Here is a 53,977-nt window from a genome sequence, read left to right as displayed (position 1 = left end):
CGAGGTTGATAGGTTCGGGGTGGAAGCACAGCAATGTGTGGAGCTGACGAATACTAATCGGTCGAGGGCTTATCCTAAAACGTTTGCATGGACCCATACATCCGGCAGACAACAGCTAATAAGGTTCAGCAAACCTAACTTTCGTATCCAGTTTTCAGGGCGCAACCTGCTAATGCATGCATTGGCAAACGACCCACATAAGTGGTGTCTACGCTGTCTGAAAATAGCATAAGTACTAAATGACGCGGGGTGGAGCAGCCCGGTAGCTCGTCGGGCTCATAACCCGAAGGCCGCAGGTTCAAATCCTGCCCCCGCAACCAAGGTTTTACCTTCGGATTTATCCGAGATTACATACGGAGCTGTGGTGTAGTGGCCCAACATGCCTGCCTGTCACGCAGGAGACCGCGGGTTCGAATCCCGTCAGCTCCGCCACCTTAACAAAAATGAGTTCAAATATATGTTGGGGATTAGCCAAGCGGTAAGGCAACGGACTTTGACTCCGTCATTCTCAGGTTCGATCCCTGAATCCCCAGCCATTTATATGCGGAAGTGGCTCAGCGGTAGAGCATCGCCTTGCCAAGGCGAGGGTCGCGGGTTCGATTCCCGTCTTCCGCTCCAATATTTCACATCCAAACACCTTGCGCTGCGGGGTGTTTTTTTGTTATGAATAAGAGGGAAATGAATGATGAGGGAGGCAGCCATGCGTAAATTAGTATTTTTTGTAGGCGGAGCAGGAGCAGGCAAAACGACGTTAGCGAAGGCTTTGGCGAAGCGGCGGGGTGTGGCGATACTCGATATGGATACGGTGCTGAGGCCGGCTGCGGTTGCGCTCATGACGCAGGCGGGGCTCGATCCGAGCGACCGGGACTCCAGCTTCTACAAAACGCTCTGCCGTGATTTAGGTTACCGTATTACGATGGATGCCGCACTCGAGAATATTGCGATTGGCGGGGATATTTTTGTAATTGGGCCCTTTACAAAAGAAACAGAGACCCCGGATTGGATCGAGCAGGAGCTCTCTGCAATCGGGGCCTCGTTAGTTGATGTTGATGTGAAGGTTGTATTCGTTTATCTAAAGGATGACAAGCTCCATTACGAGCGAATTGTCCAAAGAGGCTCTGTACTTGACCAGTACAAGCTGGACAACTGGAGCGAGTTTAGCCGCTCGCTGGTGAAGAGAGAGCTGAAATGGCGCATTCCAGCGTCCTCTGTTCTTTATTTTGACAACTCTCAAGTTCTGGACGAGCAATCGTTAGCATCGCTAGAGCGGTTCGTATACGGAGGCTCCTTCTAAATCGCTGCGCGGCTATTGAGGCTTACGAGCAGATAGTTCAGCGAAAAGAGCTTTCGTCTTGGCGGCGTCCTTATCATTGAAAATAACGTACAAGCCATCTAATTGGATGAATATGTACGGCGGTGAATTTTTGAATACATAGAGCTTGGAAGCTCCTAGCTTCTCTAACGAGAAATGGCCTCTGGCATATTCGGCCGTGGCCGTGCCATTCGTTCTAAAACCGCTAGGGAGCTCCGCTTCCAGCGTTATTCTTTTCACATCGCTCATATTGAAGCTGTAATCGTACAGCGGGTAATCGATGGAGACGATACCGCTTTCCTCAATCATTAGAGCCGGAGACGAATGGTCGGACTGAGCGGCAAAGGCAGCAAGTGGGATGACGATAGCAAGAGCAAGCACGATCCCGCCGTATTGAATCCATTTTCCGCCTCGCGTGGCCATATTGACGGTTGTACCGATTCCAATGCGCCTAGGCACCATGACAGCTTTATCATTCGGGTTAAAATAGGTAGAGCCGTTGATCCAGTATCCGTCGTCATCGGTCGGAATGCCTTGGCCGTCCGTCTCTGCAAGACTCACTTCTAAAGCGCGCACCTTGTTATGTACGAAGAAGATGCTGCCAAGCGGTATAAGGGATACCATCACGATTCCAATGATCCATTGCGTAAAGCTGAGCGAGCTTTCCGTCGTCAAGATCATATAAGCAACCAACGCGTTAATGCTTTCGAAAGTAGCAAGGATAGGCCAGAGGATGGACCAATAGCGCCGCGCTGCACAGTTGATAGCAGCATCGATGTCGTGGTTTTCGCTGTATACCTTCTTCTTCATTTTGCCAAAAGCGGAGTAAATGACGTATAGGATGACGGTCATCGCGAGTGAAGCGAGTCCGGTCATTTTTAAGAGCACATCTGTGTTCTTAAAAGAGAGGAGGATCGGGACGACGGATAGGAGAGCGGGAATTAAAAACCAATAGGGAGAAGCGAGCATCGATTTTTTTAAGAGTGTTACTTTTGTGTCGATGCGAATGATTCGTTTTTCTCCGACAAACCATTCCTTTTCTCGTTTAAGCGCAGTCGCTTTATGATGGATTTTGTTGAAGGGAAGTTTTGAAGTATAGAGGAAAGCAGCAAACCAAAGAAACATATACATAAGCGCTAATGAGAAATATTGACCAAGCAAGAAGAACGGCGTTAAAGTGGTTAGCGTTATGAAGCCATAGATGGTGTACGATTTTTTGTATTCGGATTGAAGCTGCTTAATGGAAGCATCCTCCAGGGCATGCGAAGGAAGGATTACACCAAACAAAATATGGTTGCTCGGCTTTGCTTGCTTCAGAAACATAACGAGAATAAAGATATACGCGATTACGGCTGGAATGATCAAAAAAAGATTGTTCATGAAAAGCCTCCTATTCTGGTAGGGGATGATGTTTGCTGGCAGCGTCAGTAAAGATGCTTGAGCAAATTCGCATGAATTCGTCTCGCTCGATACCCTTGAGGCTGGCCTCCGATATGACAAGCTTTAATTCGCGCTCCAGCTTTTGGTTGAAGTCGGCTTGCTTGTTCCATACCGTACATACTTTGGCGCCATGCCGCCGATCGATGGAGATGAACCCCTCGTTTTTCAAAAGGGCATACGCTTTGTTTACCGTCATAGCATTGACGCTTAAATCATCCGCGAGCTGCCTCACTGTAGGCAATTTCTCGCCGTATTCGAGTCCGCCTACGCCAATTCCGATGACGATTTGGTTGCGGAGCTGCACGTAGATCGGTATATCGCTATTGTAATCAAGCTTCATAATCATCGGATCACCCCTTGCAGCAAAGTATTATTTGTATCGCATATGGTAATACATAAAGGACGTATTGTCAAAAATCCGGGCGGGATATTTTGGAAAAGTTGTCCCTGAAATGGCTGTAATAAGCAGAAACGTATTTTCCAATCCATTGTAAAATGACATAATGGATTCGCCCAAAAACAACTTTAAGGAGAAACTATTATGACTACGATTATACGATTCGGCATTATAGGTACGAACTGGATTACGGAGAGATTTATCGATGCGGCACGCGAAGTTGAGGGCTTTGCGCTTTCGGCCGTCTATTCGCGTTCATCAGAAACAGGTGATGCTTTCGCAGCGAAGCATGGTATTGCTGCTGTTTTTACGGATGTGGATGAGATGGCGGCAAGCGGCCTCATTGATGCCGTCTATATTGCAAGTCCTAACTCCTTTCACGCGGGACAGGCTATCGCTTGCATGAATCATGGCATTCATGTGTTGTGCGAGAAGCCGATTGCTTCGAACGCACATGAGCTAAAGCAGATGATTGCGGCTGCTAAGGAAAAAGGCGTACTGTTGATGGAGGCGCTAAAGTCGACGCTGCTTCCGGGCTTTAAGGCGGTGCAGGACAACATTCAGAAGCTGGGAACGGTTCGGCGCTATTTTGCGAGCTATTGCCAGTACTCTTCGAGATACGATGCTTACAAGGCAGGAACCGTGCTTAACGCTTTTAACCCGGTGTTTTCGAACGGAGCGCTAATGGATCTAGGCATTTATTGCGTATACCCGCTTGTGGCGTTATTCGGCAAACCCGATGCGATTAAAGCAACCGGCGTTATGCTGGAATCCGGCGTCGATGGCGAAGGCAGCATCGTACTTCAATATGCAGGTATGGATGCAGTCATTATGTATTCGAAAATTACCCACTCCTCGCTGCCCTCCGAAATTCAAGGCGAGAATGGAAGCATTGTAATCGATAAGATCAGCGAAGCTGAAAAGGTTGAACTTCAATACCGTAACGGAACGGTAGAAGATATTTCGCGGAAGACGGGCAGCAAGTCCATGTATTACGAGGCTAAGGAATTTATCGATTTGATAAAAGCGGGACGCACCGAATCATCGGTTAATACGTTTGAAACTTCGCTCACAACGATGGAAATTATGGATGAGGCGAGAAAGCAGATCGGACTCGTATATCCGGCGGATGCCGTAGAATCGAATAATGGTGCAATGGAGCGGTGAATAACCGCTTCTTTTTTTTGGCAGGCAGTCGCAGCCTATTTTTCACAAAAGACATTGACAACGTCATTTGATAATGTCATTATGATAATATCAAATCGAAACAATAAAACGAATCAGGAGATCAGCAACCATGGTCGAAAATGAATCCAACTATTCTGCGGGTCATTACCGTACACCGGATGGCGTCCCAGCAGATATCGTCATTTTTACAATCGTATCAACGGAGAAGCAGTCGGCTAAAAAGGCGCTGCCTGCGCGGGAATTGCAGGTGCTGCTCATTCAGCGGAAAATTTGGCCGTTCGAAGGGAAATGGGCGCTGCCGGGCGGCTTTACGATGGAGAATGAGACGGTATACGACTGCGCGAAACGCGAGCTGCAGGAAGAGACGGCGGTCGAGGACGTGCATATCGAATATTTTAACGTGTACAGCGCACCGGGACGCGACCCGCGTGGCTGGATCATCTCGCATGCGTTTCTGGCGCTCGTAAACGAACGGGTACTTGTCAACAGGGCAGCGGCGGTCGATGCCTCGGACGTGCAATTGTTCGCGGTGGAAGAAGCGCTCCAGATGGACCTGGCGTTTGACCATAAGCAAATTTTGAGCGATGCCCTGCAGGGGATTCGCAGCAAGATGCTTACAACGACGATAGCGAAGGAATTTCTACCGGAGGATTTTACGCTTAGCGAGCTGTATCAGGTTATACAGACGGTTGTTCCGGACTTTGAAGAGCCGAATTTTATTCGCAAGCTAACTTCAACGAAGAGCCGCAGCACGATTATCGAGGAAGCGACGGATGAGGAAGGTGTACCGAAGCAATCGAATCAATACTCGCAGCGGGCGGCGCAATTGTACCGATTTACGAAGGAAGAGCCACGGTTGTCGATCTATAGCTGAATGCTTACGAGGAGAGTGACGACATGTTGAAGCTTAATGGAGTGGAGCTTGGTTTAAAGCAGTTTCCGAATGGCGAGACGCTTGTTAACGGGGATGAGATTCTCATGCATATGGCGGACTTCAACATGATCGTATGGAAGTATGAGGATGACGGTGATCTCATTAAGTTGATGTTCGTCAAGAGCTATTTGGATGACCGGAGAGTAAACTGCGCGCTAACGATTTACTATTTGCCCTATAGCCGGATGGACCGTATAGAAGGAACATCCGCGTTTACGTTAAAATATACAGCCGGCTTGATCAACAGCATGAATTTTGAGTCGGTAACAATTATTGAGCCGCATTCGGATGTGTCGCTGGCGTTGATCGACCGGAGTATCGGGAAGTATCCGACGATTCAACTGCTGGGGCAGGTCGCTTCCGTAGTGGGATTCAATCCTGAGCAGGATTATCTGTTCTTTCCGGATGCAGGCGCACAGAAGCGGTACAGCAAGGTTCAGGGCTACAAGCAGCTGGTAGGCTTTAAGGCAAGGGACTTCCAGACGGGTCAGATCAAGAGCCTTGATGTTGTAGGGAATGTGGACGGTGCAGGCTTTAAGGTAATCATTGTCGATGATCTATGCTCCTATGGCGGCACGTTCATGCTTAGCGCGGAGAAGCTGAAGGAGCTGGGAGCCTCGCATATTTATTTGCTGGTAGGGCATTGCGAGAAATCGATCTACAAAGGAAAAATATTAGGTTCCGGCCTCATTGACAAAGTGTTTACGACGGATACCATACTGGATCAAGCAGAGCATGACAACATTCACATCTATAAAATGGGAGGGCTATAGGATGACTCAAACCTTTGTTTATCCAGCTACGTTGCTTTGCGATTTTTACAAGGTGAGCCATAAAAACCAGTACCCAAAAGGAACGGAGCTCGTTTACTCGACCTGGACAGCGCGTACCAGCCGATTAGAAGCGATTAACGAGGTCGTCGCCTTCGGCTTCCAATCGTTTATTAAACAATATTTAATCGAATATTTTAATAAGCATTTTTTTGCCAGAACGAGAGAGGAGGTAGCGGAAGAGTACAAACGTGTTGTTCAATACGCGCTTGGTGTGGCGGAGCCGGATGCTTCGCATATAGAAGAGCTGCATGATCTGGGCTTCTTGCCCATAAAAATTAAAGCGATAAAGGAAGGTACGCTGGTCCCGGTAAGGGTGCCGATGCTGACGATCGAAAACACGAAGCCGGAATTTTTTTGGCTGACGAATTATTTAGAGACGTTGATGTCGTGCCAGCTATGGATGCCGGCTACGAGCGCGACGCTTGCCTTCGAGTACCGCAAAATATTGGAGGCTTATGCTCTTCAGACAAACGGGGTTACGGCGGACGTTCCGTTCCAGGGTCATGATTTCTCGATGCGGGGAATGGGCGCGCTGGAATCGGCGCTAGGAAGCAGCGCGGGACATCTCCTAGCGTTTACGGGAACGGATACGATACCGGCTATTTTATATATGGAAAATTACTATCACGCTAATATCGAGAAGGAATTGGTCGGCACCTCGATACCTGCGACAGAGCATAGCGTTATGTGCGCGCACGGCCGGGATGAGATAGCATCGTACCGTTATTTAATCAATGAGGTGTATCCAAGCGGTTTCGTCTCGATCGTATCGGATACTTGGGATTTATGGAGCGTGCTGGACGTTGTCATCCGCGGCTTGAAGGAAGATATACGGAGCAGGGACGGCAAAGTGGTTATTCGGCCTGACAGTGGCGATCCGGTAAAAATCATTTGCGGAGACCAGAGCGGGGAGAGCGAACTTGAGCGTAAGGGTGTTATTGAAATACTTTGGGATATTTTTGGCGGTACAGTCACGGAGAAGGGCTATAAGCAGCTCGATAGCCACATTGGCGCTATCTATGGCGATGCGATTACGATCTCGCGCTGCCGTGAAATTTGCGAGAAGCTGGCAGCCAAAGGGTTTGCATCGACGAATATGGTTTACGGCATCGGCTCGTATACGTACCAATACAACACCCGGGATACGTTCGGCTTCGCTTTAAAATCGACATTTACGATCGTAAAAGGCGAGGAGCGTAAAATTTATAAGAATCCCAAAACCGATAACGGCGTAAAAAAATCGCAAACGGGTCTGGTACTCGTCACGGAGCAGAACGGGAAGCTAACCTATACCGATAATTTAAGCGTAGCGGAGTACGAGGCGCGGAGAGAGGAGGATCTGCTTGAGGTTGTATTTGAGGATGGGAAGCTGGTGCGCGATCTTACGCTGGCAACCGTTCGTTCGAACTTATTAAGTTATTTATAATCATGCCGCTCCTGGCAGCCCCGTATAGCGGAAGGTTGCCGATGACAGATGATAGATGACAGATGAAATTGCACAAACTGTTTAAGTTGATTTAATCGAACTAATCCAAGAAGGTGCAGAGAAAAAGGGCATTTAAGTTGGTTTTGCCGACTTAATTGCCCACTTTTTTATTGCTCTTCTGAAATACCCGATTTAAGTCGACAATATCGAACTAATCGTGGATCAACCAGACTGCATCCGAAACTAGTTGCATAAAATCGAACTAAATGAGCTTTCTAACAGCAGCGGTGGAGATCGTTTAGCTCAGAAGGACTGATTGGAGTGTGGTTAGCTAAGGAGTCCTGAGTCAGCCTGACAGCCCAATTACAAATTACTAATTACTAATTACTCTTGGAATTTTCACATATAGGTTGACAAATGCTGGGTGGTCGGATTATTATGATGTAAATCAAATGAAGGGAGGCCGATGAATATGTTCCATCCTAATTTACAGATTAACGCAGGTTCATATAGCAAGTCCATATCATCGGCCTCTGCGGGGCCTGTGACTATTTTCTAAGATATTGCATGCTGTATGCTGCGATGCTTAGGAAATATAGGCGCAAGTTAAGCCATGGACATCAAGAGGTCCATGGCTTTTTTGTGTTCATTTGATTTTAAGGAGATTACCAAGTATGAATGAAACGTATTACCGGAAGGTTCAGCTGCCCTCGGGAGAGGTGCATGTTTATGCGGGACCGGAGCTATTCGCGTCCTTAGATTATAAAGTGTTTGAAATGGCGAACAACAACCTGCAAATTCCGAACCAAGCCTATATGAGCTATACCCCAGACGTGCATGTTGGAGTGGGCACCTGTATCGGTACGACAGCGGTATGGCATGCGAACGACGGCTTCGTATCCCCCTCGATTGTAGGCAGCGATATTGGCTGCGGGATGCGCGTCCAGCTTACAAGCCTCCATAAGGATGATTTGAAAGAGGTTAAGCTGCGGCGGAGGCTGGTCAAAGCGATTGAAAAATATTTGCCGGTCGAGGAGCACGCAAGAGGACATTTCTCGGATATCCGACTGGAGTATGTCGTGAAGAAGGGCTTGCACGGCTTGCCGAAAAAATATATTCCCGATGCATACACACCACGCAAGGCAAGCTCCTTAACGCATGTGGAAAGCAGCCGCTTTTATTTAGATGAGGAAGTACTGAATAAGTTTCCTGAAGTTATTTGGCATCGATCGCATCGCCAGCTTGGCACGCTTGGCGGCGGCAATCATTTTGTTGAGATCCAAGCGGTCGAAATTGCGGAGGAAAACCGTGAAATCGCAGAGGCATGGGGGCTATTTGACGGCCAAGTCGTCATTATGATTCATTCCGGCTCCCGCGCTTGGGGCGGTGCGGTCAGTCAATATTGCGGAACCGATATCGCGAAAATGATGCGTCTTGAGGGAATGGGAACCGCTGATCCTAAGCTGCTATACGCCCCGCTCTCGCACCCGCTGGGGCAAACTTACGTGAATCTAATGTACTCGGCATTAAATTATGCAGTCGTGAACCGTCACTTGATTGCTTATGCGGTCCGGGAGGCCGGCAAGGATGTATTCGGCCCGAAATTCGAAATGCGTACGCTGTATGATCTTATGCATAACTATGGGTGGGAGGAAGAGCATGATGAGCATGCCTACTTCGTTCATCGGAAGGGTGCGACTAGAGCGCTTCCTGCAGGGCATCCCGATAATCCGGAGCCTTATCGCAGCACGGGGCATCCCGCGCTCATACCGGGCTCTATGGGAACAGCTTCGTATATCATGGTCGGCAGTGCTGAAGGAAAAGCGAATTACTACTCCATCTGCCATGGAGCAGGACGAATCCGCTCCCGCAATGCAACGAAGCAGCTGGTGACGGCAGAAGAGGTCGCTGCTGCGATGCGGATAGGGACGGCAGAAGAGATTGTCGTGAATCAGCGTTCGCTTGAGTCGCTTATCGACGAATCGCCTCAGGCGTACAAGGACGTCGATCAAATCATTGAGAGCGTCGCAGGAGCGGGGCTCGCGCAGGTTGTTGCGAAATGCAAACCGCTTGCCACTGTAAAAGGAACATAAATAAAGGGATAAAGGAGGTCCGAACAGAATGCTATTCAATAATCTGGAAGTGCAGCCATTAATAAAGAATGAACGCAATTATCCGCACTCATACAAAAGAGAATATTATTGTTCATCGGACCTATCCGCTGGTATTTGAAGGGAAGCGTGCGCCGGCTTCGCGTTAGCCGCATCGCTGTCAATTTCTAATGCCTGACCATGGACGATTATGTCCATGGTCTTTTTTTTTATTAACAAGCTGATTAAAGGAGTGATCGAATTGAAAAACATACGTGCTGATATTTTACTGGAGCTGGATAAAATCGAGCAGGAGGAGCAGGTTCGCATCCTCTATGCCTGCGAATCGGGAAGCCGGGCTTGGGGCTTTCCGTCCAAGGACAGCGATTATGACGTACGCTTCATCTACATCAGGCCGGTGGAATGGTATTTATCCATTTTTAATAAAAGAGACGTTATCGAGCGGCCCATCAGCAACCTGCTCGATATTAACGGCTGGGATTTAAAGAAAGCGCTGAATCTGTTTCGCAAATCGAATCCGCCGCTGCTTGAATGGCTGCAATCACCGATTCCGTACTACACGAAATACACGGTCGCGAAGCAAATCCGCAGCATTTCTCCATTAACCTTTTCGCCTAAGTCATGCATGTACCATTATCTCAATATGGCGAAGGGAAACTACAGAGATTATTTGCAAGGAGAGCAAGTGAAGATCAAGAAATACTTCTACGTGCTAAGGCCGATATTGGCTTGCGGCTGGATTGAGACTTATCATACGATGCCGCCGATCGAATTCGACCGTTTGGTAGAAGCGCTCATTCCGGAGGGAAGCCGGCTGCGGATGACAATCGAGCAATTGCTGCAGCGCAAGAAAGCGGGCGAGGAGCTGGATTACGAGCCGAAGCTTCACCCCATTAACGACTATTTGGAGGAGCGAATCGCTCATTTCGAACGAACGGCCTTGGCGCTGGGGCTAGGGGCGGGTGCGCAGGATGAACAGCTCGACGCCCTTTTCCGCAGCGCTTTACAAGAGGTATGGGATTAATGGTTATTGCGGCTAATCTACAGGCAAGGGGAAGGTAAAGAAGATGGCTATTGTACAAGTGAAGTCGACGAACCCGGAATTTTCGTTCGTCATCAAGAAAAATCCGCAATCCGGCATGCTGCTCCGTACCGTTCGCAAAGGGATGGCCTACGGCTGGTATACGGATGAAGGGACATTCAACGTTTATTTTAAAGATGCGGATAATGAGGTTTCGTATAAGCAGCATGCGAAGGATCAATTCGAATATCTCAATGTATCCCGCTACAATACGCCGTTGTTTGTGCTGGGAGCGATAAACGAATTTTTTGCGGCGCCGCTGAAGGCGCGGGACTCGCGGGACTCGGAGCAATACGAGCATTCCTTCCATATCAATATGATTCATATTGAGCTCCTGCGGTATATTCATTTTTTTGAGAAGCATCTTACAGACTATTCGTTTGATACGGCGCATCAAGCGCATAAGAGCTATTCGCTTACCATTAAGACGAAGAAGAGTTTATATGAGCTTATGCATGTTGTCAGTGTGCTCTGCTTGTTTCTATCGATGTTCAGTGATGAATATATCGATATTTCCGATGATATTTTGATCAAATATGTGAAGAGCATTCAAATTATAGATACGCCATTCTACATACGGAGCCTGTTTGCCCGCAACTTTCTGGCATCCAGAGACCGGTTCAAGAAATATAAGGAGGAGCTTGAGAAGACGGATCGCTATGCAATCCAATTGGCCTTTGGCGGTACAGCGCAGCAGCGGAGAAGCTATATCGGAAGCGTGCTGCCGTTCGATAAATCGATACTGGACGTAGGCTGCGGAGAAGGCTATTATGCGATTCCGTTTGCTTCCAAGATTGAGGAGGCCAGCTATTATGCCGTTGATATTAATGAACCATTGCTAGAGGCGGTAGAGCGGAAAGCGAAAGCGAAGGCACTCGATAACATCGCAACCTTCTCTTCTATCGATCGCTTTCTGGAGGAATATAACGGCGAGCAGGTGGATGTCGTTTTGACCGAGGTGATCGAGCATATGAGCTTAGAAGAGGCGGGGGCGCTTATCCGGCAAATTTGCGGGCAGGTCGATTTTGATCATTTTGTGCTGACGACTCCTAATGCGGAGTTTAATGCTTATTACGAGCTTAGCGATTTTCGTCATGATGATCATAAGTGGGAGCTGGGGAGAGCGGAGTTTGAGAAGTGGCTGCTTGATGCGATTAAAGGTCAACCTGTTGAAATTAAATTTGTTGCAATCGGTGATGGCGTAAATGGCATTCAGACGACGCAGGGCGCTATTTTGAGGAAGAGGGGGTACAGCGGAAATGGAGATTAGAACGAGAGTTCATACGATATATATGCTGATCGGTTCGACGGAATGCGGTAAAACGACGTTCGCGAACGAAGTGCTGATGCCGCAGCTGCGGTTCAATGACGACGCCAAGGGCGCGAGAGCCAATGTGCAATATATTTCGTCTGACAGCATCCGCCAAGAGCTACTTGGGTACGATTATGATAAATATGATCAAGTGATGCTGGAAGCAAGCGAGCAAGCGTTCCGCCTTTTGTTCGAGAAGCTGCGGCTGGTGACGGCGTATCCGATTAATGCGGAATTTGTAGTTGTGGATACGACGGGCTTGTCGGAGGATTTTCGGGCGAGGGTGAAGGCAATAGCGAATGAAAATAACTATAACCTGGAGGTTGTGCTGTTCGATTACCGGAAGAGGGACGATTATTATACTTCGGAGCGGTCGCAGAAGCTGATCACTAGCCATATTAACCGTTTGCGCAAGGAGGTACTTGGCTCGCTCTCAAGGGAGCGGTACTCGAAAATCCATAAAGTGCGCGCCAAGGACTTTTATTCACCGGCTGATCGCATAGCCAATCCGGATTACAAGGTCGTAATTGAGGATGCCAATGACTATTTGGCTGCTATATTGCCGCTTGATCAGAAGACGATTATAGTGGGCGACGTTCACGAAAGCGTGGATGAGCTGAAAAGCCTGCTCGTTAGCCACGGCTTTCAATTGGAAGGAAATCAGCTGATTGAGACGGGGAAGGTTAGCGGTACGAAGGTATTGCTTGTTGGGGACTGGATCGACAAAGGGAAGCGCACGAAGGAAACGATTGATTTTCTATACGCCAACCAGGATCGCTTTTTGTTCGTGTTAGGCAATCACGAGAGCTTCATCTATAAATTTATGCGCGGAGAAATTAAAGGCGTCGATGAGGAGCTGCGGCAGGCATACTTCGATTCGGCAGAGGTGCTTAGAAACGATGAAGAGCTGCTTCAAAGGTTTAATCACCTCGTATCGCTGTCGAAGCCTTTCTACAAAATGGTAGGCAAGAGAGGGCCGTCCTATTATGTTACGCATGCGCCATGCGAGAACAAGTACATTGGCAAGCTCGATCCGAACTCCGTACGGCATCAGCGTAATTTCCGGATTGACCGCTCAGCGCCGCTTGAGGAGCAGCTGGCGTTTCTGAAGCGGGATGCGGCAGCCAATCAGCCTTATCACGTATTCGGACATGTCGCAGCGAAAACCGCCTTTCGGATTAAAAATAAAATTCATATCGATTCCGGTGCGGTGCACGGTAATGCGCTAACCTCCGTAACCCTTTCGGTTAAACCGTTTTTCAAAACGCAAAAGGCATCTCAAGCGATTATGGAAGGCGAGCTGCGCACCCTCTTCCAGGAAGAGCGCAAGGTGTCGCTGCAGGAGCTGGATGACGAAGAGGTCCGCAGACTGCAGTACTGCTCACGCAATAAGGTCAACTTCATTTCGGGCACGATGGCGCCCGCAGACAAGGATGAAGCTGCGCATGAGCTGGAGTCGCTGAGGAAAGGACTGGACTATTTTGCGGAGCGCGGCATTGCGGAGGTTGTGCTTCAGCCCAAATATATGGGTTCCAGATGCAATGTTTATTTGCACGCTGATCCCGAGCAATGCTTTGCGGTTAGCCGCAACGGCTATAAAGTCAACAAGGTTGACCTTTCGGCTGTGTATGAGGAGCTGCTGCTAAGGTTCGGAAGCTATATGAAGGAAAATGGCATCGCAATGCTGCTTCTGGATGGAGAGCTTCTGCCTTGGCAGGCGCTCGGTGAAGGTCTTATTGACCGGCAATTTAAACCGATCGAGAAAGCGCTTGAGACAGAGCTTGCTTTCCTGAAGGAAAACGGGTTTGAGGAGGCCTTCGCGAAGCTTGCGCACGAATACAAGGAAAGCGGCTTCGAGAAGGATCAGTTCCACCTTAGCAAAGGGGCGCTAAATGAAAAGTACGGTCTTAATGTTTACCAAAGCTATAAGCATGTTCATTCGATATTGGAGAAGCATATGCCGCTTTCCGATCATGTGGATGCTTATGAAACGTACAAGAAGCAGCTTGAGCTGTATGCGGAAGCCGGCGAGCCCTTGTACAAGCCGTTTGCCTTGCTGAAAATCGTATACGGTGACGGAACGGAAACGCTGCCCGATTGGAAAACATCCGAGATGTACCGCTTTCTCTCTGACGACCCGTTCATCACGCTAGAGCTTTCCTCGCCTAACAGCTATGAGCAGGCGGAGCAGTATTTCGCCACCCTCACCGTAGATAATCATATGGAAGGTGTCGTCATCAAACCAGAAATGCCGGAGCCGAACACGGTTTCGTGTATGAAGGTGCGCAATGCCAACTACATGTCTATTATTTACGGGTACGATTACCGCTTCCCGCATAAATACAATAAGCTGATGAAGCAAAAGAGCATCAATCTAAAGCTTCGCACCTCATTGAATGAGCATCGGCTTGGGCAAAAAATGCTGTCTATTCCGTTTGCCGCAATCGCGCCGGACAACGAGCCGTATCAAGCAGCAGTTGCCAATCTATTATTCGAGGTTGCCAAAGAAAAGGAAATTGATCCGCGTTTGTAAAAACGGCTGCATTGGATTAAAATTCTCCACTTATTTGAAAATTTATTATGGAATATATCGGAATTCTATGAAATAATCATATAAGTAAAAAGTCCTAGTAAATAGCAAAGTTGTCGAAAGACAATGACGCAAAGCCAACGGGCCTAAAGGGAGTTTCCAAAGGTGGCTGGGTTGCCATAAGGATGAATGATAAAACGCTTATATCCTCTTCCTCAACTCTTCTAGTTACCGCATAAGCTACACATAGGAAGGGATATTAAGCGATGGAACAAAATATTACGCGCTTTAACGGCAGCGGCAACAGCTTTGACATAGTTCAAAAAATAACTAATCTTGGTTACTGGGAATTCGACCATGCTCGCAATCAAACGGCATGGTCGAATCAAATGTTCAATATTTACGGAATGAACTCCGGCTTCCCGATGAAGCAGGATGATTTCTTTAAACTCGTTCATTCCGAGGACCGCGAGCGCGTCCGGCGGCAATTTTACATATCGGTACAATCCTGTCGAGGAGCAGCACTATAAGTCCATATTCGATAATAATCCGGACGCGGTCTTTACATTGGACTTAGACGGCCGTTTTTTGTCATGCAATTCGGCTCTTGAGCAAATGTTCGGTTATTCAAGAGACGAAATCATAGCAGATCATTTCGATCACTTTGTGCATGCGGAATGCTTGGGTACAACGATTTATTTTTTCGAGGAAACGGTCAGGACGCTTACGTCTCAAAACTATGATACGACGGGCATTACGAAAAACGGGCAAGGGGTCAGGTTAATGTGACCCGTATTCCGATCATTATTAATGATGAGCTTATCGGTGTTTATGGGATTGCCAAAGATATTACGCAGAAAAATAAAATTGAACAATCTCTGAGAGAAGCGGAGCTTAAATATCGCAGCATCATAGAGCAGTCTATTGTCGGCATATTTGTTGCGCAGAAGAACAGCTTCGTCTACACGAACGAGCAGCTGTCAGCAACGAGAAGGTTCGTTACCGAGCTGCTGCTTGAGCTGAAGAAGCGAAAGATTAAAGTATCGCTCGATGATTTTGGAACAGGCTATTCCTCACTCTATTTATTGAAGCGATTAGCGCTCGACACGATCAAAATCGACCGGTCGTTTGTGGAGGAGATGATGACGGAGTCAAGCAATAGAAGCATAGTGGAGTGCATTATCCGACTGGCAGGGGAGCTCAAGATGCAGGTGGTGGCCGAGGGCGTTGAGAACAAGGAGCAGTTCAATTACTTGCGGGAGCAGCGCTGCGATGAAATTCAAGGCTATTATTTTAGCCGTCCCGTCGACCCTGAAAGCATCGTTCAATTATTGAGCAAAAGACCGTTTATGGAGCCCGCCTCGCTTCGGCGCAGTAAAGAGCCGGCCGTTAACCGGAGACAATATTTTCGTATCGACCTTACTCATTGTCTTTTGGCTGAGATGACGATTACGATGTTTAAGGGCAGGAGCATAAGACTAGGTAGCACTGAGGTGTTTGTTAGAAATATCGGTCCGGGAGGCCTCCGGTTTATGGTTGGCGTTAAGCTGCCTGTTAACAGCGACATATTGCTGAAGTTCAAGATCCGGATGGATAATCAAATGTACGTGTTATATGGCTTTATAGTCTGGTACAATGAATTGGACAACGATATTCATGAATACGGCGTGCAATTTCAAATGAAAGAGCAGGATAATGATGATCTCGTCAATGCGCTCAATATTCTCGCCACCCGGCAGCGCGACGGCATTCCGCCTCAAGCTCAAATTTACGTGGGCGATCCCATGCTCCGGATAAAGGAATTGAAAAAGCTTAATTAATAAATGCATAGCGTGAAGGTCAGGAAAGGAGGAGGAGGGTTAGGACATGAACGATATCGTAAACAAATTTTGCATCAGAACATTTGGTTCCACGAACCTCGTGACGGAGATCGGCAAGGTGACGAAGGTCGCGAGCAGAACGATCCACGTCGATTGGGGCATGAAAAAATACGTATACCAGAATAAAGATTTCAGATGGATTCCGCTGACGAAAGAGGAAGTGGAAAATAAATATCCGAAATCGAAGTTTACAGAGGATTCGCTTAAACGGGCATTGGCATTTGGTCTGGAGATCAAAGGCGCGCAGCGTTTACCGGAATAAAGTTTGATGTGAGAAGCATTTTGCATTCGGTTAAGACCGGATGTGAAATGCTTTTTTTTTGTTAGGCATAGTGGTTTGTCGAATCGGTCTTTGGGTAAAAGGAAATAGTAGTTATAGAAAAGGAGGTGTGTACCCTGAAGTTAACGCCGGAACAGCGTATACAACTGCATGGCTTCAACAATTTAACGAAATCGCTCAGCTTTAATATGTATGATGTGTGCTACACGAGAACACGAGAAGAGCGCGAGTCCTATATCGCCTATATCGACGAACAATACAACTCGGACAGGCTGACGAAAATATTAAATACGGTTTCGGATATTATTGGAGCGCATGTGCTCAATATCGCCAAGCAGGATTATGTGCCGCAAGGCGCCAGCGTAACGCTGCTTGTATCTGAAGGACCGGTCAGTGACGGTCCCAATGAATCTTTCGAGGAGTCGCCGGGTCCGCTGCCTGATTCCGTTGTCATGCATTTGGATAAAAGCCATATAACGGTACATACGTATCCAGAATATCACCCGAATGAAGGGATCAGTACGTTCCGGGCAGACATCGATGTGTCTACCTGCGGCGAGATTTCACCGCTTAAAGCGCTGAACTATTTAATTCATTCATTTGATACCGATATTATGACGCTGGATTACAGGGTGCGGGGCTTCACGCGCGACATTAACGGCCACAAGCTGTTTATTGATCATGATATTAACTCGATTCAAAATTACATACCGAAGGCAGAATGCCTCCTGTATGACATGATCGACGTTAATATTTATCAGGAAAACGTGTTTCATACGAAATGCAAGCTGAAGCAATTTGATTTGAACAACTATTTGTTCGGCTATACGAAGGATTCGCTATCGGCCAGGGAGCAAGAGGAAATAACGAGAAGACTGAAGACCGAGATGGACGAAATCTTTTATGGAAAAAATATAAGGAGCTGATTTCTATATGTCTAACTCACCACAAAAAAAACAGGTATTTCCGCCCCAGAACCAAAACAGGCAGCCTGGCATCGAATCGGAGATGAATCCTTTGCCGGTGTTCGAATCGGAGTCGTACTTAGCCGCAGGCAAACTGAAGGGAAAAGTTGCGATTATTACCGGTGGAGACAGCGGCATTGGCCGCGCCGTTGCGGTCGCTTATGCGAAGGAGGGCTGCGACCTTTGTATCGTCTATTTGAATGAGCATGAGGATGCGAAAGCAACACAATCGGCTGTAGAGAAAGCAGGAGTGAAATGTTTGCTGCTTGCAGGCGATATTGGGGATGAAGCGTTCTGCAAAAATATTGTGAAGCAAACCATAGCGGCATACGGAAAGCTGGACATCGTCGTCAATAATGCGGCTGAGCAGCATGTCCGCAAAAAATTAGAAGATATAACCGCTGAGCAGCTGACCGCGACGTTCCGGACGAACGTGTTCGGCATGTTTTATTTGACGATTGCCGCGATGCCTCATTTGAAGGCATCCAGTACGATTATTAACACGGCCTCCATCACCGCTTATAGAGGCAATCCGACATTGATAGATTATTCGTCGACGAAGGGGGCAATCGTTTCGTTCACGCGGGCGCTCGCCGCAAATTTAGCCGGACAAGGCATCCGCGTGAACGGCGTGGCGCCCGGCCCGATTTGGACTCCGCTCATTCCTGCGTCCTTTGATGAGCAGTCTGTCTCAACGTTCGGCTCGGATACCCCGATGCAGCGGGCCGGTCAGCCTTATGAGCTGGCGGCCGCGTATGTCTATTTAGCGTGCGACGATTCAAGCTATATGACCGGACAAATGCTGCACCTCAACGGCGGTGAAATCGTGAACGGGTAAGCTTTCGATAAATGCCGGAAGGAGTGTTGGCGGAAGGCTACAAGAAGCCGTGCTCCTTCGCGTAGTTCCCCCAGTGCGGACGTCTGCCATCGGCATCGATGATGCCGAATTCATCAGACAGCTGCCAGCTTGAAAACACCTGTCCGGATCTTTCAGGCAAATGATTGCTTGCTGCAAGCGCGGCAATTCCCCGGCCAATGAAATACGGCGTTTCCGACTGACTGAAATGCTCGGCATGGGGCTTGCCGCTTTGCACGGCATCAAGCCAATTGGCCTCCGTTACGCCAAAGTGCTCCAGCATTTCCTCCGAGCGGAGAAAGCCGGGCGTTACCGCAACCGCAGAAACCCCGTACGGCTTTAAATCGGCAGCCATTGCTGCGGCAAGGTGGATCGGTGATATTTTGGCCAGGCTATAAAATAAGCTTCCGCGATAGCGGTAATCGATCCCGTCGGTTACTTCAATGATCAAGCCTTTCTCTCTCCGCACCATTAATGGCGCCCCGTAAAAGCTCGTAATGAGATGCGCCTTCACGGCACGCTCCTGCATGATCAGCCCCTTGCTCAAGGAATGCTCCCAAAACGGCTTATCCCATTCCGTTAACTGCTCTCCGCCCCAGATGTTATTGACAAGCACGTCGAGCTGACCGTTCTGTTCCCTGCTTACTTGCTCGAATAAAGCCTGAACCTCCGCCTCTACTGTATGATCCACTCGAATTGGAATGCCAACGCCGCCCAGTGCGGTGACAAGCTCTGCTGTCTCCTCGATCGTTTCAGCCCGGTTCAAATCGGAGGCTTGGCCGCGAATGCTTCTCCCCGTACAATAAACCGTTGCTCCCGCTTCGCCCAGGCTTGCGGCGATTCCACGGCCAGCTCCGCGCGTAGAACCGGCGACTACCGCTATTTTTCCTTTTAATGCCTGCACCTGAATCACTCCCATTCGCTTTTATAGTTTACTCTTTGTCAGTTTAGCAGAAGGAATACGACAACTAATGTCATATATTTATGCTACAATTAAATGAAAGTTGGAATCCGAATTAGGACGGGCAAGGAGACGGATGCATGAGAGCAGGACGATTGATAACTATCATATTATTGATGCAAAACAACGGGAAAATGACGTCCAAAGCGTTAGCGGAAAAGCTGGAGGTGTCTGAGAGAACCATCATTCGCGACATGGAATCGTTGAGCGAGGCGGGCGTTCCTGTGTATGCGGAGAGAGGCTTTAACGGGGGATGGGTTTTATCAGAGGGATACCGGACGAATTTGACAGGCATGCATACCGATGAGCTTATATCTGTCATCGTTGCCAGCCATTCTGTTTTGCTAGGCGATCTGGGCATTGCGAAGCATTACGATGCCGCCGTTCAGAAGCTGCTGGCCGCTTCTCCCGCAGAGGTGAGCAGAGGCGCGGCTCTCGCCAGGCAAAAGATACATATCGACGGAGCGGGCTGGCATCAAATGCAGGAGTCGCTGCCGTATTTGTCCATTGTGCAGGAGGCAGTGTGGGAGGAGCGGCTATTACGGCTGCGTTATCAGAGGGAGGATGGTGCGGTCGAGCGGACCGTCTCCCCGTTAGGGCTCGTTGCCAAGCGGAACGTATGGTATTTAGTAAGCGAGGCGGACGGCGAGAAGCGAACGTATCGCATATCTCGTCTATTGGGAGCGGATATGCTGGAGGAGCGGTTTCAGCGGCCGGCCGATTTTGATTTGGCGGGCTATTGGGAGCAGTCTATGGCGGAGTTTAAGCAAAGACTGCCTCAATATGCCGCGAAGGTCAAGCTGCTGGAATCCACGCTCACGCGGCTCTCCAAGGAGCGTTATGTCAAAATAATCGAGAGCGGGCCATCAGATGAGCAGGGCTGGCTGACAGCAACGGTTGAATTTCAAACGGTAGAGTCCGCCTGCGAAATCGTCCTTAGCTTCGGCTCGCGTATGCAGGCGGTTGAACCGGCCGAGCTGCGCGCAAGGATTATGGCCGAGGCGAAAGGCATGAATGAGCTTTATGGCGTATTGTAGAAAATAGAGGTTTGCGCATTGCTGCGTTATTTGACTATAGCCATGTTCATTAGATACAATTCAAGCTATAGCCAATATTTAACTGGTGGATATGATAGAAGGGAGAATACGAATCATGAGTGGATTTGCAAATCATTTTGATAAGTATGCAGAACTAATCGTAAAAATCGGTGTGAACGTCCAGCAGGGGCAAGAGGTATTCGTGACCGGGGCTGTCGATAACGCAGCGCTCGTCAGACTTGTGGCAAGCAAAGCATATGCGGCTGGCGCGAGCAACGTGCATGTCGATTGGACCGACGATTCATTGTCCCGTTTGAAATATGAGAAAGCGGCGGATGAGGTGTTTACGCGGTTCCCCGAATGGGAGACGGGCAAGCGCAATTCGTTCGTGGAACGCGGCGCTGCGTTTATCTCCATCGTATCATCCAGTCCTGATTTGCTGAAAGGGATAGACTCCAGCCGGATCTCAAATTTCCAGAAGGTTTCCGGACAAGGTTTAAAGGAATTCCGCAGGGCGATTCAGGCTGACAAGGTAAGCTGGACGGTCGTTGCGGCTGCGAGCAAGCAATGGGCCGCTAAAGTATTCCCTGAAGCCGGGGAAGAGGAAGCGGTTGAGAAGCTGTGGAATGCGATTTTTGATTCCGTAAGACTGCATGCGGACGATCCTGTTAAAGCATGGGAAGAGCATAACGCTAACTTACATAGCAAAGGCGAGACGCTGAACAAGAACCATTTTCAAAAATTGCATTACACCGCTCCCGGAACGGATCTTACGATCGAATTGCCGGAGAAGCATATTTGGGTCGCTGCAGGCAGCACGAATGTAAGCAACGTGCCATTTATGGCGAATATGCCGACGGAGGAAGTGTTTACGGTACCGCTCAAAACGGGTGTAAACGGCTATGTTTCGAGCACGAAGCCGCTTAGCTACGGCGGCAACATTATCGATCGCTTCAAGCTGACATTCGAGAACGGGCGTATCGTGAAGGCAGAGGCCGGGGAGGGGCAAGAAATATTGCAGCAGCTGGTCGATATCGACGAGGGCTCTCATTACCTTGGGGAGGTCGCGCTCGTCCCTCACGAGTCGCCGATTTCACAGTCTAACATTTTGTTCTACAACACATTGTTTGATGAGAACGCGTCGAATCACCTTGCAATTGGCAGCGGCTATGCGTTCAATATCGAGGGCGGCAAAACGATGTCTCCGGAAGAGCTTGAAGAGCATGGCGTTAATGCAAGCATTACGCATAATGATTTCATGATCGGCTCCGCAGAGATGGATATCGACGGGATTACGAAAGACGGCACAGTCGTACCGATCTTCCGCAAAGGCAACTGGGCAATTTAACACAAGTATGGAGTAAGGGCTATCTGAAAGAGGCATCTGCTTCTTTTGAATAGCTCTTTTTCTTTTTCCTGGGATTCGTGCCATATAACCGGCGACTTCCCAGCGTGATATATGACATTTGTCATGTCTTCTTATTGACGTTTATGACTACAATGACCTGACACTTTTCTTTACAATATAGTTAGAATACTGCGTTAGACGTCCGGGATACTCTCCATGCGTCATTTTGAGGAGGAAGAATGCAATGACAGAGCCGAAACAAGCTCACCTGAAAAAAGAAGTTGCCCCATTTGAGAAAACGGATTTAAAGTCGAGTATCAGACAGCTTTTTAACACCTTAGTGCCACTCGTTCTGCTCTGGTATGCCGCTTACTATAGTCTTTCGATATCGTACTGGCTTACTGCTCCTTTGGTGCTGCTTACTTCCGGTTTCGTCATTCGGACATTCATCATCTTTCATGACTGCTGCCACGGATCGTTCTTCAAAAGCAAAAAGGCAAATGACATTATAGGTACCATAACAGGCGTACTTACGCTTGTTCCTTATAGACAGTGGAAAAACTCCCATTCCATTCATCACGCAACGAGCAGTAACCTCGATAAGCGGGGCGTTGGCGACTTGTGGATTCTTACCGTAGAAGAATATGCTAAAGCGCCGCTGATCCGCCGCATTGCATATCGGATGTACCGCCATCCGCTCGTGATGTTTGGTCTAGGTCCAATTGGCGTATTCCTTATTCAATATCGTTTTAACGTTAAGGGCGCAAGACGCAAGGAACGGATGAACACTTATTTGACGAATGTATTGATCGTAGGCTTATATGCATTGCTTGTTTGGGCAATCGGCTGGCAAGCTTTCCTGCTTGTTCAAGGCCCCGTGTTTTTCGTATCCGGTCTGCTCGGCATCTGGTTGTTCTATGTGCAGCATCAATTCGAGGATTCCTACTTTGAATCCGAAGACGAATGGAGCTACGTGAAGGCAGCTGTTGACGGAAGCTCTTACTACAAGCTTCCTAAAGTATTGCAGTGGATTACGGGCAACATCGGCTTCCACCATGTACATCATTTGAGCCCGAAGGTTCCGAACTATTATTTAGAGCAGGCGCATAATGCGACGCCGCCGCTGCACAAAGCGACGACGATTACGATAAGCGAGAGTTTGGAGTCGCTCCAATTCCGCCTTTGGGATGAAACAGACAAAAAATTTGTCAGCTTCAAAGGGATCAAGCACCGTCTTCGGAAAGCGAAATCCGAATCGGTTTCAGACCAGCTGAAAGCAACGCGTCCAAGCTTGAAATTCAAGTAGTGTAATATAGAAGCCATGCCGTCACAGGCTGGCTTCTAACTTTTTTGTCTTACAAGGAAAATAAATACTTGAACAAACGTATATGCTAAAATGATTATAACTATAATTGCAATCAAAGCCTGGCATAGGAAAAAGGGTGGACGACCATGAACAAGTGGTATCAGATTTTTCATAAAAATACAGGTTTAAGCCCTTATGTTTGGGTCGTCTTCTGTATTCTGCCTTTTTACTTTATTTTTCGCTCGTCCTCGCCCTATGAGGTCGTTTCCGGCATTATTATGATTATCCTGTTCTTTATTTGTTACCGTCTGTCCTTTGTTTCCAAAGGATGGCTCGTTTATTTCTGGACGAGTGTGCAAATTGCCATATCGATTGCGATGACGATGTTGTTCAGCTACGTTTATTTTTCGATTTTTTTAGCTTTCTTTATCGGAAACATTCAGAATCGGGCCGGATTTTTCACCCTGTACACGATTCATATCGTAAGTACATTCGTAACGGTCAATTACGGCTTCGCTACGCAAAACAGTTTGTTTTTCACACAGTTTCCGTTCATTCTTATTAGCCTGATCGTCGTTATCCTGCTTCCCTTCAATACGTACAACAAGAATAAGCAGGGACAGCTCGAAGGAAAGCTTGAGGATGCGAATAAGCGGATTTCGGAGCTGGTTAAGCTGGAAGAGCGGCAGCGGATCGCGCGTGATTTGCATGATACGCTCGGGCAGAAACTTTCGCTCATCGGCTTAAAGAGTGATTTGGCAGGGAAGCTGATGATCAAAAATCCGGCAGAAGCGCAGGCTGAAATCAATGACGTTCGCCAGACGGCGAGAATGGCATTAAAGGAAGTAAGGGAAATGGTTACGCAGATGCGCGGTACGAGGCTTGAGGACGAAATGTTTCGGGTCAAGCAGATTTTGAAAGCGGCCGAAATTGCATTCGAGCTCGAAGGCGAATGGAAGCTGGGCAATACGAATCTATTGACTGAAAACGTGCTCAGCATGTGCTTGAAGGAAGCGGTAACGAATGTTGTGAAGCACAGCGGAGCAACCACATGCACCGTTACGATACAATCATCGCGCACAGAGCTCTTGCTTACGGTGAAGGATAATGGCGTAGGCATTCCCGAGTCGGCTAGAAACTGCGGCGGGCATGGCCTTCAAGGCATGAAGGAGCGTCTTGAATTCGTGAACGGAAGCTTGGACATTGTCACGAATGACGGTGCGACGCTCATGATCAGAGTGCCGAATGTAATTAAACAAATCTAACGCTTAGCTAACGAAGGGATTGAGGGATATGATTAGAATCGTCATTGCCGAGGATCAGCGCATGCTGCTGGGCGCCCTCGCTTCTTTGCTTGATTTGGAAGAGGACATGAAGGTCGTCGGAAGAGCAGGCAACGGAGAAGACGCGATAAGTCTTGTTCATGAGCTTAAGCCAGACATATGCATTATGGATATTGAAATGCCGGCTAAGACGGGGCTTGACGCTGCCGAGGAGCTGAAGGGGCAAGGCTGCAAAGTCATTATTTTAACGACGTTTGCACGGTCCGGTTACTTTGAACGCGCCCTCAAGGCGGGAGTTAGCGGCTACTTGTTGAAGGACAGCCCCAGCGAGGAGCTTGCCAACTCGATTCGGAGCGTGATGGCTGGACGGCGTATTTTCGCTACCGAGCTGGTCGATGAGGCCTACGGACAAGAAAATCCGTTAACGGAGCGGGAGAAGGAAGTGCTTGTTCTCGTTGCGGATGGAAAGAATACGAAGGAAATTGCGAGCGAGCTCTTCATTACGACAGGAACTGTCCGCAATTATATAAGCGTCATTCTCGATAAGCTTGACGTCAGCAACCGTATCGAAGCGATTACACGCTTTAAGGAGAAGGGTTGGTTTAAATGAAAGTCCATTCATTTGAAGCGGTTTTGGTGAAACCGGAAGCAGTCGGCTCTTGGACATATGTAACGGTTCCTTTTGACGTTGAGGAGCTCTTCGGCCGTAAATCGCAGGTGAGGGTTAAAGGTACAATAAATGGTTTTACCTATAAGGGATCTTTAATGCCGCATGGTAACGGGACGCACTTTATGGTCGTTAACCAAGCATTAAGGGATGCGGCAGAGGTTACAGCTGGCTGCACGGTCAGCATGACGATGGAGCGCGACGATGAAGAACGTGTCGTACAGGTACCGGACGACTTTGCCCTGCAGCTGGAAGCCAATGAGGGCGCCGGAGCTTTTTTTGGACAGCTCTCTTATTCTTATCAGAAAGAATACGTGAGCTGGATCGAAGCAGCGAAGAAGCCTGAAACGAGAATCGACCGGGTTAGTAAAGCGATCGTGAAATTAACAGACGGACGTAGGCTGAAATGATAATGCGCTAGTGAGTCGGCTAAGTCGATCACAACGGCGCATTTTTTTGTTTCTTGGAGTGAGCGAAACGACTTAAGGAAAGAGTACTAGGGAAGGGAGTTAATGGGATGAGTTATTCTAACTTGACACTTCATACGGATAAATATCAAATCAATATGATGTACGCGCATTGGCTGCAAGGTACCTTGAATGAGAAGGCGGTTTTTGAGGTTTATTTCCGCAAGCTTCCCTTCGGGAACGGATTTGCCGTATTTGCGGGATTAGAGAGAATTGTGGCATATATCCGCACGCTTCGTTTTGGAGATGAGGAAATCGCTTATTTGCGTGAACAGGAAGAAAGCTACAAAGAGGAGTTTCTGGATGCGCTGCGCGGCTTCCGCTTCACGGGCAATATTTTTGCGGTAGAGGAAGGGACGCTCGTCTTTGCGAACGAGCCTTTACTTTGCGTGGAGGCCCGTATATTCGAAGCGCAGCTCGTGGAGACAGCCATCCTGAATATGATGAACTATCAGACGCTTATCGCGACGAAGGCTGCGCGAATCAAGCAGGTAGCGCCGGATGGCATTTTGCTTGAGTTTGGGACAAGGCGGGCGCAAGAGGCGGACGCTGCCATATGGGGTGCAAGAGCCGCTTATATAGCCGGCTTCCATGCGACCTCGAATATGCGGGCGGGCATGCTCTTCGGCATTCCGGCTAAAGGGACGCATGCTCATTCGTGGGTGCAGGGGCATGATACGGAGGAGGAGGCGTTTCGCGCTTATGCGGATTCGCTGCCGGATCAGGTGACCCTGCTGGTAGACACTTACAATACGCTCAAAAGCGGGGTTCCGAACGCCATTAAGATAGCCCGTTTACTGGAGAGTCAAGGGAAGCGGATGAATGCGATCCGTCTCGATAGCGGAGACCTAGCGTATCTGTCGCAAGAGGCGCGAAAAATGTTAGATGAAGCCGGGTTATCCTATGTGCAGATCGTTGCTTCGAACGACTTGGACGAGAGCATTATTTCTAATCTCAAGTCGCAAGGGGCGAAGATTGATGTATGGGGCGTCGGAACGCAGCTGATTACCGCTGCGGATCAGCCGTCGCTGGGCGGCGTTTACAAACTGGTTGCTCGTGAGAAGAACGGCAGCTACGAGCCGGTCATTAAAATTTCGGCCAATCCGGAGAAGGTATCGACACCGGGCTTCAAGGAGCTTTACCGAATCATCAATACGCAGACCGGCAAAGCAGAGGCGGATTATATTACGCTCAAAGGTGAGCAGCAGATTAAAAGAGGAGAGCGAATTAAGCTGTTTGACCCCGTTCATTCCTACATACACAAATATATCGATCACTATGAAGCGATATCGTTATTAAAGCCGATTTTTGTACAAGGGGAATTGGTGTATGAACTGCCGGGCTTGGAGCAGATCCGCAGCTATCACAAGAGGCAGTTCGAGCTGTTTTGGCCGCAATATTTGCGTAAGCTGAACGCTGAAGCGTACCGGGTAAATTTAAGCGAAGCGGTATGGGAGTTGAAGATGGAGCTCATAAAGAAGCACCAGCTGTAGCCGGTGCTTTGTAAGGAATAGGCGTGCTTAATGAGGCGGATGGCAGCTTAAGGGGGGGGGAGACGATTTTCGTTTCTTTAGCAGCGCCTTAGGGGAGACGATATTCGTTTCCCTAGCACGCACTGGTATGGCCCATCTCGCCAGTAATTCGATTTTGTCGAACTAATTCGAGCAGTCTCGTGAAAAGAGCCCACTTAAGTCGATTGCGCATAACTAAAGGGCTCTTTTTTCTGCGCTTCGCGTTAAAGCAGTTCTTTAAGTGTATGAACTCGAACTAATGGGCAAGGAACTCCGATACGCTCATTATTAAGCTGCAAAAATCGAACTAAATGACTGGGAGCTGGGAGCATAGACGACAAAGGACATCTGCGGCTAGGAAGTGTGCAGATGTCATTTATTTTAAAAACAACTAGCTTTGCAAGTAATCCATAAATAATTGCAGCCGGGGTGCAATAGAGCCTGGCACAAGCTCATGTCCGAAGTAGCGATATACGGCGATGTCTTTGTCGCAGGTTAAATGATTGTATACGGCAAAGACGGTGGACGGCGGTGTAATATCGTCGACAAGCCCGATCGTCAGCCAGGAGTAGCAGCTAATACGCGGGGAGAGGTTCATAATATCGAAATAGCTTAACGTTTCCTTCGCATTTGTTTCGATTGCCGGGCTGCCTGAATGGCGGCGGAAGTAGTCGTTAAGCTCGCTGTACGGTCCGCGCGGCGTCGTATCGATCGCGCGTTCGAAGTTCGATAAGTACGGGTGATCAGCAACCGCCAGCTTAGGCACATTCGATAGCGCAGCGGCTGCGAGAGTGATCGCGCCGCCTTGGCTGCCGCCCGTTACGGCGATGCGAGCGGCATTAACCTCCGGCATAGCTGCCAATATGTCGATGGCGCGTACCGCATCCATATAAACGGCACGGTAATAATACTCATCCTTATTTTGAATGCCCTTAGCCATCCATCCGGCAACATGACCGTTCGACGACACCACATTGTCCTCGCTTTCGCCATGCTGGCCCCGGCAGAACATTTTCAGAACGGCATAGCCCTTCAAAGCCTGATTCACCGTATCGTGAATATCTCCGTCAACACACCAATTATAGCCATGGAAAGCGACGATGCCCGGAAGTGGATCTGCTTGCTCGGGCAAGGCGAGAATGGCTTCGATCCTCGCATCATTAAAGCCTTGGTAGAATACGCGGTAAACCTTCAAGCCCTTTACCGGATAGCTCAGCTCAGTCCGCTCATATGCAAGAGGCACCTTGGCGAGTTCGGCCAGCGTTGCGTTCCAGAAAGCATCAAAATCATCTCGCCGTGTTAGAGCAGGCTTATACTCTCGCAACTGATCGAGGGGCAAATCATACGGCTGTGCCATTTCATTAACCATCCTTTTTATTTAGATTGAACAACTAGAATTGAAGCTAGGATGATGATAGCAATTGTGAACTGAAAGCGCAACCACCATAACTGCTGTACAATTCCGACAGTGCTGCAAAACAGCGGCAGGCAATTGAAGTGCTACCGAGGTTTGACAATAGATGACACATCATATACCATAAAAAATGATGGTTCATCTTTATGCTAACATAAACAGAATCGTTCATTCATTGATAATGGCAGCTCAAGCTGTTGATTAGCAGCATACAAACTGAAGCAATAAATATGAATGTATGAAATATTTATTGGAAAACGGGTGATTGCAGTTGGATGAAAGTAAATATTCCCGGGCAGAAGCACTGCGTTATGTCATACTGGCTACGCAGCGGCAGGGCAATCGGGAGCTGAATGATTTGCTGAAGGAGAACGGTCTTACGTCCTCGCAAGCAGAAGTGTTACGTATTTTGGAGGATTGGAAAAACCTGTCTCTCAAAGAGCTTGGCCAGTTGTTGATCTGCGAAGCCGGCAGTCCGTCACGGCTTATCGAGCGGATGACACAGGATGGTCTTATTGAGAAAGTCGTTGATCCGAAGGATTCACGGTTCGTAATTCTTCAATTAACAGCTAAGGGGGCCGAGAAAGCGGGCACTGTTGCAAGCATCGAAAAACAGCTGTACGAAAAGCTTTTGGACATTTACTCAGACGAGGAGCTAGAGTTGATTTGTTCATTATTGCTTCGTTTTCTGGATGGGCATCCTTTGACGGACACGTTAAAAAAACGGGGATACATGCTAGGACACACAATTAATTAAAGTTGTCAGGTTGGCGTCGGAAGTTTCAACGGCGCCATTTTGTTTGGCTTAATTCTCTTCTGTATGATTATGCGCTTGACAATAGATGACACGTCACTTATATTGTAAATAGATGACACATCATTTAATTAAGGGGGTAAGAAACGATGAGCAAAACAAAAATTCACGTCCTGCATACAGGAAGCGTCAATGTCGACCGCGCATTGCCCTTTAAGGAGAAAACGCTGCATCCTTTGCCATTCTCAGGCTGGTTGCGGCCTAATCGCTGGAGAATGTGGGTTCCCGTCTCTGCGTATTTGATTGAACATCCGAGAGGTCTCATATTGGTAGACGCCGGCTGGCATGAAGACATGCGCTTGAATGTGCGTAAACATCTGGGCTTTCTGGCAAGTACGATGATCACGGGAATCTTGCCTCCAGGTCAATCCGTCCGGGAACAGCTGATGCGGCTGGGCTATAGGGACCGGGATCTTGATTTTGTAGTTATGACTCATCTTCATTCCGATCATGTAAGCGGACTTAAACATGTAGCCGGTGCAAAACGTATCATTGTTTCCGAATTAGAGTGGAAAGCGGCAAATAACGACGCCAATTACATCCCCTCTATGTGGGAAGGCATAAACGTTGAAACGTTCCAGATGAAGTCCATTCCGCATGGTCCTTATAAATCCGGTCTCGACTTGTTCGGAGATGGTTCGGTCTATCTGGTGTTCACACCCGGACATAGCAAGGGCATGGTTTCTTTACTTGTAAAAACCGATGAGGGTTGGGTATTGCTTGGCAGTGACGTCGGATATGCGAGAAAATCTTGGGAGGAGCATATATTGCCGGGTGTTACAACAAGTGTCGACCAAGCTGATAAATCGCTGAGATGGCTGAGTGATTTTTCCGGAAGAGACGATTGCAGAATGGTTATCGTCAATCACGACATCGAGATTGCGCCGCAAGTTATTATTTAAATAAGCTGGTCAGAGGTAATGACCCGTGCAGACGCACTCTCGTTACGAAATTCGAAATACGAGGAAGCTTATATTTTAGGCACATTAACAGTTAACGTGAATGACGCACATATTTACGATCGATATTTTGATTTGTTAAAAAAACAGATTGAACGAACTAAAAGATATATATGATAAATTAACGGTGATAGAGAGCCGGATAAACATGCTCGAGAAGGCTGCCGTGTTTTTTACAAGGAGGATATTGTCAATTAACGATTACAGTTGTATAGAGTATGTAATATAAATGATATGGATTAATTAGGAGGATAAATAACGCAGGAAGAGACGTCATGTGCGGTCTGCAAAGATCGGCAAGACGTCTCTTTTTTGCGTTCGTATATCCGAATAACGCAGTCCAATTCGTTAAACTCCGCTTTTTTCCCCCCATTTAATTGTCTTTAGAAAATAGAGAAGTAGCGCAGACGCCGATATAGGCTTATTCATAGGGAAGCAGCTGGAAAAAAGAGAAAAGGTTGAATATTTCCCGTTGAGCGCAGCGCAAAAACCGATTAAGGTCAAAGCAATCCAACAGCTGCATGGCGTTGGAATTCAGTGCAGGCGGATGCTGACGGGGACAACTACGGCGTTAGTCATGACTGCCTGCGAGGAGGCTGCGAATGACTGTGCTTGCTGGTACAAAGAGCTATATTTTCGAACAAAATGATGTTTTTCCGAGCTGCCATGCTTCTACGCTAACTCATTTATGCGGCGGAGACCTGCTGGCGGCATGGTTCGGTGGAACCTGCGAGGGCGATCCGGATGTAGATATATGGATTTCCCGCCGTCATAAGGGCATATGGTCGCCTCCCGTCAAAGCGGCGGAGGAAGAGGGACTGCCGCATTGGAACCCGGTTTTGTTTACGGATGAGGACGGAACCGTTTATTTGTTTTATAAGGTTGGCCATACGTTCACGGAATGGTATACGCGAATAATGGTTTCAACGGACGGAGGGCAGACGTGGTCGCAGCCAAGAGAGCTTGTTCAAGGAGATCGCGGAGGCAGAGGACCCGTACGGAATAAACCGATTATTTTGCAAAATGGAACCTGGGTGGCGCCCGCTTCGCTGGAGCAGCAAGCATGGGAGGCTTTCGTCGACGTGTCTTCCGACCGGGGCGAGACGTGGACAAGCAGCTGCATCATCCGGGCACCGATCACACGGGAGCCGGGCAAAGGCGTCATTCAGCCGACGCTCTGGGAATCGCAGCCGAATTTTGTTTCTATGCTGCTTCGCAGCACGGAAGGGTTCATTTACCGCAGCGATTCAATCGATGGGGGAATATGCTGGCGCGAGGCCTATGCGACCTCGCTGCCTAACAATAACAGCGGAATCGATCTTGTGAAGACTGCTGGCGGCATGCTTGCGCTCGTTCATAATCCGGTCGGGGCTAACTGGGGACCAAGAACGCCGCTTGTTGTCAGCCTCTCGGAGGATGACGGCTTAACCTGGCAGCAAGCTCTCGTGCTGGAAGAGGGAGAAGGCGAATTTTCTTATCCGGCTATTATCGAAGCGGGCGGCAAGCTATATATCACTTATACGTGGAATCGGAAGAAGATTGCCTTTTGGGAGCTGACATTGTAATGGGGACATTCCGTATTAGCGGAAGCAGCTTTATGTTTGACGGTAAACCGATTCGAATTGTATCTGGCGCCATTCACTATTTTCGGGTCGTTCCCGAATATTGGGAGGATCGGCTGCTGAAGCTTAAAGCATGCGGATTTAACACGGTAGAAACGTATATTCCGTGGAATTTGCATGAGCCTCAGCCGGGGCAATTTTGCTTTGACGGTCTGGCGGATATGGAGAAATTTATTCATATCGCCGCGGGGCTGGATTTGTTCGTGATCGTTCGTCCCAGCCCGTACATTTGCGCGGAGTGGGAATTCGGAGGCTTGCCGGCATGGCTGCTTGCCGATTCGGATATGCAGCTGCGCTGCAGCTATAAGCCTTATTTAGAGAAAGTAGACGCTTATTTTGACGAATTGCTGCCGAGGCTGGAGCCTTTTCTTTGCACGAAGGGCGGGCCGATTATTGCTATGCAGATTGAAAATGAATACGGCAGCTACGGCAATGACCGTAAGTATTTGGATTATTTGAAGGAAGGGATGCGGCAGCGGGGAATCGATGTGCTGCTGTTCACCTCGGATGGTCCGACCGACGCTTTGCTGCAGGGCGGCTCTGTCCCCGGCGTTCTGGCGACCGTTAATTTCGGGTCGAGGCCTGATTCCTCATTCGCGAAGCTGCTCGACTATCAGCAGGACCATCCGCTCATGTGCATGGAATATTGGAACGGGTGGTTCGATCATTGGGGAAAGCCGCATCATACGCGGGACGCAGCGGATGTGGCCGCCGTATTTGAGGAGATGCTGCAGGCGAATGCCTCCGTCAACTTTTATTTATTCCACGGCGGGACGAACTTCGGCTTCTATAACGGAGCGAACGCTCAGCTTCGCGATCACTATGAGCCTACGACGACAAGCTATGACTATGATGCGCTGCTCGATGAAACGGGGCGGCCGACGGATAAATATTATGCCGTCCGCGAGGTGCTTTCAAGTTATATGGTATTAGATGAGCTGAAGCTTCCTGAGCCTGCGCCGAGAAGGGCATACGGAAGGGTCAAAATGACCGGACAGGCGGATTTGTTCGGGCATCTGGATGCGCTGTCCACAGCCATTTCGTCGCCTACGCCGCTGCCTATGGAAAAGCTGGGGCAAAGCTTCGGCTTTATCGTTTATACGACTTGGATATCCGGGCCGAGGCCGATGGAGCAGCTGCATCTGCAGGAGGTGCGGGACAGGGCACTCATTTACTTGAATGGTCAATTTATCGGAGTCATTGAACGTGCGAGCGAGGAGCAAACCGTTTCCTTCGAGGTTCCGGCTGGCGGGGCCGAGCTCCGCATCGTGGTCGAGAACATGGGAAGAATCAATTACGGCCCTTATTTGAAAGACCGCAAAGGGATTACGGAGGGCGCCCGGCTCGGCTTTCAATTTTTGTTCGATTGGCTGATCCACCCGCTTCCGGTGGAGGATCTGTCTCCGCTTACTTTTGATGCGGTATCTGTACAGATGCATCCTGCCTTTTATAAGGCTGACCTTTACGTTGACCGGCCGGAGGATACGTTTATCCACATGGGCGGCTGGACGAAAGGTGTCGTGTTTTTGAACGGGTTCAATTTAGGACGCTATTGGGAAAAAGGGCCTCAGCAAACGCTTTATGTACCGGCTCCGTTACTGCGTCAAGGAAATAACGACATTGTCGTATTCGAGCTGCACGGAACGGATGAAACCGCAATTACATTCACGGATTCGCCGGTATGGAATAGCTGAGAAATAGGACAACCAGGAGAGTATGCGGATGAATAAAATAGTTATCTTTTACGATAAATCGTTTCCCTATGATGGCGTTCGACCAAACGGGGAGCAGCTGGCTGCTCTTGCCGAATTCGGTACGGTGGAAGGTGTGCAAGGATTAGCGGATGCGCTGCGAACGGCACAAGGCCTGGTGCATCTTCACGGCCGGTATTTTCCAAAAGAAGATTGGCCCGCTTTGCTCGAATACTTCAAGCAGGGAGGAGCTTTGCTGCACATGGGAGGGGCGCCATACCGTGTTCCCGTTTACTTAGAGTCGGGACACTGGCGTGCAGAGCCCGAGCAAACCGCCTACCACCAGCAGCTGAACATCCATGAGATGCTGCCGGTGGATGCGGGCCCCATCACGGAATATGCGGCGAATCCGGATATTCCGTTGTTCCAAGACAAGCAGGCGATGTTTGCGATACAGCCGACTGTAGGTTTTGTGCTTCATGCGACAAAGGCGGACGATCAGCCGGGACAAGGCGGTTCAAGCGGGCCGATGGATGCGCATATTTACCCGCTGCTGAGGGGCATTTCCGCATCCGGCCGCGAGATAGCGGCACCTTGCGTGCTGCTGGAAAATACGAAGGGAGCTTTTGCCGGCGGCCGGTGGCTGTTCATCAACCAAACGCTGGAGGATCGTTTTTGGAGCGGGGGCGGGGCGGCAGCCATCCGGGAATGGAGCGCCTTTTGCGCGAGGGGCGTAACTGAAATTTGGTTTAAGCCGAACTACGGCTGCTACGAGCCGGGCGATCGGCCGACATTGACGCTTCAGCTGCAGGAGCTGGGCAGGAGGAGCGCGGCAGCATCTGTCCCCGGCGAAAGCGTGCGTCCGCCGGAATGGCATTTTCATATTACGGTGACGAAAGATAGCGCAAGCGGAGCACTTCCGGTATGGAGCGGCGAGTCAAGGCTGGAGAGCTCGCGAGAGCTGGTATTCGCGCGCATTCCTGTGCCGATAGACGTGGAGCCCGGTTACTATACGGTTAATTGTGCTGCGGTTTCGAGTCAAGGGGAAACGCGTATTTACCGTCAAGGCTTTTGGGGCTTTGACGAGCAGCTGCTGCAAGAGGGCGAAATGCTGACATGCGATCGCGATTATTTCCGGAAAAACGGCCGTCCGCTGCCGATTGTCGGCATGACCTATATGACCTCCGATGTTGCGCGCAAGTTTTTGTTCATGCCGAACGTGTCGGCGTGGGACCGGGATATGGCTCAAATGAAGCGGGCGGGCATTAATTATATTAGGACCGGCATTTGGACGGCTTGGCGGCAGGTCATGTTCGTTGACGGGCATCCGTCCGAGGAAGTGCTGCGGTCGGTCGATGCCTTCTTATTGACAGCCAAAAAGCATGACTTGGAGGTCACCTTTACTTTTTTTGCTTTTACGCCGGAAGCTTGGGAGGGCGTCAATCCATACCTTGATCCGAGAAGCGTCGAAGCTCAAAAAAGATTTGTTGCGGCCATCGTATCGCGTCACGCCAATTCCACGCATGTGCATTGGGATCTCATTAACGAACCGTCGATGTTCCACCCGGACAAAACGTTCAGCGGACCGCAAGCGTGCGGCGACCGTTACGAGCAGGAACGCTTTATCGAATGGCTGCGGCTGAGACATCATGATGACATTCGGCTGCTTCAGGAGCGGTGGAATATGACTCCGGCCGAACTGCCGTCCTTTCAAGCGATAAAGCCGCCGCGCAAGGAGGATATCAATTTCAATACAACGGCGATTCATCCGAAAAAGAACGGGCCGTGGCTGGATTATTGCTTGTTTACGATGGATATGCATAATCAATGGGCGCGGGAGCTCGGTGCAACGATTCGGCGCATACAGCCGAAGCAGCTCATTACGGTCGGGCAAGATGAGGCGCTTGCCGGCCAGAGGCCCTCTCCTTTCTTTTACGAAGAGGCGGTAGATTATACAAATGTTCATTCCTGGTGGCTGATGGATGATCTTGTGTGGGATACAGTATTCACCAAGACGCCGAATAAGCCGAACCTCGTGCAGGAGACGGGCATGATGTACGTTGAAACGCCGGACAACAAAGCGAAGCGGTCGGAGCAGGAACTCAGAAATATTTTGGAACGGAAATATGCCTATGCATTCGCTACGGGAGCGGCAGGCGCGGTGCAGTGGATTTGGAATATTAACTTTTATATGCATAACGTGAACGAATCGAATATCGGCGCGGTCAGAGCGGACGGCACCGAGAAGCCGGAGGCTGACGTCTCCTATGATTTTGGCCAATTTATTGGCAGGATCGGTCATTTATTCGAGGAGCGGCGCTTGGAGGAGACCGTTGTTATTTATCCTTACTCCAATGACTTCTCCGCCCGCAGTCTTGCCCTCTCTGCAACGACAAAGCTTACGCGAACGATGGCTTATGAGCTGAAGCAGCCGTTCCGTGCGCTTGGCGAGTATCAGCTTGACTCGCTTTGCAGGCAGCCGCCAAAGCTCATCATTGTCCCGAGCGCGCATAATTTCAGCGGAGATGCGCTGGGCAGACTGCTGGATCATATCACGGAGTATGGAGGAACGCTTCTGTTTACGGGACCGGTCAGTATAGACGAGTATTGGCGTCCCACAGACCGGATGATTGGCATGATTGGCGAAACACAGGTAGGCAACGTGCTCCGGGAGGAAGTATTGGAATTGGAAGGACGGCTCATTCCCGTGTCTTTCGCAAATACCCGGATTGCAGAGGCGGCCAAAGAAACGGCCCAAGCCGCTTCCGCCGCATCATCCTCTGCGCCGCTTACCTTCAAGAAGCTCGGGAAAGGCAGCTTTCTTTGGTGCCCGCTGCCGATCGAGTTAAACGAGCGTTCGGATGCTCTGACTCAGGTATACGATTATGCCATAGGTCTGGCTGGAGTTGCCGCTGAGCTTTTATGGCTCAAAGGCGGCGAGCTGCCGGGCGTATACGGACGCAAATTGGCTTTCGGAAAAGGGGCGCTGTACATTTTTGTTTCTGAATATGCAGTTAAGGCTGAAGTGGAAGTAACCGATCCCGAGACTGGCATCTCGTATGGCTTCTCATTGGAACCGGAGCGAATCGTAATGTTCGCGGCCGATCGAAACGGACAGCTGCTTGCTGTATATCGGCCGGACGAGATTGTAATTACGTTAAACGAACGATAAGGATAACAAAGCAGAGAATGGAGGGGAATACGTTGACGGAACTTTTAGCGAGGCCAAGTAAGCAGCAATTGGCTTGGCAGGATTTGGAGATGGGCATGTTTTGCCACTTTGGCTTGAATACGTTTTGCGACCGCGAATGGGGAGAAGGGGGCGATTCTCCGGGAGCGTTTAATCCGGCGGAGCTTGACGCCAGGCAGTGGGTAATGACGGCCAAGCGCGCAGGCTTTAACTACTTCATGCTGACAGCCAAACATCATGACGGCTTTTGCTTATGGCCGACGAAGACAACCGATTATTCGGTTAAGTCCAGCCCATGGCGAAACGGGCAAGGAGATGTCGTGCGGGAGTGCGCCGATGCTTGCCGTGAGGAAGGGATGCGCTTTGGCATCTATATTTCCCCTTGGGATAGGCATGATCCCCGTTATCCGGATGAGGCGGCGTACAACGACGTCTATTGCGCGCAGTTAACGGAGCTTCTAACCGGATACGGGCCGCTTGTGGAAGTGTGGTTCGATGGCGCAGGCTCTGAAGGAAGGCAATACGATTGGCCGCGAATTATGGGTCTTGTGAAGCAGTATCAGCCGGATGCCATGGTGTTTAATATGGGGGCGCCGACGGTGCGCTGGGTAGGCAATGAGGACGGCGAAGCTCCTTATCCGTGCTGGAATGCGGCGGAGGCGGCGAGAGTGAGCATGTTCACGAACGACATGACGGCATGGCTGCCGGAAACGCCGGAGTGGGTGCCTGCCGAATGCCCGGTTCCGATACGCGGCAATCATTGGTTCTGGCACCCGGACGATGAGACGCCGCTTCGTTCCTTGGAGGAGCTGATCGGCCTATACGAACGCTCCGTCGGCCACGGGGCGACGCTGCTGCTGAATGTTGCGCCAGATATCAAGGGCCTGTTCCTGGAAGAAGAGGTTCAGCGCGTAATCGAGCTGGGAGACGAAATAAAAAGGAGATATGCGTACCCCCTCGCGAAGAGCAGCGGCGGACGTTCGGTGTCGATTCGTTTGAAGCGGGAAGAAGACATACAACGAATGGTCATCATGGAGCAGATCGAGCACGGTGAAAGAGTGCGCAGCTACGTTGTGGAAGCGGAACGCGAAGGAGAATGGATCGAGATCGCAAGAGGCAGCGCAATCGGTCATAAGAAGATTGATTCGCTGACCGTGCCGATTCGGACCTCGCACATTCGCCTAACGGTATTGGAAAGCGTCGGCGAGCCGTATATTCGTTCTTTTTCCGTTTATAGCGGCCTATAAAACTACTAATTTGATGCTGAGAGGTGACTGAAATGCAAGAGGTGACCAATATGCAATTGCCAAAAGCCGTTCAACAATGTATCGAGCAGGCGGATACCGAGCTGGCCGATAACCCGAAGCTGCTGCGTATGTTCAAGCAATGCTTTCCGAACACGCTGGAGACGACGACCCGCTTGATGGAAGACGGCTCAACCTTTGTTTTTACCGGCGACATTCCGGCGATGTGGCTGCGCGATTCCAGCGCCCAAGTAAGGCATTACCTGCCGCTTGCCGCGCAGGATCAAGAGCTGCAGCGTGTGATCGAAGGATTGGTCAAACGCCAGCTCAAGTATATTCAAATTGATCCGTACGCGAATGCTTTTAACGAAGAAGACAATGACAACCGTTACGAGGATGATTTAACGGAGCTGAACCCGTGGGTTTGGGAGCGGAAGTACGAAATCGATTCGCTTTGCTATCCGATTCAGCTTAGCTACTTGTATTGGAAGCAGACGGGAATTGCTGCTTTATTCGACGATACATTTTTGGAGACGATGAAGACGATTATCCGCCTATGGCGTACGGAGCAGAGGCATTTTGAGCAATCGCCTTACCGCTTCGCAAGGACGACAGGCCCGAAAACCGATACGCTGCGCAACAATAGAATGGGCATGCCGGTCAATTACACGGGAATGACATGGTCCGGCTTCCGGCCAAGCGACGACGCGTGTACGTTCGGCTATTTAATCCCGGCAAACATGTTCGCTTGCGTCGTGCTCGGTTATATGGAAGAAATTGCAGACCGGATTTATGGCGATGAGCAGGTAAAGAACGAGGCGGTAATTTTAAGAGAAGAGATCGATTACGGCATCCGGACGTACGGTATTTACCGGCACCCGGAATTCGGCGAAATGTTTGCTTATGAAACCGACGGCTTCGGCAATTACAACCTGATGGATGATGCTAATGTGCCGAGCCTGCTTTCGATTCCTTATCTCGGTTATGCGGACATGGACGATCCTGTTTATATCAATACGAGAAAGTTTATTTTGAGCAAGGACAATCCGTATTATTATGAGGGCAGTCATGCGAAGGGGATCGGCAGTCCGCACACTCCGAAACATTATATTTGGCATATAAGTCTGTCTATGCAGGCTTTAACGTCTTCAGATAACGAGGAAATCGCTGAAATTGTCCGGACTTTAACGGGTACCGACGCAGATACCGGATACATGCACGAGGGTTTCCATGTGAATGATCCAAACGAGTATACGAGACCTTGGTTTGCGTGGGCAAACAGCCTGTTCGCGGAGCTGATCTATAAGCTGATGCGGGAACGGCGTCTTAAGGAGCTAGTTCGCTAGGGTAGCGGCTGACGTCGAGGGAGCTTCGCAATAACAGCGGTCGGACGGTTGAAGAAAATAAGGCGGTATTCCAGCTCCATAGGCACGGGTAAAACAAAACGGGAAAAGGCTATGTCTTGTCAATCAAGGCATAGCTTTTCTTTGCAGCATACCTCCATTAAACGTTCGAACACTTTTGAGAGATTTAGTGTCAATTTGTGAACGTAAATCGACCCTATCAAATAAATAGAGCGAAATAGTTTCGGTTTGTGAATTTAAAGTAACCTTTTTGCGCACCACCACCCTGAAATGCTGTATTAGTTTGACAAAGCAGCACTATTCCGCATGTTTTGCTCCTAGCTGATCGATTAGTTCGACACGAATTGGAACTAATTGAATCTAGTTCAACGAATTCAAACTAATTAAATATTATTACCAATTGAATCTCATCCAGCGGGTACCACGGATTCTTCTATGATCAGGATGTAGGAAAAAGCTCCAGCAGCCGTAAAGCATAGGGCTTCAGAGCGAGAAAACAGTCTTTTTTCGAAAAATGCAATCTTTTAGAAAAAGGAGTACTTTGCAGCTTCCGTGTTTACAAAGCCTAAACGAAAAAGGGGATTTTGTTGGAAAGATGGCAATTGCGGGCGCTGCAGCTTTTATATTATACATGAAGAAGATTAAGGCAACAGCCAATGGCTGAGCAAATGAATTTTCGCGAACATAGAGGAGGAGCATGAATAATGAGCAACCTGGAGACGCAGCTGCAAGAGGAGAATCATACGGAACAAGAAGCAAATGAAGTGGAGAACGGCGTTCATAATTTCAGCAGCGAGAAAGATTGGGTAAAGCCGGAGGATCCGCTTATTCTTGAACGGCTCGAATGGTTTAAGGATCAGAAGCTCGGCATTATGATGCATTGGGGGCCTTATTCACAGCTCGGACTCGTAGAATCGTGGGCGCTCAGCGATGAAGACGGCGATTGGTCCCGCGACGGCATTGATTGGGGCGTTGACAGCGAGGAGCTGAAGCGCCAATATTTTGGTTTGAACAAGACGTTTAATCCCGTTCGGCTGCAGCCGGAACTATGGGCGGAGCTTGCCGCAGAGGGCGGCTTCAAATATTTGATATTTACGACGAAGCATCACGACGGCTTCTGCATGTGGGACACGCATACGACGGATTACCGGAGTACCGGACCGGATACGCCTTTCCATACGCATAAGTACGCCGATATTTGCAAAAATGTATTCGATGCCTTCCGGGACAAGGGACTGGCCATTTCGGCTTACTTCTCCAAGGCCGATTGGCACACGCCTTATTATTGGACGCCGGGGATGGAGCGCGGCACGTCTACTTGGCGCGGCCCTTCGTACGATCCGAAGCAGTATCCATGGCTGTGGGAGAAGTTCGTACAGTTCACACATGAGCAAATGATGGAGCTGCTCACTAATTATGGACGGATTGACGTGCTGTGGCTCGATGCCGGCTGGGTGAGAGACGGCGGCAGAGTGCCGCAGGATATACGCCTCGGAGAATTGGTCGATCGCGCGCGCGAAACGCAGCCTTGGCTGCTGTCGGCAGACAGAACGGTCGGCGGTCCTTACGAAAATATCGTGACGCCGGAGCAGACGATTCCGGACGGTCCGATGAGCGTGCCGTGGGAAAGCTGTATTACGCTCGGCACCTCCTTCTCCTTCCGCTATGAGGACAAGTATAAATCGCTGCGCCAGGTGGTTCGAATTCTGATGGAGGTCGTCTCCAAGGGCGGAAACCTTGCGCTTAATGTAGGCCCGCAGCCGGATGGCAGGCTTCCAGAGGGAGCAATTGCTACGATTAAGGAATTGGGCGCTTGGATGAAAACATACGGCGAGGCCGTTTATGGAACGAGAATTTGTGCTCCTTACTTTACCGGCGGCTTTGCATTCACCCGAAAGGAAGACCGCGTTTACGCCGCCTATTTGTATCCTTCCGAGAATACGGCGGTCGAGAAGCAAATGGTTATTCCGTATCGTGAACCGGTAGCGGCCGTCGAGCTGGTAGGTACTGACGAGAGCCTGCCGTTCGAGAGGACGGAGTCGGGCTTAATCGTTCAGTTGCCGCCATCCGAGTATGCAGGCAAGGCGCCTGTGGCGCATGTGTTCCGGCTGCTTGCATAATTAACCGGTTACCCGGCAAGTCGATTGAAACTGACGCCCATATCGCGGGCGTCAGTTTTTTGGATATGGAAATTATGTATCTTGTCCTGCTCATTTGAATAGGGTACGCTTACAGATAGATAAATAAGGGGAAGGGGATACAAGGTTGAACAAAATGTGGTTTCGCCGTTTGTTGTTATCGTATCTACCGGTCTTTTTTATCGTGACGATGATTTTGTTTGTCGTATTTTTCCAAACCTTAAATGAACAAAATCGAAGAGAAGCGATAAAAGCAAATGATTTCTTGGCACAGCAGGTTATTCTCTTTACAGATAATTCATTGAAGGCAATCGATTATCAGGTCGTTCGCGAAATATTGACGAATCCCGATATCAGCCGTTTTTTCAGCAGAGACAGCATGGATGTGGCTGCTAACATACAAGCGTTAAAAGTGATGGATGAATTGAAATTCAATTATCCGATCATTGATTCGATCTATTTTTTGCGCTTTAAGGACGGGTATATTTTCGGGGATGTCCCCAGATCGATCGATGATTTCCAGGATAAGTCATTTATTCAGCGATATGCGGAACAAGCAAGCGGGGCAAAGTGGACAGGGGAGCGGAAGTACAAAGCGTTCTCCGATTCCGACGTCGATGCCCAAAATGTCATTACCTTAGTAAGAGCGGCACCGTACAATATGGGCGTTAAGCAGGGCTATTTTGTCGTGAACGTCAGCTTAACCAAGCTGAGGGATACGGTCGGCCGGATGTATAACTCCGATAGAAGCTTTGTCAGCATGATTGACAAGGAAGGCCATAATTTGCTCGGCGATGAAATAGATCCGTCTGCTACGGGTCCGGTATTAGCGAATTATACGTCCCCATATACAGGCTGGGAGATTAATAGCGGTATTTTGGACAAGAACGGCTTGAAATTGGTGCTCACCTTTTATAATGTGTGGGTCGTATTCGCGATGGCTGTCGTTGTGTTCGGCATTTTATGGGTTATTTACGTGACGAAACGGAATTATAAGCCGATTCAGCAGCTCGTGTCGCTCATACAGACGTATTCGTCGAAGAGCGAAGGAACAGGAGCGGCGACCGAAAGCGAATTTATTTTTATTCAAAATACGCTTGAAAACTTAATGAGCGAGACGAAGCAGTACCAGCAGCAGTACCGGGAAAAGCTTATTTTGCAAAAAAAATATCATTTTCATCAGGTGCTTGAGGGGGCCGTGCAATTAAGCGACGAAGCCTGGATTTCCGAGCTTAAAGGCTATGATTTGGACGTAGCGGGGAAAATATCGACCGTTCATGTCATTGAAATCGATGATTATTCCGCATTTACCGATATTTATAATCAACGGGATCAATCGCTGCTGAAATTTACGTTATACAGCGTTATCCATGAGACGGCCAAAAATCTTGGCGTTGCCGTCTGGGCGGAATGGACGACCGAGCGCCGGGTATCCTTCATCCTATGGCTGCCGCCAGAGGCGGATGCGATGGAAAAGAATGAGGTTATTATACAGGAGTGCAGGACCTGGATTGAACAAAATGTCAGCTTTAATATAACGATCGGGCGCGGAGAACCGGCGAATACGCTGGAGGAGCTGCGGGGCTCTTACGAAATGGCCAATTATTGCTTGCAATATAAAGCTGTTCTGGGCAGCAACCGGGTCATTGCCATGGAAGATACGGTAAGACCGCAGAAAGAAATTCAGGAGTATTTCAAAACCATTTATTTGCTCTCCCAGTCACTGCGCCTTGCCGAAAATGACTGGTTGAAGCATTTGAACGTATTCTTCGATCAAATCCGGGATTCGCTGCTGCCCCGTAAAGAGATCGAGAGTCTTCTGCAGTTTTTCGTTCATCATTTGGAGGGCGAGGTACTCGAATTATCGAAGGAATATCGTAATATTTGGCGGGCCGTTCAGACGGATTTGCGCGAATTAGCGAAGCGGTGGGATAATCTCGACGATCTTCAGCAGGGCTGCAGCAGCATCTTCGCAATGATGAACGAGAAGATGCAAATGCAGCGGGATTCGCATAGCAACAAAACGCTTATTATTGAAATACGGACGTACATCGAAGAAAACTATGCGAATTCCGAGCTGTCGCTCGATTTTCTGAGCACGAAGTTCCAGGTAAACTCCAAATATTTAAGCAAAATGTTCAAGGAGGAGTTTGGAGAAAATTTCGTCGATTTTCTAATCGGCCTCCGAATTGATAATGCGAAGCAGATGCTTCTGGAAACCCAAAAGCCAATGCAGGAAATCAGCAACGAGGTTGGCTATTATAATTACAATTCCTTCAACCGCGCCTTTAAAAATGTCGTTGGACTGTCTCCGCGGGACTTTCGGAAGCAGCTTGGGGAAGTCAATTAATTGCTAGTGGATTTATTTGCTAAAGAGCCTTAAGAGCGCAGCGTTTCCGCGTTCTTGAGGCTCTTTTTGGCGATGCGGCAGGGAGCGGTTTGATTACGTCCATCGTTATGGGAATTATGCAGCGTTTGTGAAAAATGCATGAATCAGCGTAACTGCTGCGTTTTTGCGCTTATTTAGAAAAAGGTGATGTGCAGGAATCTTACGAATTGATGAAGTTTTCGTAAACGGGCTAGAATCGGGTTATGGGCCGGGACATAACCGGAAAGGAATTACGAGCTTCGTTAAATTGTTGCAAAGGAGAGCTGCGAATGAATCATGCACAGGTGAACGCGTTAGAGAAGACGGAGCTTCACGAACTACCATTCAAGAGTAAGCTTACGACGTGGAAAAAAATAACGAGACATTGGGAATTATACTTTTTGGTTTTTCTGCCAGTCCTCTATTTAATTATTTTCAAATATGTGCCGATGATCGGCGTGCAGATCGCCTTTAAAGACTTTAACGTCGTGCAGGGCATATGGGGCAGTCAGTGGGTCGGACTTAAGCATTTTGAAACGTTTTTCACTTCTCCTAACTTTTGGCTGATCATTAAAAACACGTTAGGAATCAGCTTCTATTCGCTGCTTGCAGGCTTTCCGATTCCGATACTGCTTGCTCTTGCTTTAAATGAAGTGCGAACGGGCAAATTTAAGAAATCGGTGCAAATGGTTACTTACGCGCCGCATTTTATTTCTACAGTCGTTATGGTTTCGATCGTTATGCTGATGCTTACGCCGCATGTCGGCGTCATCGACAGATTATTTTCTTTCTTAGGCTGGGAAATGACCAACTTCATGGGCGTTCCGGAATTTTTTAAATCGATCTATGTATGGTCGGGGGTTTGGCAGGAGATGGGCTATGCTTCCATTATATATATTGCGGCGCTCGCCAGCGTCGATCCATCGCTGTACGAGGCTGCAAGAGTAGACGGCGCCTCCAGATGGAAAAAAATCATTTATATCGACCTTCCGTCGCTGCTTCCCATTACGGTTATCATGCTTATCCTTAGCCTCGGAAGCGTAATGGGCGTCGGTTTTGAGAAAATCTATTTGATGCAGAACCCGCTCAACTTAAGCTCTTCCGAGGTTATATCCACTTATGTGTATAAAGTGGGGCTTGTCGGCGCTAATTTCAGCTTTTCATCGGCGGTCGGCTTGTTCAACTCTGTTATCAATTTGATTTTGCTGCTCACGGTCAATTTCGTCGCGAAGAAAATTTCAGAAACAAGTTTATGGTAGGGGAGGGATGAACATGACAACGGCAAAAAAAATTAAGGAACCATTTGGCGACCGACTGTTTTTGTTAGGTATTTATCTCTTTTTGACTCTGCTTATGCTAGCTGTACTGTATCCGCTCCTCTATATTATAAGCTCATCCTTAAGCTCTCCAAGAGCTGTCGTATCGGGACAAGTATGGCTGCTGCCCGTGGAGTTCAGCCTAAAGGCGTATAAATCGATCTTTCATAGCTCGCAGCTTATGTACGGATACTACAATACCATTATATACACCGTTTTCGGTACGTTGATCAATTTGCTGTTCACCGTGCTGCTTGCTTATCCGTTGTCGGTGAAAAGTTTTTACGGCCGAAATTTTGTCATGATTCTAATGATGATTACGATGTTCTTCAGCGGCGGACTCATTCCGACTTATCTTCTCGTCAAAGATTTGGACATGCTGGACACACGCTGGGCGATGTGGCTGCCGGGCGCATTCTCGGTATTCCAGGTCATCGTGGCGCGAACGTTTTTTCAGTCTTCCATTCCAAGCGAATTGTCTGAAGCGGCGCAAATTGACGGCTGCAGAGATACAAGGTATCTGGTCAGCATCGTGCTGCCATTGTCAAAGCCGATTCTCGCCGTATTGACTCTCATGTATGCGGTAGGCCACTGGAACGCGTACTTTGACGCTCTTATTTATTTAAGATCGGAGAAGCTGTTCCCGCTGCAATATGTGCTGCGTAACTTGCTTATTCTGAATGCGTCAGATCCGGAGATGCTTGCGAACACCGCTCAGAAGATACGGGAGCAAGGGTTCGAGCAGGCGCTGAAATACGCATTGATCGTCGTTGCTTCGGTGCCGGTGCTCATTATGTATCCGTTCGTGCAGAAACATTTCGTGAAAGGCGTTATGATCGGTTCATTGAAAGGTTAAGAGGGTTTTCATTTATACTAAGGGGGTGATGCGGCGAGCCCGAAGCGCGCGGGCGGGTTTTGGATCAAGAAGCGATGTTTGATTAACTACCATTTTAGGAGGGGTCCAATTGAAAAAAACATTTTTCAGCATGCTTGCACTCGTCATAAGCCTTACATTGGTATTGTCAGCTTGCGGTAAAAGCAACGAGGGTAATAGTACAACAACGAACGCCGGAGAGAAAAATACAACCGAAGAAGCGGGACCGGTTACGATGACATTTTTTGCTCCTCAAGGCAAAGCGCCCTTGGAAGACAACAGCTATACGAAGCACGTAGAGGAAAAATTTAATGTCAAAATAAAATGGGATCTCGCTCCTGCGGACGCGCTGACGGACCGCCGTCAATTGCTGCTTGCAAGCGGCGATTATCCGGAAGTATTCCTGGAGGGAAAATTCTCGCACACGGATTTGCTGACTTACGGCAAGCAAGGCGTGTTCCTTCCGTTAAATGATTTGATTGATAAGTATGCACCGAACATTAAAGCGATGATGGAGAAGAAACCGTATTTTAAAGATGCGATCACGGCAACGGACGGCAACATTTACGCCCTTCCGCGCTTAAATGAATGCTACCATTGCACATTCTCGCAAAAGTTTTGGATGAATAAAGAGTGGCTCGATAAGGTGGGTTTGCCGGTTCCGACTACGACAGACGAGCTTTATACGGTACTGAAAGCTTTCAAAGAAAAGGATCCGAACGGAAACGGCAAAGCCGATGAAATTCCGCTTACAGGCGCGCCGAACAAAAACGTATGGAACGGGAACATCGACGCTTATTTAATGAATTCCTTCATCTATAACGATAACGGCAAATATTTGACTTTGAACGACGGCAAAGTAGACTTTGCAGCTAACAAGGAAGGCTGGAAGCAAGGCTTGATCTTCATGAACAAGCTGTACAAGGAAGGCCTGATTGACCCGGCTTCGTTTACGCAAAATGATCAAGCGATCGGCCAGCTCGGAAACCGCGAGGGAGACGAAATCGTAGGCTCGATTACGACGGCGCTCGTCAGTTACTTGGTTAATCCGTATGATGATAAGCTTACAAGACATAAGCACTGGGTAATCGTTCCGCCGCTCAAAGGACCGGAAGGCGTGCAGCTGGCCGGCGCATCGCAAGGCATTAGCGAATTCCAATTTGCGCTGACGAACAAAGCATCCGAGGCGCAGCAAATCGCTGCGATCAAAATTATGGACTATGCTTTCAGCGAGGAAGGCGCGATTAAGAGCGAATATGGCTCGGAAGAAGGCATTGGCTGGAAAACGGCAGAAGCCGGCGAGAAAAATATCGACGGTCAACCTGCGAAATACAGCTTTAAGGGACTTCCGGAAGCTGATCCGAACGCCATTCGCAATGACAGCTGGGTTCTGATGGGGCCGAAGGATTTGACGAAAGAGTTCCGCGACTTGTTTGCGGTAGGCCAGGACCCGCTCGCTGCGGACGGTTACGAAACGCGTCTTGCGCAAGCGACTAACGCATTTGCCCCGTATTCGCCAAAAGAAATTTACCCGTCCGGCGTCTTTATTCGTCCGGAAGACACCGATGCCGCTTCGCAATTGACGACATCGATTCAAGACTATGTAACAACCAACATGGCTCAATTTATTATCGGCAGCAAAGATATTCAGAAGGATTGGGATGCTTACGTGAAAGGCTTCGAGGGCCTCAACCTTGCTAAGTATATCGAAATTTACGGCAATGCGATCAAAAAAGAAGAATAGGAATAACTAATTGTTTGCAGGAAGTATAACCTTCGGGTTTACTTCCTGCTGCTATATACGGACCATGAAGGAGAGTCATCCATGAGCTATATGAATTCGTCGCTGCCAGTCCCGGAACGGGTAGAGCATTTACTAAAGGAAATGACATTAAACGAGAAAATTGGCCAGCTGCTGCAACCGTTTGGCTGGAAAACATATGCGAAGGAAAATGGAAAAGTCACGCTATCGGAGGATTTCCAGGAGCAGGTGAAGAGCGGCGGGATCGGTTCGTTATACGGCGTGCTGCGCGCCGACCCATGGACGGAGGTTACGCTTGAGAACGGACTCTCGCCCGAAGAAGGGGCAAGGGCGATCAATGATATCCAGCGTTATGTGATCGAAAACTCGCGGCTCGGCATACCGATTTTATTTGGAGAGGAATGCTCGCACGGCCATATGGCAATCGGAGCGACCGTCTTCCCTGTTCCATTATCCGTAGGAAGCGCTTGGAATGTCGATTTATACCGCAAGATGTGCCGGGCCATTGCTCTGGAGACGAGAAGCCAAGGCGGAGCGGCTACGTATTCGCCGGTGCTTGACGTCGTGCGCGATCCGCGCTGGGGCCGGACGGAGGAATGTTTTGCCGAGGACCCTTATTTGATCGGAGAGCTGGCGGTCGCGGCAGTGGAAGGACTGCAAGGAGAACGGCTGGATGCGGAGGACAGCGTGATTGCGACGCTTAAGCACTTTGTGGCTTATGGCAGCTCCGAGGGCGGACGCAATGCGGGCCCGGTCCATATGGGCATGCGCGAGCTGCATGAATCGGATTTGCTTCCCTTCCGCAAGGGTGTGGAGGCAGGCGCGCTCTCGGTAATGACCGCTTACAACGAAATCGACGGTATTCCCTGCACATCTAACGCTTATTTACTAAAGGAGCTGCTGCGTGAGAAGTGGGGCTTTGACGGCTTTGTCATTACCGATTGCGGCGCCATTAACATGCTGGCATGGGGACATGACGTCGCCGAGAACGGCGAGCATGCGGCAGTGCTCGCACTGCAAGCCGGCGTCGATATGGAGATGTCGGGCGAAATGTTCGGCAAGCATCTGGCGCCTGCTGTGGAGCATCAATTGTTAGAAGAAAGCGTACTGGACGATGCGGTCAGACGCGTATTAAGCATGAAATTTAAGCTTGGGCTGTTTGAAAATCCATACGTCGATCCTGCGAAGGCGGCTGAGGCGATCGGCTGCTCCGAGCATGTCCGGCTCGCCAGACAAATCGCGCAGGAGGGCATCGTGCTGCTGAAAAATGCGGAACAAACGCTGCCGTTAAAGAAGGATACACGCAAAATAGCTGTAATCGGCCCAAATGCCAACCATATGTATAACCAATTAGGCGATTACACCTCGCCCCAGCAGCGCAGCCAGATCGTTACGCTGCTGGACGGCATCCGCAATAAGCTGGGGAGCGGTGCCGATAAACAAGTGCTGCATGCGCCAGGCTGCCGCATAAAAGGCGATTCCAGGGAAGGCTTCGAGCAGGCGCTTGCTTGCGCCGGGCAGGCGGACGTTGTCATTATGGCAATCGGCGGATCAAGCGCGCGGGATTTTGGCGAAGGCACAATTGATCTGCGGACAGGCGCATCGGTTGTCACCGGGAACGCATGGAGCGATATGGAATGCGGCGAAGGGATAGACCGAGCAGGACTTGAGCTGCTTGGCGTTCAGCTGGAGCTCGTTCAGGAAATTTATAAATTAGGAAAGCCGGTTATCGTCGTCTATATTAACGGCCGTCCGATCGTCGAGCCATGGATTGACGAGCATGCTCATGCGATCGTCGAGGCGTGGTATCCCGGGCAAGAGGGCGGAAACGCGATTGCCGATATTTTGTTCGGCGATGCGAATCCTTCCGGCCGTCTCACGATTTCCGTGCCCAAGCATGTAGGCCAGCTTCCTGTCTATTACAACGGCAAAAGAAGCAGAGGAAAGCAGTATCTGGAGATGGACAATAAGCCGCAGTATCCGTTTGGCTACGGGCTTAGCTATACCGAATTCCGTTATGACGGCCTGCAGGTTTCTCCGCAGCAAATCGGTCCGGACGAAGAAGCTTCCGTTCAAGTAGAGGTGACGAATGTTGGTCATACAGCAGGCTCGGAAGTCGTGCAGCTGTATGTGACGGACAAGGTCAGCTCGGTAACACGGCCGAATAAGGAGCTGAAGGGCTTCCGCAAGGTGCATATCGAACCGGGCGAGACCAAGACGGTTACATTCACTTTGTCGCGGGAACATTTGCAGCTTATCGGCCGCAATTATGAACCTGTCGTAGAAGCCGGGGAGTTCGCCATTATGGTAGGAAGAAATGCCGAGGATTATATAAGCGCGAATCTAACGGTAAGGGATGAGGGGCAGACATGCATAGAATAAACCGTTTTTTGAAGAAGCTGGCAAGCATGCAATGGAAGGAGACCATTCAGCTGCCCGAATGGGAAATGAGAAAAGCCCGTTATATCGTACCGGGCGTCTATGAATACGAGTCGGAGGATTATTTCGTTCAGACGATGGACCCTTTGAACAGCACACAGGGCGTGACCTATTTTTTGCGGAAGCAGCTTGAAATTCCAGATGCTTGGCATGCTGATCCCATCGGCCTGATCGTAGACGGCGGGGGCGAAGGCATGATGATGGTAAACGGCGTTCCGTATCACGGAGTAGACCGCAACCACTCCTTCGTCCCGCTGCATCTGGATGGCGCCTTGCGTAACCCCTATATCGAAATCGAGCTGTATGATCCGATTCCGGAGCCGGCCGATCCTTTAAATGCGCAGGCGACGATCAATCCACCTATTTCCTATATCCGCATCAAGCTTGTTCGGGTCAATAAGCCGCTGCAAAGCCTTCTATATAGTGTTCAAGCGGCCTATGAATCTGTGCTGCTGCTGCCTGAGCAGGATTTAAAAAGGCTGCGGATCAGGGATGCCCTGTATGAAATGATGGACGAGACCGAGCGGCAATTGGATATCGGAAGTATAGACGGCGATTGGCTGCACATATTGGAGAACCGGCTTGCCGAGCTGGTCAAAGCGTTCGCCCCTGCGCCGGGTGCGAACGGCACGATGCATATGGTTGGCCAGTCTCATATCGACATCGCGTGGCTATGGCCCGTGCGGGAAACTGTCCGCAAGGTGAGCAGGACCTTCTCCACGATGAATACGCTGATGAAGGAATATCCGGATTTCGTTTATACGCAGAGCCAGCCACTGCTGTATGCTTTCGCAAAGGAGCACTATCCCGAGCTCTATGAGCAAATTAAGCAAAGAGTCGCCGAAGGCCGCTGGGAGCTGGTAGGCGGCATGTGGGTCGAGCCGGATTTGAACATTCCGAGCGGGGAGTCGCTTGTGCGGCAAATTTTGTACGGACAGCTCTTTTATAAAGAGGAATTCGGCAAAACCTCTAACATCGAATGGCTGCCCGATACGTTTGGCTATTGCGCATCGCTACCGCAGCTGTTGAAGCTGGCAGGCGTCGATTATTTTATGACGACGAAGCTTAATTGGAACGACACCAATCGCTTTCCATATGATCTATTCCACTGGGTCGGTATCGACGGCACGTCTGTCTTATCCTATTTGAGTCATAGCTTGAACGTGCATACGAGACCGAAGGACATACATGAACATTGGGAAGCTTACCGGCACAAAGACAAGCTGGATGAGCTGATGATGCTTTACGGCCATGGAGACGGCGGGGGCGGCGTGACTAGAGAAATGGTGGAGCTTGTTGAGCGCTCTGCCATGATGGTCGATTTGCCTGACAGCCATTTCAGCACGGCGGCCGAGTTTTTCGGAAACGCCTGGGAACGGCGGAAGGAATTTCCGAAGTGGCATGGCGATTTATATTTGGAACTGCACCGCGGCACCTATACGACGCATGCACGCAATAAACGCAGCAACCGGAAAGCGGAGGTGCTGTACCGGGAGGCTGAGATTTGGAGCAGCCTGGCAGGGAGCGCCTTCGAAGCTGGACAAGCGGAGAAGGTGCAGGCGGCGCTTCATGAGGGCTGGAAGCTTATTTTGCTGAACCAATTCCATGACATCATTCCGGGAACGGCTATTCCGGAAACGTACGTGACGTCTGCGGAAGAGTACGAGCAGGTGTTCAAGCTTGGCAATACGTGCTTGGAGCAATCGCTGGCGGCACTCGCGGGGAGCGTAGCTGTTCAAGGCGAAGGCGTTCCGTACCTCGTATTCAACAGTCTGGGTTGGACAAGAAATGAAGTCGTATATATCGACGTTAAAGAAGAGCAGGGGCATTTTGCGGCATTCGATCAGGACGGCGAACGGCTGGACAGCGATTTGATGAGGGATGGAGCCGCTTCCGGTAAATTAACTTTGGCAGTAAGCGTGAAGAGCATTCCAGCCTTCGGTTATACGACCATATGGCTGAGAGCGACACAGCCGGCGGAGGCGGGGACGGCTTACCCTGCGAAGCTGGACGACACTTGGGAAACGCCGCATTATTTAATCGAATTTAATGAAGCAGGCGAAATAGCACGCTGGTACGATAAGTCTGCAGGGCGCGAGCTGATTTTGGCCGGGGAGAAGGCGAATGAATTTCAGCTTTTCTTCGATAAACCGTTATCCTGGGATGCATGGGATATCGATCCGAGATTTGAAGCGCAGTGTGCAGGCTCCGTCAGGCTGCTCAGCAAGGAGGTTGTCGTCCAAGGAAATACACAGGATGTGCTGCGGTTTGAGTGGCAGCTGAACCGTTCCGACATCGTGCAGCATATTATTTTTTACCATGATCAGAAGCGGGTCGATTTTAAAACCAGCGTTGATTGGCAGGAAGAGCATAAGCTCCTGAAGGTCGCTTTCCCGGTCGATATTGTTGCCGGCAAGGCAACCTATGAAATTCCGTTTGGCGTACTGGAGAGACCGACGCATACGAATACGAGCTGGGAACAGGCGCAATATGAGGTCTGCGGCCACCGCTTTGCGGATTTATCCGAGGGCAATTACGGAGTAAGCCTGTTGAATGATTGCAAATACGGCTACGACATTAAAGGCAGTACGATCAGGCTCTCGTTATTGCGCGCCCCAAGATGGCCTGATCTAACCGCAGACCAAGGCGAGCACACATTTACGTATTCGCTGTATCCTCACGAGCAGGATTGGCGCAGCGCTCATGTCGTGCGCAGCGCGCTTGAGCTTAACCATCCGGTGCGGGTAGCGGGAGACTGGGCTGGGGCTGCCGCTGAAGCGGGACAACGCGGAAGCATCGGTAATAAGCTTCCTGTTCAGCACGAAATGATGCCGTTTGAAAGCAACCATGTCATATTGGATACAATAAAAGCTGCCGAGCAGGGAAAGGGAACGATATTCCGCTTATATGAGTCAGCCGGAGGACGGGAGAAGGTCACGCTCCGTCTGCCGCTGGCCGCAAGGGAAGCGTTCGTCGTCAATTTATTGGAGGAGGAGCTGCAGCGGCTGGACATTCGGGATGGGGCTGTGCAATTGGAATTTAAGCCGTTTGAAATTATTAGCGTTCTAGCTCGATAATATAATGCCTTGAGGCGTAATTGGCGAATAAGGAAATAGGAAAAGCGAAGTTAGCGAATAGCGCTAACTTCGCTTTTTTTGATAGGTAGAAATGATGGGAGAGGGGTGGGGGCGAGTCGGCTTTAGCTGCTCCTCGTCGGCGTGATTGTGACCCGTTTGAGGGTGCGCGAGTGCACCGTAGATCTAGTTTTTAGCTCTATTTATGCTGTTATGGTTAGTTTGGGGGAAATAGAGCTATTTTCTAGATCTATTTTTCTTCGTCGGCGTGATTTTGGGCCGTTTGAGGGTGCGCGAGTGCACCATAGATCTAGTTTTTAGCTCTATTTATGCTGTTATGGTTAGTTTGGGGGAAATAGAGCTATTTTCTAGATCTATTTTTCCTCGTCGGCGTGATTTTGGGCCGTTTGAGGGTGCGCGAGTGCACCGTAGATCTAGTTTTTAGCTCTATTTATGCTGTTATGGTTAGTTTGGGGTCAAGTCCATATTTATGTGTAAAATCTCATCCGTGTTATCTGAAATGATGCTAACGAGTTTTACGCCATTCGTGGTATGAAGACATATCCATGAATTTACGGCTAGA

40 protein-coding genes, 4 tRNA genes and 1 riboswitch are annotated in these 53,977 nt (G+C 49.3%); of the genes, 40 read left to right on the top strand and 4 right to left on the bottom strand.

What is annotated here, in order from left to right; genetic code table 11:
- Positions 1-243: 243 nt before the first annotated feature.
- From AC0YNZ_RS29385 to AC0YNZ_RS29365, 5 genes are all read left to right on the top strand, one after another.
- Positions 244-320, top strand: a tRNA-Met gene (locus AC0YNZ_RS29385).
- Between the two features lie 35 nt (positions 321-355).
- Positions 356-432: transfer RNA gene (locus tag AC0YNZ_RS29380), tRNA-Asp, on the top strand.
- A gap of 29 nt (positions 433-461) precedes the next feature.
- A tRNA-Gln gene (locus AC0YNZ_RS29375) sits at positions 462-536 on the top strand.
- 7 nt (positions 537-543) lie between these two features.
- Positions 544-618, top strand: a tRNA-Gly gene (locus AC0YNZ_RS29370).
- An 82-nt stretch (positions 619-700) separates the two neighbouring features.
- Positions 701-1,294 (top strand): P-loop nucleotide/nucleoside kinase family protein, encoded by a 594-nt coding sequence (locus AC0YNZ_RS29365; RefSeq protein WP_475829932.1) that lies wholly within the window; start codon positions 701-703, stop codon positions 1,292-1,294.
- 12 nt (positions 1,295-1,306) lie between these two features.
- Here the strand turns inward: AC0YNZ_RS29365 and AC0YNZ_RS29360 are convergent, their stop codons facing one another.
- On the bottom strand, positions 1,307-2,692 hold the full coding sequence (locus AC0YNZ_RS29360; RefSeq protein WP_475829927.1) for a DUF5808 domain-containing protein: 1,386 nt from the start codon (positions 2,690-2,692) through the stop codon (positions 1,307-1,309).
- 10 nt (positions 2,693-2,702) lie between these two features.
- Positions 2,703-3,098 (bottom strand): GntR family transcriptional regulator, encoded by a 396-nt coding sequence (locus AC0YNZ_RS29355; protein WP_475829926.1) that lies wholly within the window; start codon positions 3,096-3,098, stop codon positions 2,703-2,705.
- Between the two features lie 204 nt (positions 3,099-3,302).
- Between AC0YNZ_RS29355 and AC0YNZ_RS29350 the strand changes: the two genes are divergently transcribed.
- The 14 genes from AC0YNZ_RS29350 to AC0YNZ_RS29285 all read left to right on the top strand — a co-directional run bounded on the left by AC0YNZ_RS29350 (position 3,303) and on the right by AC0YNZ_RS29285 (position 18,527).
- Positions 3,303-4,316: a Gfo/Idh/MocA family protein gene (locus tag AC0YNZ_RS29350; protein ID WP_475829931.1), complete on the top strand. Its 1,014-nt coding sequence runs from the start codon at positions 3,303-3,305 to the stop codon at positions 4,314-4,316.
- Positions 4,317-4,446: 130 nt separating this feature from the next.
- Positions 4,447-5,211, top strand: coding sequence for an NUDIX domain-containing protein (locus tag AC0YNZ_RS29345; RefSeq protein WP_475829925.1), 765 nt, complete (start codon positions 4,447-4,449; stop codon positions 5,209-5,211).
- Positions 5,212-5,234: 23 nt separating this feature from the next.
- Entirely contained in the window at positions 5,235-6,044 is an 810-nt protein-coding gene (locus tag AC0YNZ_RS29340) for a ribose-phosphate pyrophosphokinase (protein ID WP_475829924.1), read from the top strand.
- Between the two features lies 1 nt (position 6,045).
- The gene (locus AC0YNZ_RS29335) at positions 6,046-7,530 is read left to right on the top strand and encodes a nicotinate phosphoribosyltransferase (RefSeq protein ID WP_475829923.1); all 1,485 of its coding nucleotides are present in this window, start codon (positions 6,046-6,048) and stop codon (positions 7,528-7,530) included.
- Positions 7,531-8,204: 674 nt separating this feature from the next.
- Positions 8,205-9,623: an RtcB family protein gene (locus AC0YNZ_RS29330; protein WP_475829922.1), complete on the top strand. Its 1,419-nt coding sequence runs from the start codon at positions 8,205-8,207 to the stop codon at positions 9,621-9,623.
- A gap of 214 nt (positions 9,624-9,837) precedes the next feature.
- Positions 9,838-10,665: a nucleotidyltransferase domain-containing protein gene (locus AC0YNZ_RS29325; protein WP_475829921.1), complete on the top strand. Its 828-nt coding sequence runs from the start codon at positions 9,838-9,840 to the stop codon at positions 10,663-10,665.
- 43 nt (positions 10,666-10,708) lie between these two features.
- Positions 10,709-11,992, top strand: a complete 1,284-nt coding sequence (locus tag AC0YNZ_RS29320) for a class I SAM-dependent methyltransferase (protein ID WP_475829920.1) — start codon at positions 10,709-10,711, stop codon at positions 11,990-11,992.
- The gene (locus tag AC0YNZ_RS29315; protein WP_475829919.1) at positions 11,982-14,567 is read left to right on the top strand and encodes a metallophosphoesterase; all 2,586 of its coding nucleotides are present in this window, start codon (positions 11,982-11,984) and stop codon (positions 14,565-14,567) included. Before AC0YNZ_RS29320 ends, AC0YNZ_RS29315 begins: the two co-directional genes overlap by 11 nt.
- 93 nt (positions 14,568-14,660) lie before the next feature.
- Positions 14,661-14,746, top strand: a riboswitch (cyclic di-GMP riboswitch).
- An 84-nt stretch (positions 14,747-14,830) separates the two neighbouring features.
- Positions 14,831-15,094 carry a hypothetical protein gene (locus AC0YNZ_RS29310; protein WP_475829933.1) on the top strand — a complete coding sequence of 88 codons (264 nt, stop codon included), beginning with the start codon at positions 14,831-14,833 and terminating at the stop codon, positions 15,092-15,094.
- Complete coding sequence (locus AC0YNZ_RS29305) at positions 15,000-15,353, top strand: PAS domain-containing protein (protein WP_475829918.1); 354 nt, start codon at positions 15,000-15,002, stop codon at positions 15,351-15,353. The genes AC0YNZ_RS29310 and AC0YNZ_RS29305 overlap by 95 nt, the downstream gene beginning before the upstream one ends.
- Entirely contained in the window at positions 15,350-16,384 is a 1,035-nt protein-coding gene (locus AC0YNZ_RS29300) for a PilZ domain-containing protein (RefSeq protein ID WP_475829917.1), read from the top strand. Before AC0YNZ_RS29305 ends, AC0YNZ_RS29300 begins: the two co-directional genes overlap by 4 nt.
- Positions 16,385-16,430: 46 nt before the next feature.
- Entirely contained in the window at positions 16,431-16,706 is a 276-nt protein-coding gene (locus AC0YNZ_RS29295; RefSeq protein WP_475829916.1) for a hypothetical protein, read from the top strand.
- Between the two features lie 134 nt (positions 16,707-16,840).
- The gene (gene speD, locus AC0YNZ_RS29290) at positions 16,841-17,650 is read left to right on the top strand and encodes an adenosylmethionine decarboxylase (protein ID WP_475829930.1); all 810 of its coding nucleotides are present in this window, start codon (positions 16,841-16,843) and stop codon (positions 17,648-17,650) included.
- Positions 17,651-17,657: 7 nt separating this feature from the next.
- A complete protein-coding gene (locus AC0YNZ_RS29285; protein WP_475829915.1) occupies positions 17,658-18,527 on the top strand; it encodes an SDR family oxidoreductase in 870 nt (289 codons plus the stop codon).
- A 37-nt stretch (positions 18,528-18,564) separates the two neighbouring features.
- Here the strand turns inward: AC0YNZ_RS29285 and AC0YNZ_RS29280 are convergent, their stop codons facing one another.
- Positions 18,565-19,449 (bottom strand): SDR family oxidoreductase, encoded by an 885-nt coding sequence (locus tag AC0YNZ_RS29280; RefSeq protein ID WP_475829914.1) that lies wholly within the window; start codon positions 19,447-19,449, stop codon positions 18,565-18,567.
- 137 nt (positions 19,450-19,586) lie between these two features.
- Between AC0YNZ_RS29280 and AC0YNZ_RS29275 the strand changes: the two genes are divergently transcribed.
- The 7 genes from AC0YNZ_RS29275 to AC0YNZ_RS29245 all read left to right on the top strand — a co-directional run bounded on the left by AC0YNZ_RS29275 (position 19,587) and on the right by AC0YNZ_RS29245 (position 27,107).
- A complete protein-coding gene (locus AC0YNZ_RS29275) occupies positions 19,587-20,543 on the top strand; it encodes a helix-turn-helix transcriptional regulator (protein ID WP_475829913.1) in 957 nt (318 codons plus the stop codon).
- A 115-nt stretch (positions 20,544-20,658) separates the two neighbouring features.
- Complete coding sequence (locus AC0YNZ_RS29270) at positions 20,659-21,891, top strand: aminopeptidase (protein WP_475829912.1); 1,233 nt, start codon at positions 20,659-20,661, stop codon at positions 21,889-21,891.
- Positions 21,892-22,135: 244 nt separating this feature from the next.
- Positions 22,136-23,197: a Delta(5) desaturase DesA gene (gene desA, locus AC0YNZ_RS29265; protein WP_475829911.1), complete on the top strand. Its 1,062-nt coding sequence runs from the start codon at positions 22,136-22,138 to the stop codon at positions 23,195-23,197.
- A 146-nt stretch (positions 23,198-23,343) separates the two neighbouring features.
- A complete protein-coding gene (locus tag AC0YNZ_RS29260; RefSeq protein ID WP_475829910.1) occupies positions 23,344-24,462 on the top strand; it encodes a sensor histidine kinase in 1,119 nt (372 codons plus the stop codon).
- A 28-nt stretch (positions 24,463-24,490) separates the two neighbouring features.
- Positions 24,491-25,090 carry a response regulator transcription factor gene (locus tag AC0YNZ_RS29255; protein WP_110774150.1) on the top strand — a complete coding sequence of 200 codons (600 nt, stop codon included), beginning with the start codon at positions 24,491-24,493 and terminating at the stop codon, positions 25,088-25,090.
- Positions 25,087-25,557, top strand: coding sequence for a YdeI/OmpD-associated family protein (locus AC0YNZ_RS29250; protein WP_475829909.1), 471 nt, complete (start codon positions 25,087-25,089; stop codon positions 25,555-25,557). The genes AC0YNZ_RS29255 and AC0YNZ_RS29250 overlap by 4 nt, the downstream gene beginning before the upstream one ends.
- A gap of 107 nt (positions 25,558-25,664) precedes the next feature.
- Positions 25,665-27,107 (top strand): nicotinate phosphoribosyltransferase, encoded by a 1,443-nt coding sequence (locus AC0YNZ_RS29245; RefSeq protein WP_475829908.1) that lies wholly within the window; start codon positions 25,665-25,667, stop codon positions 27,105-27,107.
- 409 nt (positions 27,108-27,516) lie between these two features.
- On the opposite strand, the gene AC0YNZ_RS29240 is transcribed toward AC0YNZ_RS29245, so the two are convergent.
- Positions 27,517-28,482 carry an acetylxylan esterase gene (locus tag AC0YNZ_RS29240; RefSeq protein WP_475829907.1) on the bottom strand — a complete coding sequence of 322 codons (966 nt, stop codon included), beginning with the start codon at positions 28,480-28,482 and terminating at the stop codon, positions 27,517-27,519.
- 328 nt (positions 28,483-28,810) lie between these two features.
- Between AC0YNZ_RS29240 and AC0YNZ_RS29235 the strand changes: the two genes are divergently transcribed.
- The 14 genes from AC0YNZ_RS29235 (at position 28,811) to AC0YNZ_RS29170 (ending at position 53,397) form a co-directional block, all read left to right on the top strand.
- A complete protein-coding gene (locus tag AC0YNZ_RS29235; protein WP_475829906.1) occupies positions 28,811-29,296 on the top strand; it encodes a MarR family winged helix-turn-helix transcriptional regulator in 486 nt (161 codons plus the stop codon).
- 146 nt (positions 29,297-29,442) lie between these two features.
- Positions 29,443-30,255: an N-acyl homoserine lactonase family protein gene (locus tag AC0YNZ_RS29230; protein ID WP_475829905.1), complete on the top strand. Its 813-nt coding sequence runs from the start codon at positions 29,443-29,445 to the stop codon at positions 30,253-30,255.
- 659 nt (positions 30,256-30,914) lie between these two features.
- Positions 30,915-31,877, top strand: a complete 963-nt coding sequence (locus AC0YNZ_RS29225) for a sialidase family protein (protein WP_475829904.1) — start codon at positions 30,915-30,917, stop codon at positions 31,875-31,877.
- Positions 31,877-33,628, top strand: coding sequence for a glycoside hydrolase family 35 protein (locus tag AC0YNZ_RS29220; RefSeq protein WP_475829903.1), 1,752 nt, complete (start codon positions 31,877-31,879; stop codon positions 33,626-33,628). Before AC0YNZ_RS29225 ends, AC0YNZ_RS29220 begins: the two co-directional genes overlap by 1 nt.
- A gap of 28 nt (positions 33,629-33,656) precedes the next feature.
- Complete coding sequence (locus AC0YNZ_RS29215; protein WP_475829902.1) at positions 33,657-36,797, top strand: beta-galactosidase; 3,141 nt, start codon at positions 33,657-33,659, stop codon at positions 36,795-36,797.
- A gap of 89 nt (positions 36,798-36,886) precedes the next feature.
- Positions 36,887-38,062 (top strand): alpha-L-fucosidase, encoded by a 1,176-nt coding sequence (locus AC0YNZ_RS29210; RefSeq protein ID WP_475829929.1) that lies wholly within the window; start codon positions 36,887-36,889, stop codon positions 38,060-38,062.
- A gap of 50 nt (positions 38,063-38,112) precedes the next feature.
- The gene (locus AC0YNZ_RS29205) at positions 38,113-39,405 is read left to right on the top strand and encodes a glycoside hydrolase family 125 protein (RefSeq protein WP_475829901.1); all 1,293 of its coding nucleotides are present in this window, start codon (positions 38,113-38,115) and stop codon (positions 39,403-39,405) included.
- A gap of 722 nt (positions 39,406-40,127) precedes the next feature.
- Positions 40,128-41,543 carry an alpha-L-fucosidase gene (locus tag AC0YNZ_RS29200; protein ID WP_475829900.1) on the top strand — a complete coding sequence of 472 codons (1,416 nt, stop codon included), beginning with the start codon at positions 40,128-40,130 and terminating at the stop codon, positions 41,541-41,543.
- Between the two features lie 154 nt (positions 41,544-41,697).
- A complete protein-coding gene (locus AC0YNZ_RS29195; RefSeq protein WP_475829928.1) occupies positions 41,698-43,911 on the top strand; it encodes a helix-turn-helix domain-containing protein in 2,214 nt (737 codons plus the stop codon).
- Between the two features lie 308 nt (positions 43,912-44,219).
- Positions 44,220-45,188, top strand: coding sequence for an ABC transporter permease (locus AC0YNZ_RS29190; RefSeq protein WP_475829899.1), 969 nt, complete (start codon positions 44,220-44,222; stop codon positions 45,186-45,188).
- 13 nt (positions 45,189-45,201) lie between these two features.
- A complete protein-coding gene (locus AC0YNZ_RS29185) occupies positions 45,202-46,101 on the top strand; it encodes a carbohydrate ABC transporter permease (protein WP_475829898.1) in 900 nt (299 codons plus the stop codon).
- A gap of 109 nt (positions 46,102-46,210) precedes the next feature.
- Positions 46,211-47,863, top strand: coding sequence for a type 2 periplasmic-binding domain-containing protein (locus AC0YNZ_RS29180; RefSeq protein WP_475829897.1), 1,653 nt, complete (start codon positions 46,211-46,213; stop codon positions 47,861-47,863).
- An 81-nt stretch (positions 47,864-47,944) separates the two neighbouring features.
- The gene (locus tag AC0YNZ_RS29175; RefSeq protein ID WP_475829896.1) at positions 47,945-50,263 is read left to right on the top strand and encodes a glycoside hydrolase family 3 N-terminal domain-containing protein; all 2,319 of its coding nucleotides are present in this window, start codon (positions 47,945-47,947) and stop codon (positions 50,261-50,263) included.
- Entirely contained in the window at positions 50,251-53,397 is a 3,147-nt protein-coding gene (locus AC0YNZ_RS29170) for an alpha-mannosidase (RefSeq protein ID WP_475829895.1), read from the top strand. Before AC0YNZ_RS29175 ends, AC0YNZ_RS29170 begins: the two co-directional genes overlap by 13 nt.
- Positions 53,398-53,977: the final 580 nt, after the last annotated feature.

Source organism: Paenibacillus sp. J2L1-98, assembly GCF_056269405.1.
This window is presented reverse-complemented; position numbering and strand designations above follow the sequence as displayed.

Bases quoted from the DNA above. Each gene is read 5' to 3' on its own strand.
- AC0YNZ_RS29255 (WP_110774150.1), top strand. From the start codon at position 24,491: ATGATTAGAATCGTCATTGCCGAGGATCAGCGCATGCTGCTGGGCGCC.
- AC0YNZ_RS29340 (WP_475829924.1), top strand. From the start codon at position 5,235: ATGTTGAAGCTTAATGGAGTGGAGCTTGGTTTAAAGCAGTTTCCGAAT.
- AC0YNZ_RS29260 (WP_475829910.1), top strand. From the start codon at position 23,344: ATGAACAAGTGGTATCAGATTTTTCATAAAAATACAGGTTTAAGCCCT.
- AC0YNZ_RS29285 (WP_475829915.1), top strand. From the start codon at position 17,658: ATGTCTAACTCACCACAAAAAAAACAGGTATTTCCGCCCCAGAACCAA.
- AC0YNZ_RS29335 (WP_475829923.1), top strand. From the start codon at position 6,046: ATGACTCAAACCTTTGTTTATCCAGCTACGTTGCTTTGCGATTTTTAC.
- AC0YNZ_RS29205 (WP_475829901.1), top strand. From the start codon at position 38,113: ATGCAATTGCCAAAAGCCGTTCAACAATGTATCGAGCAGGCGGATACC.
- AC0YNZ_RS29345 (WP_475829925.1), top strand. From the start codon at position 4,447: ATGGTCGAAAATGAATCCAACTATTCTGCGGGTCATTACCGTACACCG.
- AC0YNZ_RS29295 (WP_475829916.1), top strand. From the start codon at position 16,431: ATGAACGATATCGTAAACAAATTTTGCATCAGAACATTTGGTTCCACG.
- AC0YNZ_RS29330 (WP_475829922.1), top strand. From the start codon at position 8,205: ATGAATGAAACGTATTACCGGAAGGTTCAGCTGCCCTCGGGAGAGGTG.
- desA (WP_475829911.1), top strand. From the start codon at position 22,136: ATGACAGAGCCGAAACAAGCTCACCTGAAAAAAGAAGTTGCCCCATTT.
- AC0YNZ_RS29365 (WP_475829932.1), top strand. From the start codon at position 701: ATGCGTAAATTAGTATTTTTTGTAGGCGGAGCAGGAGCAGGCAAAACG.
- AC0YNZ_RS29320 (WP_475829920.1), top strand. From the start codon at position 10,709: ATGGCTATTGTACAAGTGAAGTCGACGAACCCGGAATTTTCGTTCGTC.
- AC0YNZ_RS29230 (WP_475829905.1), top strand. From the start codon at position 29,443: ATGAGCAAAACAAAAATTCACGTCCTGCATACAGGAAGCGTCAATGTC.
- AC0YNZ_RS29220 (WP_475829903.1), top strand. From the start codon at position 31,877: ATGGGGACATTCCGTATTAGCGGAAGCAGCTTTATGTTTGACGGTAAA.
- AC0YNZ_RS29355 (WP_475829926.1), bottom strand. From the start codon at position 3,098: ATGATTATGAAGCTTGATTACAATAGCGATATACCGATCTACGTGCAG.
- AC0YNZ_RS29275 (WP_475829913.1), top strand. From the start codon at position 19,587: ATGAGAGCAGGACGATTGATAACTATCATATTATTGATGCAAAACAAC.
- AC0YNZ_RS29215 (WP_475829902.1), top strand. From the start codon at position 33,657: ATGAATAAAATAGTTATCTTTTACGATAAATCGTTTCCCTATGATGGC.
- AC0YNZ_RS29270 (WP_475829912.1), top strand. From the start codon at position 20,659: ATGAGTGGATTTGCAAATCATTTTGATAAGTATGCAGAACTAATCGTA.
- AC0YNZ_RS29225 (WP_475829904.1), top strand. From the start codon at position 30,915: ATGACTGTGCTTGCTGGTACAAAGAGCTATATTTTCGAACAAAATGAT.
- AC0YNZ_RS29200 (WP_475829900.1), top strand. From the start codon at position 40,128: ATGAGCAACCTGGAGACGCAGCTGCAAGAGGAGAATCATACGGAACAA.
- AC0YNZ_RS29175 (WP_475829896.1), top strand. From the start codon at position 47,945: ATGAGCTATATGAATTCGTCGCTGCCAGTCCCGGAACGGGTAGAGCAT.
- AC0YNZ_RS29310 (WP_475829933.1), top strand. From the start codon at position 14,831: ATGGAACAAAATATTACGCGCTTTAACGGCAGCGGCAACAGCTTTGAC.
- AC0YNZ_RS29195 (WP_475829928.1), top strand. From the start codon at position 41,698: ATGTGGTTTCGCCGTTTGTTGTTATCGTATCTACCGGTCTTTTTTATC.
- AC0YNZ_RS29315 (WP_475829919.1), top strand. From the start codon at position 11,982: ATGGAGATTAGAACGAGAGTTCATACGATATATATGCTGATCGGTTCG.
- AC0YNZ_RS29250 (WP_475829909.1), top strand. From the start codon at position 25,087: ATGAAAGTCCATTCATTTGAAGCGGTTTTGGTGAAACCGGAAGCAGTC.
- AC0YNZ_RS29185 (WP_475829898.1), top strand. From the start codon at position 45,202: ATGACAACGGCAAAAAAAATTAAGGAACCATTTGGCGACCGACTGTTT.
- AC0YNZ_RS29325 (WP_475829921.1), top strand. From the start codon at position 9,838: ATGGTCTTTTTTTTTATTAACAAGCTGATTAAAGGAGTGATCGAATTG.
- AC0YNZ_RS29240 (WP_475829907.1), bottom strand. From the start codon at position 28,482: ATGGCACAGCCGTATGATTTGCCCCTCGATCAGTTGCGAGAGTATAAG.
- AC0YNZ_RS29210 (WP_475829929.1), top strand. From the start codon at position 36,887: ATGGGCATGTTTTGCCACTTTGGCTTGAATACGTTTTGCGACCGCGAA.
- AC0YNZ_RS29190 (WP_475829899.1), top strand. From the start codon at position 44,220: ATGAATCATGCACAGGTGAACGCGTTAGAGAAGACGGAGCTTCACGAA.
- AC0YNZ_RS29305 (WP_475829918.1), top strand. From the start codon at position 15,000: ATGATTTCTTTAAACTCGTTCATTCCGAGGACCGCGAGCGCGTCCGGC.
- AC0YNZ_RS29170 (WP_475829895.1), top strand. From the start codon at position 50,251: ATGCATAGAATAAACCGTTTTTTGAAGAAGCTGGCAAGCATGCAATGG.
- AC0YNZ_RS29245 (WP_475829908.1), top strand. From the start codon at position 25,665: ATGAGTTATTCTAACTTGACACTTCATACGGATAAATATCAAATCAAT.
- AC0YNZ_RS29360 (WP_475829927.1), bottom strand. From the start codon at position 2,692: ATGAACAATCTTTTTTTGATCATTCCAGCCGTAATCGCGTATATCTTT.